We start from the raw sequence: 44,563 nt of genomic DNA on the forward strand, positions 1-44,563 counted from the left end.
TCGCCTTATAGTCACGGACGAATTCAACGCGGCCCGAAATCTTCGCAATGATTGCGTTGTCCTTCGGAATACGTGCTTCGAACAATTCGGCAACGCGTGGCAGACCACCGGTGATGTCGCGGGTCTTTGCAGATTCACGGGTCACACGGGCGATAACATCACCTGCCTGAACCATGGCACCGTCTTCAACCGAAAGCATCGTACCAACGCCGAGCAGGTAACGCGCAGCTTCACCGCTATCGTCATCCAGCAAGGTAATGCGTGGGCGAAGGTCTTCCTTCTTAGTACGGCTACCGGCACGATCTTCAATAACGACGCGCTGGGCGATACCCGTTGCTTCGTCGGTTTGCTCGGTCAGCGTCTTGCCGTCGATCAGATCCTGATATTTTATAATACCCGATTTTTCGGTGATGATCGGCATGGTGAATGGATCCCATTCAGCCAGACGGTCACCGACATTGACGTCCGCACCATCCGCGAATGCCAACGTCGCACCATAAGGCAGACGGTGAATTTCCATCTCGCGGCCGTCCTTGTCGACGATGATCAGTTCACCGTTACGGGCCATTGCCAGACGCTTCTTACGCTTATCGATAATGCTTGGCAGGTCGCGATACATCACCTTACCTGATGCTGTGGCATCAAGGTTGGACTGCTCGTTCAACTGCGCTGCACCACCAATGTGGAACGTACGCATGGTCAACTGTGTACCAGGCTCACCGATTGACTGTGCAGCGATAACGCCGACAGCTTCACCGATGTTGACGGGCGTGCCGCGTGCAAGGTCACGGCCATAGCATGTACCGCATACGCCGACCTTGGATTCGCAAACCAGTGGTGAACGGATCTTCAGCCCTTGAATGCCGGTTTCCTCCATCGCGACAACCATTGGCTCATCAAGCAAGGTTCCGGATGGGATCAACACCTTGCCATCAAGGCCGATAATGTCTTCTGCCGTGGTGCGGCCAAGAACACGTTCACCCAGCGAAGCGATGGTCGAACCACCCTGAACGATCGAACGCATTTCCAGAGCACGCTGTGTACCACAATCGACTTCAACGATGGTGCAATCTTGCGATACGTCTACCAGACGGCGTGTCAGATATCCTGAGTTAGCCGTCTTCAATGCCGTATCGGCCAGACCCTTACGGGCACCGTGGGTCGAGTTGAAATACTCGAGAACGGTCAGACCTTCCTTAAAGTTCGAGATGATCGGCGTTTCAATGATCTCGCCCGAAGGCTTGGCCATCAGACCGCGCATACCAGCAAGCTGCTTCATCTGCGCTGGCGAACCACGCGCACCGGAGTGGCTCATCATGTACACAGAGTTGACTGGCAATTCGCGGCCATGCTCGTCGGTTGGCGATGCCTTCAGCTTGTCCATCATGGCGTTGGCGACCTTGTCACCGCATGTGGACCAGGCGTCGATCACCTTGTTGTACTTTTCCTGCTGCGTGATCAGACCATCCTGATATTGCTGCTCGAAATCGGCTACAATTGCCTTGGTTTCAGCAACCATTTCGGTTTTTTCTTCCGGAATGATCATGTCGTCCTTACCGAACGAAATACCGGCCTTGAACGCATATTTGAAGCCAAGCGACATGATGGCGTCGGCGAACAATACCGTGTCTTTCTGACCCGTGTGACGATAAACCTGATCGATAACGTCGCCGATTTCCTTCTTGGTGAGAAGGCGGTTGACGGTTTCGAATGGCACGCGGTGGCTCTTTGGCAGCGTTTCTGCGAGCAACATACGGCCAGGTGTGGTGTCAAAGCGAACCATACGCTCAACACCATCTTCGCCAGTCTGTGGCACGCGGGCGATGATCTTGGAGTGGAGCGTGACCGCACCAACTTCAAGCGCCTGATGCACTTCGGCCATGTCGGACAGCATCATGCCTTCGCCTGGCTCGCCGCGACGATCCATAGAGAGATAATATAGACCCAAGACCATGTCCTGCGAAGGAACGATGATTGGCTTACCATTTGCAGGCGACAGGATGTTGTTTGTCGACATCATCAAAACGCGTGCTTCCAATTGCGCCTCAAGGCTCAATGGAACGTGGACAGCCATCTGGTCACCATCAAAGTCAGCGTTAAATGCCGAGCAGACCAATGGGTGAAGCTGGATAGCCTTGCCTTCAATCAGGACAGGCTCGAACGCCTGAATGCCCAAACGGTGAAGCGTTGGCGCACGGTTCAGCAACACAGGGTGCTCGCGGATAACCTCATCGAGGATGTCCCAAACTTCCTTACGTTCCTTTTCGACCCACTTCTTGGCTTGTTTCAGGGTCATCGAAAGACCCTTCGCATCCAGACGCGAGTAGATGAATGGCTTGAACAGTTCGAGCGCCATCTTCTTGGGCAGGCCGCATTGATGCAGTTTCAATTCAGGACCGGTCACAATAACCGAACGACCCGAATAATCGACGCGCTTACCCAAAAGGTTCTGGCGGAAGCGGCCTTGCTTGCCCTTGAGCATGTCGGACAGCGACTTCAGCGGACGCTTGTTGGCGCCAGTAATCGTACGACCGCGACGGCCATTGTCGAACAACGCGTCGACAGCTTCCTGCAGCATGCGCTTTTCGTTGCGGACGATGATGTCTGGCGCCCGCAGTTCGATCAGGCGCTTCAAACGGTTGTTACGGTTGATCACGCGGCGATAGAGATCGTTCAGATCGGATGTTGCAAAACGACCACCATCCAGCGGCACCAATGGGCGCAATTCTGGTGGAATGACCGGAATCACATCCAAGATCATCCACTCTGGCTTGTTACCGGAATCGATGAAGCTTTCGACGACCTTCAAACGCTTGATGATCTTCTTCGGCTTGAGTTCGGACTTGGTAACAGCAAGCTCGTCGAGCAAGTCAGTACGCTCTTGCTCAAGGTCGAGGTCCATCAACATGGTCTTGACGGCTTCTGCACCAATGCTGGCAGTGAAAGCGTCTTCGCCATATTCGTCCTGCGCGTCGAGCAATTCGTCTTCACTCAGCAACTGGAACTTCTCCAACGCGGTCAAGCCAGGCTCAGTCACGATGTAGTTTTCGAAATACAGTACGCGCTCAAGCTGCTTCAACTGCATGTCGAGCAACAAGCCAATGCGCGATGGCAGTGACTTCAGGAACCAGATATGCGCAACAGGGGCAGCGAGCTCGATATGGCCCATACGCTCGCGGCGTACCTTGGTAACGGTGACTTCAACGCCGCACTTTTCGCAGACGACGCCCTTATACTTCATGCGCTTATATTTACCGCAAAGGCACTCATAGTCCTTCACGGGTCCGAAGATACGCGCGCAGAAAAGACCGTCACGCTCTGGCTTGAACGTACGATAGTTGATGGTTTCCGGCTTTTTGATTTCACCAAAAGACCAGCTGCGGATTTTTTCCGGCGATGCGATCCCGATCTGGATCTGGTCAAATGTTTCGACCTTGGCGATGGGATTGTTGAATTTGCTCAGTTCGTTCATAATCTTTTCCTCATTGGGCTTTTGCCCATGAAAACCTAAGGGCAGGGGCAGGGGGCGGACCTAAGTCCGCCCAGCTCTGCTTTATTCCGCTGCCTCGGCAAAGCCCTCGTCACCTTCGATCAAGTCATGCGCTTTCAGGTCAACATTCAGACCCAATGACCGCATTTCCTTAACCAGAACGTTGAAGCTTTCGGGGATACCGGCTTCAAAGCTGTCGTCACCCTTGACGATCGCTTCGTAAACCTTGGTACGACCGATCACGTCATCGGATTTGACCGTGAGCATTTCCTGCAAGGTGTAAGCGGCGCCATAAGCTTGCAGCGCCCAGCATTCCATTTCTCCGAAACGCTGACCACCGAACTGCGCCTTACCACCCAAAGGCTGCTGCGTAACAAGGCTGTAAGGTCCGATAGAACGGGCGTGGATCTTGTCATCAACAAGGTGATGCAGTTTCAACATATAGATGATGCCGACAGTAACCTTACGGTCGAACTTGTCGCCCGTGCGGCCGTCGAACAGGTCGGACTGACCCGAGCCATCAAGCCCAGCAAGCTGAAGCATATTGGTGACGTCGGCTTCACGTGCGCCGTCGAACACTGGCGTACCCATTGGGACACCGGTGATGACATTGCCAGCAAGCTCAATAATGTCGGCGTCGCTGCGGTTTTTAATTTCGTCCGCATATTCTTCGCCATAAGCTTTCGCGAGACGTTCACGCACTACCGCTGGCGGTGCTGCTGCTTCGGGGTTCGGGTTTGCGTGGCGCCACTCTTCAAGAGCCTCACCAATTTGCATCCCTAGACCACGCGCGGCCCAGCCAAGATGGGTTTCGAAAATCTGACCCACGTTCATACGTGATGGCACACCCAATGGGTTAAGCACGATGTCAACGGGCGTACCGTCGGCAAGGAACGGCATGTCTTCTTGCGGAAGGATCCGCGAGATAACACCCTTGTTCCCGTGGCGTCCGGCCATCTTGTCGCCCGGTTGCAGCTTACGCTTCACGGCGACGAAGACCTTAACCATCTTGAGTACGCCAGGCGCCAGCTCATCGCCACGCTCTAGCTTCTCACGACGATCTTCGAACTTCTCGACGATCAACTTGACGGCGTCGTCATACTGCACCTTGACCGCTTCAAGGTCACCTTGGACCTTGTCGTCGGCAACGGCGATTTTCCACCATTCATGACGCTCGACTTCGCTGAGATTTTCCTCAGTGATCTTGTCGCCCTTCTTGATGCCCTTTGGTGCTGCTGCTGCAGTCTGGCCAATAAGCATGTCTTTCAGGCGGTTGTAGGTCGCGCGGTTCAAAATCGAACGTTCGTCCTCACGGTCCTTTGCAAGACGTTCGATTTCTTCACGTTCAATCGCCATGGCACGTTCGTCTTTGTCGATACCGTGACGGTTAAAGACGCGGACTTCAACGACGGTACCTGCAACACCTGGCGAGAGGCGCAGCGAGGTGTCGCGCACGTCGCTCGCCTTTTCACCGAAGATGGCGCGCAGCAGCTTTTCTTCTGGCGTCATCGGGCTTTCGCCCTTTGGCGTGATTTTACCGACGAGAATGTCACCAGGGTGAACTTCCGCGCCGATGTAAACAATGCCAGCTTCATCGAGGCTGCGAAGCGCTTCTTCACCTACGTTTGGAATATCACGGGTGATGTCTTCTGGTCCAAGCTTGGTATCGCGGGCCATCACTTCGAATTCTTCGATATGGACCGATGTAAACACATCGTCCTTGACGATACGTTCGGAGATCAGGATCGAATCTTCGTAGTTATACCCGTTCCAAGGCATAAACGCGACGAGGCTATTCTTGCCCAATGCGAGTTCGCCCAGTTCGGTCGAAGGGCCGTCGGCGATGATGTCGCCAGCTTCGATCACGTCACCAACCTTCACCAATGGCTTTTGGTTGATGCAGGTGTTCTGGTTCGAACGCTGGAACTTTTGCAGCGTGTAGATGTCAACGCCCGACTTACCGGGTTCAACGTCGCCAGTCACTCGGACAACGATACGGGTCGCATCGACTTGGTCGACAATACCTGTGCGGCGGGCCGCGATAGCAGCGCCGGAGTCACGTGCAACGGTCTCTTCCATGCCGGTGCCGACAAACGGTGCTTCTGCACGCAGCAGAGGCACAGCCTGACGTTGCATGTTCGATCCCATCAAGGCGCGGTTCGCGTCATCGTTTTCCAAGAAAGGAATGAGCGATGCTGCAACTGAAACCAGCTGCTTTGGCGAAACGTCCATCAAGGTGATCTGATCACGCGGTGCCATTAGGAATTCGCCGGCTTCACGCGACGAAATCAGGTCTTCGGCAAAGCTGCCATCGGCATTCAATTCGGCGTTCGCCTGCGCGATGGTGTTCTTTTGCTCTTCCATAGCGGAGAGATACACCACGTCGTCGGTGACCTTATTGTCCACAACCTTGCGATAAGGCGTTTCGATAAAGCCATATTTGTTCACGCGGCTAAAGCTGGCGAGCGAGTTGATCAGACCGATGTTCGGGCCTTCCGGCGTTTCAATCGGGCAGATACGGCCATAATGTGTTGGGTGAACGTCGCGGACTTCAAAGCCAGCACGCTCGCGGGTCAAGCCACCTGGTCCAAGTGCCGAAACACGGCGCTTGTGGGTGACTTCCGAAAGCGGGTTGGTCTGATCCATAAACTGCGACAATTGCGACGAACCAAAAAATTCACGCACCGCAGCTACCGCTGGCTTTGCGTTGATCAGGTCGTTTGGCATCACAGTTGATACATCAACCGAGCTCATACGTTCTTTCACGGCGCGCTCCATACGGAGCAGACCGACGCGATACTGGTTTTCCAGCAATTCGCCGACCGAACGGACACGGCGGTTGCCGAGGTTATCGATATCGTCGATTTCGCCCTTACCGTCCTTCAGGTTCACCAATTCCTTGACCACAGCAAGGATATCTTCCGTCCGCAAGGTGGTGAGCGTATCTTCGGCGTCCAGGTTCAAACGCATGTTCAGCTTCACGCGGCCAACCGCGCTGAGGTCATAGCGGTCGGCGTCAAAGAACAGGCCAGCGAACAAGGCTTCTGCTGTTTCGCGCGTTGGTGGCTCGCCAGGACGCATGACGCGGTAAATGGCGTCGAGCGCCATGTCGCGGTTTTCGGCCTTATCTGCCTTCAGCGTGTTGCGCATCCAGGCGCCAGTGATGACATGGTCAATGTCGAGCAGCTCAAGGCTGTCGATGCCTGCCTTGTCCAAAGCTTCGAGGTTTTCGGCGGTGATTTCATCACCAGCCTCGACATAGATGCGGCCCGTTTTCTCGTCGATCAAATCATACGCGGAATAACGGCCAAAGATTTCTTCCGTGGGGATCAGCAGGTTGGTCAAGCCATCCTTTACAGCCTTATTGGCCGCGCGAGGAGTGATCTTTGTACCTGCTGGGAATACAACTTCGCCGGTCTTGGCATCGACAATGTCAAACATCGGTTTTGATGCGCGCCATTGTTCCGCGTTGAACGGGATTTTCCATCCACCCTTGCCACGTTCAAATGTCACGCGGTCATAGAAATGGCCCAAAATTTCTTCGTCATTTAGGCCCAGCGCATAGAGCAGAGTCGTGACCGGCAATTTGCGCTTACGGTCGATACGAACGTTGACGATGTCTTTCGCATCAAATTCAAAATCGAGCCACGAACCACGGTATGGAATGACGCGCGCTGCAAACAGATATTTGCCGCTGCTGTGCGTTTTGCCGCGGTCATGGTCGAACAAGACGCCCGGCGAACGGTGCATCTGCGATACGATAACGCGCTCTGTACCGTTGATGAAGAAAGTGCCGTTATGCGTCATGAGCGGCATGTCGCCCATATACACGTCCTGCTCCTTAATATCGAGGACCGAACGCGCTTCGGTGTCAGGGTCAACCTCAAACACGATGAGGCGCAATGTCACCTTCATCTGTGCTGCATAGGTGATTCCGCGCTGACGGCATTCTTCTACGTCAAATTTCGGATCTTCGAGTTCGTAATGCACGAAGTCGAGTTCCGAGGTGCCGGCAAAATCCTTAACCGGAAAGACGCTGCGCAGCGTCTTTTCAAGGCCGGATACATAGCCAATCGAAGGGTCAGAACGCAGGAACTGTTCATAGCTCTCGCGCTGAACCTCAATGAGGTTGGGCATGTCGATAACTTCATGGATGTTACCGAAGATTTTGCGGATACGCTTTTGACGCGACAGGGTCGCAGGAGCGGGACGGGATGCCATAAGGTGCTTTGCCTCAGTTAGAAATGTCAGTCGCGACGTGCCATTCCACAGACAAGAAAAGGCCGCATAGCAATGGCCCGAAGAATCGGGTCCTGCCGTGCAGCCGTTTCGCGTATGTGAAAATCCATATCCATCAATGCGTTAGCCAAGTTGCGCGACGACGAGGCCATTCCCGATGGGCTGGATGTTGAGGGCCGTATAGGCCGCGCTTTCCCAAGGGTCAAGCCTGACCTGCGCCCGTAACGCGGTGACCAACACGCGAAAAGTCACACCCAGATTTTACCTAAATCGCTGTGCCGATGCATGTGCAGGCGGCTGTCCTGGATGTGCCGATCATCCATAATGGTCACTTCCCCACAAACCACCCTCATTGCACATAACCCCCTACCGCCTTTCCGCCATGCTTGATGGCGCGGGGCGGCCCTGCTAGGGGCTGCTGCATGACCGAACTCTCGCTTATTCGCAACTTCAGCATAATAGCCCACATCGACCATGGGAAATCCACCCTGGCGGACCGGCTTATTCAGCAGACGGGCGGGCTAACTGCGCGTGAAATGACGAGCCAAGTCCTTGATAATATGGACATTGAGAAAGAGCGCGGCATCACGATCAAGGCGCAGACCGTCCGCCTAGATTACACCGCGAACGACGGTGTTACATATCAGCTCAACCTGATGGACACTCCCGGCCATGTCGACTTCGCTTATGAAGTCAGCCGCAGCCTCGCCGCCTGCGAAGGCGCGCTTCTGGTTGTGGACGCGGCGCAAGGGGTGGAGGCGCAAACGCTCGCCAACGTCTATCAATCGATTGAGCATGACCATGAAATCGTGCCTGTCATCAACAAGATCGATCTGCCCGCCGCCGAAGTCGACAAGGTCAAGGCCGAGATTGAGGACATTATCGGCCTACCCGCCGACGACGCCGTTTTGACCAGCGCCAAATCGGGCATCGGCATTGGCGAGGTGCTCGAGGCCGTCGTCACCCGCATCCCGCCGCCAAAGGGTGACCGCAACGCCCCGTTGAAGGCCATGTTGGTCGATAGCTGGTATGACCCGTATTTGGGCGTGGTCATCCTGATCCGCGTCATTGATGGCGTGATCAAAAAGGGCCAAGAAATTCAGTTCATGGCCGCGGGCACAAAGCATTTGGTCGACCGCGTCGGCTGTATGCGGCCCAAGCTGGAGATATTGCCCGAAATCGCCGCGGGCGAAGTTGGCATCATCACCGCGCAGATTAAGGAAGTTGCGCAAACCCGCGTCGGCGACACCATTACCGATGCGAAGCGCCCCGCCGCTGAACCGCTCCCCGGCTTTAAGGAAGTTCAGCCCGTCGTGTTCTGCGGCCTGTTCCCGACCGACGCCGCGGACTTTGAAAAATTGCGCGAAAGCATCAGCAAGCTGCGCCTCAACGACGCATCGTTCAGCTTCGAAACCGAAAGCAGCGCCGCCTTGGGCTTTGGCTTCCGTTGTGGTTTCCTTGGGCTGCTCCATTTGGAGATCATACAGGAGCGCCTGACTCGCGAATTTGACCTAGACCTTATCACCACCGCGCCGTCGGTGGTCTATAAATTGAAGCTCAGCCGCAGCAAGACCGAGGATGCGCGGGAGATGGAGCTGCACAACCCCGCCGACATGCCCGACGTCAACCGCATTGACGAAATTCAGGAACCATGGATCCAAGCGACGATTTACTGCCCCGATGAATATCTCGGTTCCATCCTGAAACTCTGCCAAGACCGGCGCGGCGTGCAAAAGCAGCTGACCTATGTCGGTGGCCGCGCGCAGATCGTCTACGAATTGCCGCTGAACGAGGTGGTGTTCGACTTTTACGATCGGCTGAAGAGCATCAGCCGTGGCTATGCCTCGTTCGATTATCACCAAATCGGCCACCGCGAAGGCGACCTTGTGAAGATGAGCATCATGGTCAATGGCGACCCGGTCGATGCGTTGAGCATGATTGTCCACCGCGGCACCGCAGAATCGCGCGGCCGCGGCATGTGCGAACGGCTAAAAGACCTGATCCCGCGCCATTTGTTCAAAATCCCCGTGCAAGCGGCCATCGGCGGCAAAGTCATCGCCCGCGAAACCATCGCCGCGATGCGCAAGGACGTGACCGCGAAATGCTATGGCGGCGACATCAGCCGCAAGAAAAAGCTGCTGGAAAAGCAGAAAAAGGGCAAGGCTAGAATGAGAGAATATGGGAATGTGTCTATTCCTCAAGAAGCTTTCATCGCAGCTCTACGCATGGGCGAGGAATAGATATTCTCTCATGCGGATGCGGGGGGCCGTTAGGCGACCAGCGGTCAATATGGCAATGTGAGCATTCCGCAGGAAGCGTTTATTGCAGCGTTGCGGATGGGGGAGGAGTAAGCTTTCCCGCCTCCATCACCGCGGCCACGCATAAACCCCAATTCTCTGACTGACAGCGCGCGCTTGGTCTGCTACGCGCCGCTCCATGCTTAATCTGAACGGTATCACCGTGCGCCTTGGCGGACGCACTATCCTTGACCGCGCCACGGCGGCCTTGCCCTCTTATAGCCGCATTGGCCTGATCGGGCGGAATGGCGCGGGTAAATCGACATTGATGAAGGTGATGATTGGCTCGCTGGAGGCCGATGATGGCGCGCTGGAAATGCCCAAGGGCACGCGCATCGGCTATATCGCGCAAGAGGCACCTGCGGGGGATTCCACGCCGTTTGACACAGTGTTGGCGGCGGATACCGAGCGCGCGGCGTTGATGATTGAAAGCGAGCAAGAGGGGCTGGACCCCGACCGCATGGCCGAAGTGCATGAACGGCTGATCGCGATTGATGCCTATACTGCGCCTGCGCGGGCTTCGCGGATTTTGGTCGGCCTTGGCTTTGACGAAGATATGCAGGGGCGGCCGCTTGATAGCTTCTCCGGTGGTTGGAAAATGCGCGTGGCGCTGGCGTCCTTATTATTTTCGCAGCCGGATTTGCTGTTGCTCGATGAGCCGTCGAACCATTTGGATTTGGAAGCGACCTTGTGGCTGGAAAATTTCCTCAAGGGTTACCCTGCGATGATGGTGGTGATCAGCCATGAACGCGATTTGCTGAACAATGTTGTCGACCATATCCTGCATCTCGATAATGGTCAGGTGACGCTCTATTCCGGCGGTTATGACTCGTTTGAGCGCCAACGTGCCGAGCGCGCCGCGCAATTGGCGGCGGCCAAGGCAAGCCAAGACGCGCAACGCGCCAAGCTGCAGGATTATGTCGCGCGCAACTCGGCGCGTGCGTCGACCGCGAAACAGGCGCAGTCCAGAGCTAAGGCGCTGGCGCGGATGCAGCCGATTGCGGCAATGGCCGAAGATCCGACATTAAGCTTTGACTTTCCAAGCCCAGATGAATTGAAACCGCCCTTGGTGACACTCGATCTGGCGAGTGTCGGCTATACCGAAGGCAACCCGATATTGCAGCGGTTGAACCTGCGGATTGACCCTGATGACCGGATCGCTTTGCTGGGCCGGAATGGCAATGGCAAGACGACTTTGGCGCGTTTGCTCGCGGCGCAATTGACGCCGATGGATGGGCAGATGAGTTCCTCGGGCAAGATGCGCGTCGGTTACTTCACGCAATATCAGGTCGAAGAATTGGACGGCGACGATACTCCGCTGGAGCATATGACGCAGCAGATGAAGGGCGCGAGCCCCGGCGCGGTGCGGGCGCAATTGGGGCGGTTCGGCTTTTCCGGCGCAAAGGCGACGACTAAGGTCGGTAAGCTTTCGGGCGGTGAACGCGCGCGGCTGGCGCTGGCGCTGATTACCCGTGATGCGCCGCATATGCTCATCCTCGACGAACCGACGAACCATTTGGACGTCGATGCGCGTGAGGCGCTGGTGCAGGCGTTGAATGAATATGACGGCACTGTCGTTCTGGTCAGCCATGACCGCCATATGCTGGAGCTGACGGCGGACCGGCTGGTGCTTGTCGATAATGGGACGGCGACCGAGTTTTCGGGCACGATTGAGGACTATACCGATTTCATCCTGGGCAAGGGGCCAGCGAAGGAGAAACTGTCCAAGGCCGACCGCAAGGAAGATAAGAAAGCAGCCGCAGCATCGCGTGAGGCGCTGGCGAAGCTCAAGCGCGATGTGAGCGATGCCGAGGCGGACCTTGCCAAGCTTGAGGTCGTGTTAAGCGCGATCGACCGCGCGATGTTTGACCCGGCGTCGGCGGCGAATGAATATAAGAACCTGACGATGGGCGAACTGTCGCAATGCCGCGGCAAGATTGTGGCGGCGCAAGAGGCGGCAGAAGCGAAATGGGTTGCGGCAAGCGAGGCGCTAGAAAAGGGCTGAGATTGCCCTTTCCGTGACCCCATCGCCTTAATCGGGATGGGTAAGGCGGAATTAAGCGGACATCGCAAGCGGCTCTTTCGCGGCGTTCATCGCATGCGCATCGGCCTGCAAAGTATAGCCAAAGCCGTATAAAGCATTCAAGCTGATGCCTGATGCTGGGGCCAGTTTCAGGTTCTTGCGCAGCCTTGCGACGTGCGTATCAATGGTCCGCGATTGATAGTAGACGACCTTGCCCCACAATGTGGCCGCGAGATATTGGCGCGACAATAATCGGTTCGGGTTGGTGAAAAACAACATCGCCATATCAAATTCCCGCTTCGGCAAGATGATGACTTCGTCGTTGAAACACACCGTCGATGTCGATGGACGCAACAGATATGGACCTAACACCACCGATTCCGGCCTGGTGCGCACATCGCCATTATAACGGCGCAAAACTGACTTGATACGCAGGGATAGTATTTCTGGGTCAACGGGCTTTGACACAAAATCGTCAGCACCTGCCTCTAGTCCGCGAATGATGTCGCGGCGATCGTTGCGCGCGGTGAGCATGATCGATGGCATATCAGGGTGGAATTTCCGGACATATTCGAGCACTTCAATGCCGGTTAGATCCGGAATGGACCAGTCGACGATCAAGAGATCGCATTCTTTTTGGCGCACGTCAGTCAGGAATTTTTGCGCTGAGCTATAGCTTTTCACGGTGTAACCCAAGCTGACCAAAAACTCTTCGAGCTCTGTTGCAAATAAAGTGTCGTCCTCGACGACGGCGATATCATAGCTGTTCACAATTTGACCTTTGCTGGACCGGACCCACGCAACGGGTTTATGTGATTCATTTACATTTGTAACAATTTTTATGTGAACAAATGTAAATGAATTTTCACGGTTGAAACAATTTAGACACTTTTGGCATTGTCGTTTTTTTATTGTCGCTATCGTCAGTTTTCGGCGGTTTGGCGGGCTGTTTTGGTTTAGGCTTTGCCTCTAATGCTTTCGCCTTTGGGTGAATGTGCTCGTGGTGGCGCGTGATGGCGCGAGCGACATTTTGCATCAAACCGTTTGTTACTTCTCTACCAGCACGCGTTTCTGCAATCATCACTGCCACAGGATATACGCATCCGTCTGGCGCTCTCATGACGCCAACATCGTTGATGGCCGTCGATATTGATTCCAGCACCTGCCCAGTTCCTGTTTTATGCGCGAGGCGCCACCCTGGGGCGAGACCAGACCGCAAACGGGAGCGCCCTGTATAGGTCCCAGCCATCAACTTCAGCAATTTGGCGCCCGGATCATTGGCATCACGTTCGCTAAAACGTTTCAGTACCAAAGCGATTGTACCCGGTGCCGCGCCATCGAGCGGCGTTTCGATATAGGCGTCCAGTGCGGACTTCCTTTTCGACATTGGGATCCTTGAACGCTGCGCCTTGAATGCGTTGCCTTTGCGGTATTCCGCTTGCCATTCCAGACCTGCAATGGCGCTTTGCAGAAGGACCTCGCCGGGTCCAAAACGAATGGATTGCACTTTGCGGCGCTCAAGCATTTGGTTGATCGCTTGCGGGCCGCCCGCAACGCGCAAAAGGACATTATTGGCGAGATTGTCGCTGGCATTGATAGAATGCGCGAGCAGTTCACGTAACGACATATCGAAGGAGTCCCGCCCGTCGAGATAATTTTTTAGCGGCTGGCTGAAGACAACAATGTCATCGCGGCTGACGCGAATGCGTTTATCCAACGAAAATTTGCCCGCTGCTTCTTGTTCTAAGATTGTCAACGCGACCCACATTTTGGAGACGCTTTGTTGCGGAAAGCGCTCGGTCTGGCGCTTACCGATGATTTCCTCGGAAAAGGGTGTGTAGATCGCGATGCCTGCACGACCGGGGAATTTCTTCCAATACCCATCAATGTCCGTTTTTAGCTTTTCATCGGCAGCCGCAATCATGTCCGCCTTATTTTTCGCTTCGTTGGCATGCGCCGGCGCCGTGGCCGCATATGCGGTGATACCAAGCGCCGCAGCGTATGTGAGGGTAGAGGCGAATATGTTGAATAAGTTGCGCATGATCCGACTTTTGTGTGTGCAGGGACTGCCGACTTTGCGCGTGCCCCAACAGACATTTAGACGCCGTAGGTGCAGTACCCAAATCCGGCAGGAGGATGCCATTTGCGGACATCCTTCATCCGATTTGAAATGCCGCAGCGCTGTTTTACCCTTATAAGCCTGGCTCAACATTGCTCCGTCATGCGCGTGTTAAGCGTCGCAGTGGCTTGCCTCCAGTTTTGATATGTTTATTTGCAATTGTTAACATTGCGCGGAGTGTTTGACGCAGGTCGCATGTCGTGCAATCTTTCGGATGGGCAAAGAGGAGGCGACAATGGCGAGCAAGGCGGAGACTGGCGGCAGCGCGAAGACTGGGAAAAAGAAATCGCAAAAGAAAGGCGCACCTTTTTCGGGAGTAGCAGGGGCTTTTGACGCCGCCAATGATGCCACCATGGCGCTTGGTCCGCTGGCCGGATTGGCGCGGGAAGATTTTATTGGCGCGATTGGCCTGATGCTGCGCCAGACGGCCGCCAATCCGGACAAAGCATGGAAGGCAACGACCAGCTTTTCCGAAGATGTGGTCAAGATTATGACCGGAAAATCGGACCTTGCCCCGGATCCCAAGGATAAGCGTTTCATGGACCCGGCATGGACGTTCAACCCGTTTTTTAAGGCAGGTGCGCAATATTATCTCGCGGTGCAAAAGGGCGTTAAAAGCTATATTGAGGATTTGGAGCTCGACGCGCTCGAACGCGACCGCGCGAATTTCATCTCGCAAATCATCATTGATGCGATGTCACCGACCAACACCCTGATCGGCAACCCGACCGCGCAAAAGCGGCTGGTGGATTCGGGCGGGCTTAGCCTCGTGAAAGGCCTGAAAAACGCTTATAATGACATGGTTCACAACGATATGATGGTGAGCCAGGTAAACAAAAAGCCGTTCAAGCTTGGCGAGAATATCGCAACGGCAAAGGGCGCGGTGGTGTATCGCGATGAACGCTTTGAGCTGGTCCAATATGCGCCCACGACCGACAAGGTGTTCGCAACGCCGCAGCTGACCATCCCGCCGCAGATCAACAAAATGTATATCAATGATCTGTCCCCTGAAAAATCGATTATCAAATGGCAGACGGACCACGGGATTCAGCCATTCATGATTTCTTGGCGCAACCCCACGGATGACATGGGCGTGTGGGGCATGACCGAATATATCGAAAGCTGCATTAAGGCGTTGGATGTAGTGTGTGCGATTACCGGCAGCGACAAGGTCAATATTTCGGGCGGTTGTTCCGGCGGGCAGACAATGTCGGTGCTGCTATCAAAACTGGCGGCGATGGGCGACACCCGCGCCAATGCGGTCACCATGATGGTGTGCGTGTTGGAACCCAAGCCTGGTGATACCGAGGCGTCGAGCCTTGTGTCGCATAATGGCATTGCGCTGGCACGGCAACGCGCGGCGAAGAAGGGCGTGATTGAGGGCAGCAGCCTTGCCCGCGGCTTTGCATGGTTGCGGCCCAACGACCTGATTTGGAACTATGTCATCAACAATTATCTGCTTGGTGATGATCCGCCCGCCTTTGATATATTGTTCTGGAATGCCGATGCGACCAACCTGTCGTCGGCATTGATGGGTGATTTCTTGGAGCTGTTTGAAGCCAATGCCTATGCCGCGCCGGGCACGTTTGACATTGCGGGACACACGCTTGACCTGACTAAGGTTACGGGCGACCTGTTCGTTCTGGGTGGAACCACCGACCATATCACTCCATGGCGGGCTTGCTATCGCTCGACACAATTGTTCGGCAGCAAAAATGTCGAATTCATCCTCAGCCAAGCTGGGCATATGCAAGCGATCCTGAACCCGCCGGGCAACCCTAAGGCGAAATATTGGAAACATAGCGAGGGCAAGACGCCCGCCGATGTCACCGAATGGATGAAGGGCAGCGAAGAAGTCGCCGGCAGCTGGTGGCCGCACTGGATGCAATGGCTCCACGCGCGGTCAGGTGCCGAGGTTGCCGCGCCGAAGGTGTTGGGCAGCAAGGCCCATCCCGCAATGGAAGCCGCGCCCGGCCTGTATGTTTTGGAGTGAGGGTAAAACTACCGGATAGGAATTGGCTTGCACGCCTTCACCGTTCGGTTAAACCTTACACCACGCCCAAAAATCAGGGCCAAAGGAACGCATATGACCAAATCTCGCGCGCCCAAATTTAGCATGGAGACCGTTGACGGGCGGACATTGCGGGTGGCGATTTGGCGGGCGTCGAAGGCGACGACGAAGCTTCCGATATTGTTCTTCAACGGCATTGGGGCAAATATTGAGGCCATGGCGCCGATGGCGGAATTGCTCGATGACCGCGACTTTATCACTTTCGACATGCCCGGCATTGGCGGATCGCCCGACCCAGTCGTGCCTTATAATGCCCTGATGATGGCCCGGATTGCAGCATTGTTGCTCGACCGTTTTGAAATGCCCATTGTCGACGTCATGGGCGTCAGCTGGGGCGGAGCGATGGCGCAGCAATTTGCGCTGCAGAACGGTACGCGCACCAACAAGCTTATCTTGGTTGCGACCAGTGCGGGCATGTTGATGGTGCCCGGAAATCCGGCTGCGCTCGTCAAAATGGCGGACCCACGCCGCTATATCGACCCTGATTTCATGGCGAAGCATTTCAAGACGCTGTACGGCGGTATGGCGGGCAACAAGGCCGAGCATATTGGCCGCATCACACCGCCGTCGAAGACCGGATATTTCTATCAATTGATGGCCATGATGGGCTGGACCAGCGCGCCTTTTCTGCCGTTCATGAAAACCGAAACGCTTATCATGATGGGCGATGATGACCAGATTGTCCCGCTGGCGAATGGCAAATTTTTGAACTTCCTTATCCCGAATAGCGAATTGTTTGTGGTGGCCAATGGGGGGCATTTGTTCCTGTTAAGCCATGTCGAACAAAGCATATCGGCGATCCGCACGTTTCTGGATCGCAATGCGGATGCGGCACGGAAAGCGGCTTAATCCGGCGGCAGCGCGGATGACTTCGGAATTATCGCGCTGTTAAATCAACAAGCCGATGGCGTGGATGATGATCCCCGCCAGACCGCCGACTAAGGTACCGTTGATGCGGATAAACTGAAGGTCGCTGCCCACGGCGTTTTCGACGCGGTCGGTGATGGTTGATGCGTCCCAGCGCGCCACGGTGTCGGACACCAATCGGACGATGTTGTCGCCATAATTCTCTGTCGTGCCAACAATAGCGCGGCGAGCAAAGCGGTTGATTTGGTGTTTCAGCCCTGTGTCGGCTTGCAAATTGCTGCCAAGCTTAATGAGTGCATCGCCAAAGCTGCCCGCCAATGCGGCGTCGGGGTTACGTGCTGCTTTTAACAGGCCGCTACGGCCTTGGTCCCATAGACTGTTGATCCATTTGCCCATGGCTGGATTTTCCAACAACTGCCCCTTCCAATGCGCGACCTTGGCTTGCAATTCCTTGTCATAGCGCAGGTCATGGGCGAGCTTCGCCAGCCCCTCTTCGCCTTTTTCACGCAAGGGATGGTCCGGGTCTTCCGCCATTTCATGAAGCAGCTTATTCAGGCCGTTGACGATGGCATTGGCCAATTTGTCGTCCAAACCGGTCCAGCGCATGATAGTGTTGGCGCGTTCTTCCACCATTTCGCGGATGAGATGTTCGTTGGCTTCCAATGTGGCTGACGCCCATTTGATGATGCTGTCGAGCACAGGGATGTGCCGCCTTTCGCGGATCATTGCCGTCAGCAGCTGGCCCAGCAAAGGCGCGATGTCGAGCTTGTCGAGTTGTTTGCGGATGGCGCCTTTGGCGATGCCGCCCAATCGTTCATCGTCAAGCGCGGCAATGATATCCCCCATCAAACGCGATGCACCCATGCGCATCCGGCCTTCGCCGCCCGATGGCGCGCTCAGGAACTTGCCCATGGCGCCAGCGACATCCATGCGCTGCACACGGCGGGCGACAACGTTGGTTGTCAGAAAGTTGGTGCGCAGAAAACTGGCCAAAGTGCGGCCAAGACGTTCCTTGTTATTCGGAATGATCGCGGTGTGCGGAATGGGTATGCCCAGAGGGTGCCTGAAGAGCGCTGTGACGGCAAACCAGTCGGCGAGGCCACCAATCATCCCCGCTTCGGCAAAGGCCCTTAAAAAGCCCCAATAGCCGTCATAGCGGGTTTCCATATATTTGCCGAAAACGAACAAGGCGGCCATGCACAACAACAACCCCGTTGCGATGATCCGCATGTGCCGCAGTTCGGCATCACGCTCCGCATAGCGTGCTTTTTCCGACAGGCCGAGTTGGTTGCTAGCTTTCACGCGGCTGACCTTAACGCAGTGTGCAAAAAACGCCACCCATCGTCATCCCGAGAGCTATGCGGGATGACGATATCTAGCTGGAGCCTATAAATAATCACTCTGCCGGTTGTAATCCGCCCAAGTCGCCTTTGCCGGGGGCCTTGTCCGTCGGCTTGGTGGCTTCTGTGACATTCTCTTTATGCTTATCGGGGTCATAGGTCAGCAATCGCGTGCGCAGCCAAGGTCCAACACGCTTTTCAAAACCATCGGCCAGGCTGAAACCAGCAGGGACGATGAGCAAGGTCAGCAAGGTCGAGACGATAAGTCCACCGATCACAACTGTGCCCATGGGCGAACGCCATTGGCCATCACCACCCAAGGAAAGCGCGGTGGGGACCATGCCGGCGGTCATGGCAACCGTGGTCATAACAATTGGCTGTGCCCGCTTGTGCCCGGCCTCCATAATCGCTTGAAACTTCGGCACGCCGCGGGCCATTTCTTCAATCGCGAAGTCGATCAACAAAATCGAGTTTTTCGCGACGATGCCAAAGAGCATCAATATACCGATGAAGACGGGCATCGATATCGGCTGACCAACTAGTGCAAGCGCCAGCAAGCCGCCCAAGGGCGCAAGCAGCAATGAACCCATGTTGACCAAAGGCGACATGAAGCGGTGGTACAAAAGCACCAGTACCGCAAACACCAGCAAGGTTCCGGAAACCAAAGCAACGAGGAAGTCGCGCTGCATTTCCTGCTCCCATTCCTGGCTACCAAACGGAGCGCGGGACACGCCGGTCGGCAGATTTTTCATTATGGGCAGGTCGTTGATTTTCTTGTCCGCCTCAGACGAAACGATACCGGGCGCAAAATCCGCGCCGATGAAGATACGGAAATTCTGGTTACGGCGCTGAACCGAAGTTGGACCAGCGCCAAAGCTTATGTCCGCCACGCGGGATAAGGGAACAGACCCGCCACTTGCCAATGGCACGGGCAGGTTACGGATAACATCCAAGTCCTGACGCGATTCCTTGGCGAGCATCACGCGGATCGGGATTTGACGATCCGACAACGAGAATTTGGCGCTATTTTGGTCAATGTCGCCCAACGTTGCCACGCGGATTGTCTGGCTGAGCGCCACGGTCGATACGCCAAGTTGCGATGCAAGGTCATTGCGCGGCGTTATGATCAATTCAGGACGCTGCAAATCGGCCGAGATACGCGGCGCGCGCAGTTCAGGCAGCGTCTTCATCTGCTCGACAAGCGTTGCCGCTGTTCGGTCAAGCATTTTGGGGTCTGATCCTGACAACATGACCGAAACGTCACGCCCAGAACCACCACCACCACCGCCCGGGCCGTTAGCCTGAAACGTAACGCGCGCGTCCGCGATCTTAGTCAGAAAAGGCGTGAGGTCCTCCTCGAATTCCTGACTGGTCCGTTCGCGGTCTTTGTTAAAGGTGATGAAAATGCTGGCGCCGCCTTCGCGCACGCTTTGCAACGCCGTTTTAACTTCAGGCTGCTTTTCGATAATGGCCGCGGCCTCGCTGCTAATTTCACGCGTGCGTTCTAAGGTGGTTCCGGGAACCATTTCGATCCGAATACGGCTAAAATCGGTATCGCCATCGGGGAAGAATTGTTTCGGCAGGATGACAAGCAATGCAACCGTCAGCACGAGCGACAGTGCACCAATGCCCATCATCCAACGGCGGTGGCTAAGCGACCAACGCAGGATTTTCATATAACGTTCGATCCAGCCGGCCTCGCCATGTTCTGCCATGCCGTCGGCTTTCAGGAAATAGGCCGCGATCATGGGCGTAATCATACGCGCTACCGCAAGACTCATGAGAACTGAAGCGACAACGGTCAGACCGAAATTCTTGAAAAACTGTCCTGCAACGCCCGGCATCAGGCCAACGGGTAAGAACACCGCGACGATCGAGAATGTGGTGGCAACCACGGCCAAGCCGATTTCATCGGCAGCGTCAATCGATGCCTGATAAGCTGATTTGCCCATCCGCATATGTCGGACGATGTTTTCAATTTCCACAATGGCGTCATCGACCAGCACACCGGCCACAAGACCGAGCGCCAAAAGCGACATGGTGTTGAGTGTGAAGCCCAAAAGGTCGAGGAACCAGAAGGTTGGAATGGCGGACAAGGGAATGGCAATCGCAGAGATAATCGTGGCGCGCCAATCACGTAGGAACAGGAACACGACGACAATGGCAAGCAACGCGCCTTCGATCATCGCGGCCATGGAGCTTTTATACTGACCCTTGGTGTAATCGACACTGTTGAACAAGGTGATGAACTTTACGCCGGGATTTTCTTTTTCGATTTCGGCGATTTTGACCATCGCGTCGTCGAAGACAGTCACATCGGACGCGCCCTTGGCACGCGACATGCCGAAGGTGACGACTTGTTTGCCGCCCGCAAAGGCCATGGCGCGTTGTTCGCTAAAACCATCGGTGACTTCGGCGACATCAGCTAATTTGATAGAGCGTCCACCGCCCAGGCTGATCTGCGTCTGACTCAATGCGAACGCGTCGGTGGCATTACCCAAAACGCGAACCGACTGGCGTGATCCGGCAATTTGCGACTGGCCGCCGGATGCGTTGATATTTTGTTGACGAAGCACAGAGTTAATCTGGCTCGCGCTTACGCCCAATGACTGCATCTTTGCAGGGTCAAGAACCACGCGGATTTCGCGGTTTACGCCGCCATTGCGGCTGACCGACGCCATGCCTTCGACCGACAGTAAGCGGCGGGCAACGCTGTCGTCGACGAACCAGCTGAGTTGTTCCAGCGTCATATCGCTGGCTTCAACCGCGAAATAGGCGATGGGATCGCTGGATGTCGCAACTTTGAAAATCTGCGGTTCTAATATGCCGTCGGGCAGGTCGCTGCGGATCTGGTCGACGGCGTTTTTCACTTCGCTGACCGCGGCATTGATGTCATCGCCAATTTCGAATTCGGCGCTAACCGTTGTGTTGCCTTCACTCGAGCTGGCATCGATGTTGCGCACGCCTTGGACGCTGCGGATCGCAGATTCGACCTTTTGCGTTATCTGGGTAGTGATTTCACTCGGCGCAGCGCCGGGTTGTGAAATCGAGACAACAACAACCGGAAATTCAATATCAGGATCATTCTGCACATCCATGTTCATGAATGACATGATTCCGGCAATGGTGAGTGCGACGAACAAGACGATCGGCACCACCGGATTGCGAATGGACCATGCAGAAATGTTATTAAAATTCATGATATCTATCCCGAATGGCCCAACGACTTACTGTTTTTTCAACAGTTTGGGATTGATTAACTCGTCCGGGTTGAGGAATCCGCCAGCATAAAGAACGATGCGTTCGCTGCCGTCCAAGCCTTCTTCAATGATCAGGCCATTGGCGGTGACAGACCCGACCTTGACGGGACGTTGCTGCACCTTGTTATTCTTGCCAACGATGTACACAAAGCTGCCATTGCGGCCGGTTTGAACCGCCGATTCAGGCAAGACAGGGGCTTTCATTTCGCCCGATTTAATTTCAACAGAAGCAAATCCACCGGGGCGCAATGCCTTGTCAAATGGCAAGGCAATGCGGGCCATGCCCTGACGGCTCTGCGCGTCAATCATCGGAGAAATCTGCCAGATATTGCCTTCAAACACCCGATCAACACCCACAGGGGTGACAGATGCAGGAATTCCGACGGTAATCTGCGCAAGATCATCTTCGCTCAGTCTGGCCTGCAGCTCCAATTGTCCGTCCTTGGCGATGCGGAACAATATGCCACTGCCTGCGGAAACCGTTTGTCCAGTCTCCACATTGCGTTCCAACACATAGCCAGACACAGGCGCACGGACGTCCAGGCGCGCATTACGCGCACGGGTTTCGGCAAGTTGCGCGTTGGCGACATTCACCCGCGCGCGGGCTGCGTCGCGGTTGGCGGTCTTGCGTTCAACATCTGCCTTGGAAACAAAACCTCGCTCAACCAACTGCATGGCGCGGTCGAGTTCGTTTTGGGCTAGTTGCAGGTCAGCACGGGCGACATTGGTCTGTGCCTCCAATGCGGCGGCTTGCTGTGTTTGTACCGACCGGTCAACGCTCACCAAAACCTGGCCTTGGGTTACCCAATCGCCTGCATCGACATAAACTTGCAGCACGCGCCCGCCTTCGCCAACAACGCCAACGGGAATTTCGCGACGCGCGGCCAAGGTGCCTGTTGCGTTAATCGCGCGCACAACGCTATCACGGCCCGGTGCGACGACGGTTACCGTCTGGGCCTGCCCAGCTTTATCCGCATCGGTGGGCGCATTATTGCTACTACCGAAGAAATAATAGGCGGCCCCCGCAATAATCAAAATCGCAACGATGATGGCCGCAATGCGGATCCGACGCTGGTTCCGATCGTGGTTATCCTGCAGGAATTCGCCATCTTGCGTGGCGCTCATCGTCGTCTCGTAATTCATACCGGAATTCCAAATAAAAACTTCAGGGAGCGTATACTCCCTTATGTTGTTCAAATTATGGCTGTATTACCCTAATAAGTCACTATCCGCAACCCGCAGAACCTGAAAGGGTTAAACGCTTTATTGCCATATAGAATATCGCAAATGCCGGTGCGCAACAATACAGACTGATGCCTTATATGTTTCGACGAACAACGTATGATCGCGTTGGCAACGGTTATTCCAATAATCTGGGTTTATCCAAAAACTGGCATTTCATGCGCGAAGCTTCTAGGGAAGCAATCGCATGACCGACGATATATATCATTCTGATTTCCAACTTGGCCCTGATCTGAAGGGCAAACGGATTGTCGTTGCGATGTCGGGCGGCGTTGATTCCTCCGTTGTCGCGGCGCTCGCGGCGCGCACGGGCGCGGAAACCATTGGCGTTACCTTACAACTTTATGATCATGGGAGTGCCGTAAAACGGGCAGGTGCATGCTGCGCGGGGCAAGATATACGCGACGCCCGCGCAGTCGCCGATAAGCTTGGCATTGCGCATTATGTTTTCGACCATGAAAGTCGCTTTCGCGAATCGGTAATCGACCATTTCGCCGATGAATACATGGCGGGCCGGACACCCATTCCGTGCGTGCGCTGCAATATGGGAGTGAAATTCACTGATCTGTTCCGCCTCGCGCGGGAACTAGGGGCGGATTGCCTTGCAACCGGCCATTATGTCCGCCGTGTCGAAGGGCCGGCTGGCGCTGAACTGCACCGTGCGGCTGATCCAGCGCGCGATCAAAGCTATTTTCTATTTGCGACCACACAAGACCAATTGGATTATCTCCGCTTTCCCTTAGGCGGCATGCCCAAACCGCATGTCCGGGCCATTGCGCAGGAAATGGGGTTAATCGTGGCGATGAAGCCCGATAGCCAGGACATCTGCTTTGTACCCGATGGTGATTATGCCAGCGTTGTCCGAAAAATTCGCCCTGATGCAGAAATCGGTGGGGACATTGTCCATCTGGATGGCCGCATATTGGGCCAGCATAAGGGCCTCATCCACTATACCGTCGGGCAGCGCAAAGGACTTGAGGTGGGCGGACAGCCTGTGCCTTTATATGTCATCCGCTTGGATGCCGCGACGCAGCGCGTGATTGTCGGGCCGCGCGCGGCGCTGGCCGTCCCGGCTGCGCGGATCATCGATGCCAACTGGCTAACCGATATTGGCAACCGGTCGGTAATGGCAAAGGTGCGGTCTATGTCTCGTCCTGTGCCTGCGCGTTTGGATGGTGAATGGCTTCGTTTTGATACGCCCGAATATGGCGTCGCGCCGGGGCAGGCGGCCGTATTATATGACGGTGACCGGGTGCTTGGCGGCGGCTGGATCGAAGAAACTCTGGCGGTGGAGATGGCCTCAGCCGCCTAAAATCATGCGCTTACTGAAGGGGGAGTTCAAAGCGCCTCAATTTCCGCTGCGTTGAGTTGAATACAGCCGAAAGCGCCGCGCCGCTCCGCCACAGCTTCAGCCAGAAACGGTACCGATGCGTAAACGCGTTTATTTTCCGGATCGTCGCTCAAGCGCACCATCTCCATGCCTTTTTCCTTGTCGGTTTCGCACGACGCCATATCGCGACCTTCAATATAGCGGCACGAGCAAGTGACATGCGCACCATAAGCTGCGCCCACGCGCGCCTGCCCCTTGATGCTGTTCCAGTTCCACAACAGCCACAGCGCCGCAAATAAGACGATGACTGCAACGACAATTTTCAATCTCTTGAACCGAGGTTCAAGAGCTTTTGGTCTTGGGGTCGAAGTTGCGGTTGCCATAAGCCCTCCATTTGGTGCATCGAAGCATCATATGCCTAGAAACAAAATTCATCTCGCCGCAACCGCTTTTTGTGCAATCGCTACGCTCAGCCTATCTGGATGTGCTGCGGAACAACCTACAAAGCCTGCCAGCCCTGGCTTTACCATGGTTGTTGATGACGCGGTGATCAGCGAAGAAAAGCTTGCCGTCGCTATTGCCCCATTTTTTGAAGATCCAGCCGTCGGTGAAACCCGCGCCTTGGTCGTCATGCATGGCGGGCGTGTTGTCGCAGAACGCTACGCGCCAGGATATGGACCGGATACAAGGCTGATCAGCTGGTCCATGGCGAAGAGCGTTACCGCGGTTTTGGTGGGCATGATGGTCGCGGACGGACGGCTGGCCTTGGATGAACCCGCAATCGTACCTGAATGGCAAGCGCCGCGCGATGGCCGTGCCGCGATCACATTGCGCCATTTACTGCATATGTCGTCCGGACTGGACCACACCGAAATGGCAGAAGGCAGTGTCGAAATTTTTGATGCAGACACACCGCGCATGCTGTTTTTGGACGGTCGCGAAAATGTGGCCCGCTATGCCGAAACGCGCCCATTGGAGGCTATCCCAGGAAAGAAAAACGAATATAGCACGGCCACCAGCCACATATTAGTCGACATCATGACGCGGTCGTTGACCGACAGCAAAGATCCCGCCGTGCGCCGTGATGCGATGTTGGAATATGCACGCGGTCGTTTGTTTGAACCGCTGGGAATGACAAGCGTCGTGCCTGAATTTGACCGCCAAGGTACCATGTTGGGGGGAAGCTTTATCCATGCCACCGCGCGTGATTGGGCGAAATTTGGCGAGTTTTTAAGAAATAATGGTTCGGTAAGCGCGGCGCAAATGATGCCAACAAGCTGGATGCGCTTTATGAAGACGCCCAGCCAAACCGATGCAACCTATGGCGGGCATTTGTGGCTCAACCGAACGCGCAAGGACGGAAGCGCTCCCGTGCTGTTTCCCGGCAAGGCACCATCTGACGTCTTCGCCGCGTTGGGACATTTGGGACAATTTGTGGTGGTATCACCGCAGCATCGGCTCACGATTGTCCGGCTCGGTTATACGCCAGATGATCAGCTTGGCCCCGTCAATGACGAACTGGCGAAGCTGATCTCGGCCTTTCCGAAACAGTAAGACGAAGCTCGGTTAAAGCTTCGCCACGGGCGCGTCATCCCCTAGGTCTTCAAACCATGCTTCGACCGGACCGCTGAGCTTGATCAGCAGAGGATTGCCTTTGCGATCACGTGCTTTGCCAGCCTGCACCTTGATCCAGCCTTCGGAAATGCAATATTCCTCAACTGTAGTGCGGACTTCGCCCTTGAAGCGAATACCAATACCACGCGACAGCAGGTCGCTATCGAAATGCGGGCTCATCGGGTTAATCGATAGGTGATCGGGCGGGGTGTTGGGGCCCGCGGATTTCGTTTCTTCAGTCATGGTGCGCGCTTTGCCGCAAAGCATAGCACTTGGCAATATAGCGCAGGCAGTGCAGGGGGACGAAATGGCAAGTTCAAACAATTACGACGCGATTATCCTAGGTGCCGGTGGTGCAGGCCTAATGTGTGCTTTGACTGCCGGGCAACGCGGAAAGCGCGTGCTGGTGATTGATCACGCCACGGGACCCGGCAAGAAGATTCTCATTTCCGGTGGCGGACGGTGCAATTTCACAAATGTGAATGCGACCACGTCGCACGCACAGGAACGTTATTTGTCGTCCAACCCGCATTTCGCAAAATCAGCGCTTGGCCGATATACGCCGCAGGATTTTATCGATCTGGTGCACGCCCATGGCATTGCCTTTCACGAAAAAACGCTTGGGCAATTATTCTGCGACGGTTCCGCGCGGCAGATTGTCGCCATGTTGATGGCCGAATGTGACAAATCCGGTGCCTTTGGCGGCCGCGTCGATTTCGTGTTCGATGCGCCTGTCGGTGAAGTGACACATGACGGCAGTGACTATCATGTCACCTATAATGGCGTGCGCGCGCAAGGCGCGGCATTGGTCATCGCCACTGGCGGCCCAAGCATTCCGAAAATGGGAGCCACCGCCTTTGCCTATGACCTCGGCCGACAGTTCGGGTTGAAGATTGTGGAGCCCCGACCGGCTTTGGTGCCGCTGACGCTAGGCGGTGATGATGTCTTGTTCCGCGAATTATCGGGGGTGTCTTCTGAAGTTGTCGCGAAGCATGGCAGGACGGCATTTCGTGAGGCTGCATTGTTCACGCATCGGGGCCTAAGCGGCCCTGCAGTGCTCCAAATCAGCAGCTATTGGCGGCCGGGCGACGAAGTCGAGATTGATTTTCTACCATCCTTCGATGCCACCGAATTATTGCTGTCAGAAAAACGCGCACGGCCACGCGCCACTTTGCGGTCAACATTGGACCGCGTCTTGCCTGCGCGCTTGGCCGAAGCGCTCGCTGCCAAAATTGGGCTACTCGGCAACCTCGCCGACCAAAACGACCGGAAATTGGTGGATGCGGGTGCGCTACTCGGCAACTGGCCATTCGTGCCCAATGGCAGTGAGGGCTATGCCAAGGCAGAGGTGACATTGGGCGGGATCAGCACCGATGGACTGTCGCAAAAGACGATGGAAGCAAAGAAAATGCAGGGGTTATATTGCGTAGGCGAGGCGGTGGACGTCACGGGTTGGCTGGGCGGATATAATTTCCAATGGGCGTGGGCCAGCGGTGTCGCGGCAGGCGAAGCCATTTAGGGTTCCGACCTTAAGGCCCTGCCCAAAGAAAAAGGGCGCCGAAATCGACGCCCTTTTCATTATGCCGCCTGTTTGGCGCGCGATGCTTTTTTCCGCTCATTCGGGTCAAGCAGGCGCTTGCGCAAGCGGATATTCTTGGGCGTTACCTCAACCATTTCATCGTCATCGATATAGGCAATGGCCTGCTCAAGCGTCAGGCGCTTAGGCGGGGTGAGGCGAATGGCGTCGTCCTTGCCGGTCGAACGGAAGTTCGTCAGCTGCTTCGATTTCATCGGATTGACTTCAAGGTCATCTGGCTTCGCATTTTCGCCGATGATCATGCCTTCATACAAGGCTTCACCTGGCGAAACCATCAGAATTCCGCGCTCTTCCAATGGGCCAAGGGCGTAAGCAACGGCTTCACCCGCACCGTTGGAAATCAGGACGCCGTTCTTGCGGCCTTCAATAGTGCCACGATGTGGGCCATATTTTTCGAATAGGCGGTTCATAATGCCAGTGCCGCGCGTATCGGACAGGAATTCGCCATGATAGCCAATCAGGCCGCGTGATGGTGCGCTGAAGGTGATACGCGTCTTGCCGCCACCTGATGGACGCATGTCGGTAAGGTCGCCCTTACGCACGGCCATTTTTTCAACGACGGTGCCCGAATATTCATCATCAACGTCGATGACGACAGTTTCATAAGGCTCGGTCTTTTGGCCATTTTCGTCTTCGCGGAAAAGCACGCGTGGGCGGCTGATTCCCAGTTCAAAGCCTTCACGGCGCATGGTTTCGATGAGAACGCCCAATTGAAGTTCGCCACGACCAGCGACTTCGAAGCTGTCCTTGTCTTCCGCCTCAGTGATACGGACCGCTACGTTGCTTTCGGCTTCCCGCATCAAGCGGTCGCGGATCATGCGGCTCGTAACCTTGGTGCCTTCACGGCCAGCCATTGGGCTGTCGTTCACCGAAAAGCGCATCGACAATGTTGGTGGATCGATTGGCTGCGCCTGAAGCGGTTCAGTCACTGTTGGCTCGGCAATGGTGTCGGCCACGGTAGCCGTGGTCATACCAGCAATGGAGATAATGTCGCCAGCCTTGGCTTCTTCGACAGGAACGCGCTCAAGTCCACGAAACGACATGATCTTAGATGCACGGCCGCTTTCAACGATTTTTCCGTCTGGGTTCAGCGCATGGATTTGCTGGTTCACCTTGACTGTGCCCGACAATACGAGGCCAGTAAGAATACGGCCAAGGAAGTTGTCGCGGTCCAGCAAAGTGACAAGCATTTTGAATTCGCCGTCCGCATCTGCCTTAGGCTCGCGCACATGGCTGACGATGGTTTCAAACATCGGCGTCAACGTGCCTTCGCGAGCGCTTGGATCAGTAGATGCATAACCGTTGCGGCCCGAGGCATAGAGCACAGGGAAATCGAGCTGCTCATCCGTTGCATCGAGCGACACGAACAGATCAAACACTTCGTCCAACACTTCCTGAATCCGCTCGTCAGGGCGGTCGACCTTGTTGACAACGACGATTGGGCGAAGGCCCAAAGCCAGCGCCTTGCCGGTTACGAACTTCGTTTGCGGCATCGCGCCTTCGGAAGAATCGACGAGCAAAATAACGCCATCGACCATCGACAAGATACGCTCAACCTCGCCACCAAAGTCGGCGTGGCCCGGTGTATCGACGATGTTGATGCGGGTATCATTCCATTCAACCGAGGTGCACTTGGCAAGAATAGTGATGCCGCGTTCTTTTTCGAGATCGTTCGAATCCATCGCGCGCTCTTCGATGCGCTGATTTTCGCGGAAGGTACCCGACTGCCGAAACAGTTGGTCAACAAGGGTGGTTTTGCCGTGATCGACGTGCGCGATGATGGCGATGTTACGCAATGACATTTGGAAATGGGCCTTTTGGAAGGTCTTCATAGCGGCCACATGCCACCAGATTCTCGCGGGCCATTAACGCAATACACGCTGCAGCGCAACATCGCTGGTGTTGCAATAGGTGATTGCAACGGTCAAAGCACAATGATGTTCGCTCGTTTCTTCGCTGATCGCTTTGTCATGCTGCTGCTCGCCACCATATTGTTGGCGAGCGTCTTACCCGTGCGGGGCGCGGCGGCAGAGATCGCATCATGGATTTCACTGGCGGCGATATTCATGCTGTTCTTCCTAAACGGCGTGCGATTGCCGCGACATGAAGTGATGAATGGCATACGCAATTGGCGGTTGCAGGGGGCGATTTTCCTTTTCGTATTTGGCGTAATGTCTGCCACCGGATTGGCCCTGTCTTATGTTTTCGACAATATCTTACCTCCGACACTTGCCTTGGGGTTGCTGTTTACAGGTATCCTGCCGTCTACCGTGCAATCGGCTTCGGCTTATTGCGCTTTAGCCAAAGGGAATGTCGCGGCATCGGTTGTTGCGGCCGCTTTGGTCAATCTGATCGGTGTTGTCCTGTCGCCTTTGCTTTTGGCGGTGTTGGCGCATGTGGGGGAGGCAAATATTTCAGGCGAAGCGATTGGGCGTATCGCACTCATCCTGCTCCTGCCATTCGCGCTCGGCCAAATAGCGCAGCGTTGGTGCAAACCGTGGGTAGACCAAAACAAGGATCTGGCGACGTGGATGGACCGCATCTCGATTGCCATTGCGGTCTATGTGGCATTTTCAGGCGCAGTTGTGGCGGGTATCTGGAGCATCGTGCGCGGCGATGAGCTTGCGTGGCTGGCATTGGCTTTGTCGGTAATGCTGCTCGTTGGTTTTGGCGGAGCTTGGGCTTTGGGGGCAGGTATGAAGCTACCGCGCGGCGACCGAATTGCGATGTTGTTTTCGGGTGCGCAGAAAAGCATCGCAATTGGGGCGCCGCTAGCCGCAACGATATTTCCACCCGCAATTGCCGGAATGGTCCTGCTGCCAACGCTGATCTATCATATGGCGCAGTTGATCTTGTCTGCACCGCTGGCCACGCATTTTGCGAAGGATGGGTTACGACAAGACTTATAAGCTCCGGAGTGCTTCAGAAGGCCGTGCCGCCAAAATGGGGAGCGAGCCAACGATGCCCAACACAAAAGTCAATCCAGCGCCGCCAACGAGCGTCAACGCCAGTATCGAATAATCCGGCATAAAGCTGAAGTCGAATATCTCGACCACGACATAATAAGCGGCCAACATACCGAGCAACAGCGACAATAAACCAAGTACCACTGCTAAGATGCCATATTCCAAAGCCTGCGCGCCCAAGATTTGCCGTCTTGTGCTGCCCAGCATTTTCATGATGACGCTGTCATAGATGCGCGACTGGCGTGCAGCAGCGATAGCGCCAACGAGAACGGCAATTCCGGCCAAGATGGCGATGGATGCGGCAGCGGCAATGGCTTGCGCCATTTGGGTCAGCAATATTGTGATCTGTGCCGTGACCTCGCCTACCTCAATCAGCGACGAAGATGGGAATGCGGGCGGAATTGATTTTGCCAATATGCGCTCGGCTGGCGCGGACACCGTCAATGTTGCCACCATATTGTGGGGCGCGGCGTCCAAGCTTCCCGGCGAAAACACCATCACATAATTCAGGCCAAAATTGTCCCATTTGACGGTACGCAAGGATGCGATTTTGGCGGGAACTTCGACACCAAGCAGGCTGATGGTCAAGCTATCGCCCACGCTCACACCTAAGCTTTTGGCGGCTTCTGCCTCAAGGCTGACTAGGGCGGGTCCACTATAATCCTTAGGCCACCAACTGCCTGCGACAATCTCGCTGCCATTGGGCAAAGCGCCGCTATAGGTCAGTCCGCGATCACCGTTGAGGATCCACGCGCCTTCGGGCAGCTCTTCCAATTGATCGACGCGTTGGTCGCCAAATTCGACGATAGTGCCGCGCAAGGCGGGTATCAAATTGATGGTGGCCTTGGGGTCGGCTTGCTGCACCATTTGCGTGAATTGAGCTGCGCCGTCGCGCGGGATATCCAAAGCAAAGAAGCTTGGCGCGCGTTCAGGGACGCTGTTTTTGATCTCATTGTTGATGCTGGTTTGAATGGCCGCGAGCGTCACAAACAAGGTGAGGCCAAGGCCAAGCGCCACAACCAAGGCCTGCGTCTGCGCGCCGGGGCGGTGCAGGTTGGCGAGCGCGAGGCGCGGCAGGGGCGCCTTTGGCCGTGGCAGGCGCAAGGCAATAAAGCGCAGCAACCAAGCGATGCCCGTGAGCAGCAACAGCAGGCCAAAGGCTGCGCCGATAAAGGCGAGCGAGAACAAGGGCTCTCGTGCAGTTACCACCGCAAGCGCAATGATCGCGCCGATGGCCGCAATCACCCAGATGGCGCTGCGGCGGTCGATACGCGCATTGCCTTCCACAATTGCGCGGAATAGCCCGGCGGCAGGCACATTGCGGGCGCGGGCCAAGGGCGGCAAAGCAAAAGCAATGGCGATCAAAAGGCCGTAGATCGCGCTGACGAGCAACGGCAAAGGGTGCAGGTTGAAGCCCGGCGCGACGGGCAGAATGTCCCCAGCGACCCAGCCAATGACCATCGGCATGACACTGCCCACCGCGAGGCCAGCGATAATTGCGCCGGCGGTAACGGTCAGGATTTGCAGCATATAAATGCGGAATATCGTTCCACTGTCCGCGCCGGTAACTTTCAATGTTGCAATACTGGCGCGCTTGCTGGCGAGGTAGCTGCTCACGCCATTGCCGACGCCAATGCCCGCGATGACCAAGGCGGCAAGGCCGACAAGCGTCAGGAACTGGCCCATGCGTTCAATGAAGCGCCTTGTACCGGGTGCGCCATTGGAGCGATCTGTTATGTCCCAACCTGCCGACGGAAACTGCGCCTCCAGCGCTTTTGCGACAGCAGCGGCGTCTTCGTTCGTAGCCAGTTTGATGCGGTATTTTGCCTCATACATGCTGCCTGGCTGAATCAGGCCGGTATCTGGCAAAGACCGCATGTTGATGATAGCCACTGGACCAAGCGTAAAGCCTTCACCCAAGCGATCAGGTTCCTCGGCAATGATGCCTGCGACCTTGAATGTCGCCTCACCAAAGCGGACAGTGCCGCCAGTGTCGATATCGAGCCGTTCGGATAAGGTCGGCCCAATGTAAATTTCGCTCTTGGCTGGTGCTTTGACCATACCGCCATCGCGCAAGGTTAAGGCACCATAATGTGGGTAGATACGGTCGATGGCCTTCAACTCTGCAAGCAGGCTGTCACCACCGATTTGCGTGCCTATGGCCATCGCCCGCAAACGGATGGTCTCGGAGACTGCGCCCGCTTTGCGCATAGCGGCCATTTCGGCCTGCGTTGCTTCGCGTTGCGCGATCCCGATTTCGACATCGCCACCAAGGATCGTCTGACCACGCCGTGACAGTTCATCGGCTATGCCCGCGGTCAAGCTGCCAATGGCCGCGAGCGTCGCAACGCCCAGGAACAGGCAAATCGCTAGCAATCGGAGCCCACGAATACGCGCGGACAAGTCTCGGCGGGATATGCGCCAAATCGCAGCGAGGGAGAGGCTCAAGCCGCGCTCTCCACCACATGGCCATCTTGCATCGAAATCACGCGGTCACATTTGCGCGCAAGTTCGGGGTCGTGGGTGATTATCAATAAAGTTGCGCCCAACGCGGCGCGGCGATCGAACAAGAGGTCGACAATGGCAGTGCCTGTGGACCCATCCAAATTGCCCGTTGGTTCATCGGCAAAGATAATCTTCGGCCCTGCCGCCATGGCGCGGGCAATAGCGACGCGTTGCTGTTCGCCGCCGGACAATTGGGCGGGATAATGCGTGAGCCGGTGACCAAGGCCAACCGCTTCAAGTTCGCTTTGTGCGCGACCAAATGGATCCTCCAGACCAGCCAGCTCTAGGGGGATCGCGACATTCTCAAGTGCGGTCATGGTAGGCAGCAGGTGAAATGCCTGCAACACAATGCCGATGCGCCCGCGTCGTGCCCGGGCGAGTTCGTCTTCATCCAGCTTCGTAAAATCGAGACCATCGACGAGGACGGTACCGCCGCTAGCTTGCTCCAACCCGGCCAGCACTGCCATCAAAGAAGATTTGCCGGATCCTGATGGCCCGAGCAACGCAACGCTGCTGTCATAGGGCACCTCAAGGTCTACGCCGCGTAAAATCGACACGGATGCGTCGTTGCTGCCAAGGCTAAGGGTGACATTTGCCGCGCGGATTGCCATATCCGTTTTCTGAGTGACTGGAGCGTGCAAGGAAAAATCCTTATGAGAAGTTTTTGGGTATATGGGGCGTTATGTGTCGCAATCCAAGGGTTGTCGGGATGCGGGTCTAATCCTGTAGCAGAAAATAAGACCGAAGTTCGGGAAACGGCAAAGGTTGCGCAATATGATCAATTGGTCGTGGCGTTTGGTGACAGCCTTTACGCTGGATATCGCCTTTCGCCGAATGAAGGGCTTGCACCGCAATTGCAGGCAGCATTGCAGGCCGATGGCGTTAATGCGCGGGTGCACAATGCCGGCGTGTCGGGGGACACCACAGCGGCCGGGAAAACACGCCTGGCCTTCGTGCTCGATAATCTGGACCGAAAACCCGACTTGGTCGTGCTTGGCCTTGGCGGCAATGACATGTTGCGCGGGATCAAACCTGCAGAAACCAAGGCGAATATGACCGCGATGATGGACGAATTGAAACGTCGTGACATTCCTGTGGTGTTGACTGGTATGTTGGCCGCGCCAAATCTAGGCGCAGATTATGTCAATTCTTTCAACGGGATTTTTCCGGCGCTTGCCGACAAATATGATGCGTCGCTTTATCCCTTTTTCCTCGATGGCGTAGTAACGGATGCGGCGTTAATGCTGCCGGATAACATTCATCCTAATGCCAAAGGCGTGTCGCGGGTTGTCGAAGGATTATACCCGCTAGTCGAAGCTGCTTTGAAGCAACAAGGTGACACTGTATTAGAAAAATAATACAGCTTGGAACGGAAGTGCTTGAAATGGACAGGCACAGGTTCCATCTGATTTCCTAACCAATGACAGAGGGATTTTTGGCGATGTCGACTGAAACCGCAACCCAGGCCGCGCAAGAGCTGAAGCTTACACCGCCGGACCCTGTGCCGACGGTAACCCCGCAACAGGCGATGGGGCTGGTTCCGGTAACCGATGAGCAGCAAAGCAAGCTGGCACAGCGTGTTGAGGCTTATGTCGCTGACCTGATTGCGCAGGACGTCAACAGTCCTGAATTTGGTAAGCGGGTTGACCAGCTAACCAACATGGGCCGCAAAGAAATCATGGAGGCGTCGGCGCAGTCGAACCGCTTCTTGGACAAGCCCATCCGTCGCATGGATGAACAATCTGGCGTTGGAGCGGATTTAGCCGAATTGCGCCGCGTTGTTGAGGATTTGGACCCTTCCAAAAAGGGCAATCTGATGACTAAGCAGAAGCTGTTTGGCATCATTCCCTTTGGCAATAAGCTACGCAATTATTTCGACAGCTATCAAAGTTCGCAAACGCATATCAGCTCGATCCTCGGACGGCTTGGTAACGGTAAGGACGAGCTGCTGATGGACAATGCTGCCATTGATGTAGAGCGCCAAAATCTCTGGGTTGCCATGGGCAGGCTGGAACAAATGATCGTCATGTCCAAGCAGCTGGATGCAAAGCTGGAAGAGAAAGCTGCGGAACTAGAGTTGTCCGACCCTGCCAAATCGCGTGCGATCAAGGAAAGCGCATTGTTTTATGTGCGTCAGCGGACGCAGGATTTGCTGACCCAAATGGCCGTGACAGTGCAAGGCTATCTCGCGCTTGATCTTGTGAAAAAGAATAATGTGGAGTTGGTGAAGGGCGTAGACCGTGCATCGACAACGACCGTAGGCGCGCTGCGTACGGCGGTCACGGTGGCGCAAGCCATGACCAATCAGAAGCTGGTATTGGACCAAATTACATCGCTGAACACCACGACAGCCAATATCATTGATAGTACGGGTCAATTGCTGCGGGATAATACGGGGCGTATCCATGAACAGGCGGCGGCGTCGACCATTCCATTGGAAACATTAAGCCGTGCGTTTCAGAATATATATGACACGATGGACGCTATCGATACCTTCAAGCTGAAGGCGCTCGACAGCATGAAGCAGACATCAGAAGCGCTGGAGAAAGAGGTCGAAAAGTCTAAGGGCTATATTGCCCGCGCGGAAGGTCAGGCGCAGGCGTTAACGGAAACGCAGGACAGCGGTTTGCTGGCGGCGTTAGAGGGGTGATAGTGCAATACCCATTCGTGGTTGATTCTGTGACATGAGCAGCCCAGCATCCAACGCGAACGAAACCCTCAACGCGGCGGCGCGGTCGTTGCGCAATGTGCGGATGAAGCCAATTGGTTCCAAGTCGCGGGCGCTGCGCCGTGCGCATTTTTGGGGCAAGCTGAGTAAGGCTGTGGTCGCCGTAGGCGTGGTATTGATCGGTGCCGGCATAATCGGTGCTATCATTGATGGCATCGGATTTTGGGGTGTGATGATCACCGGTATTGTCGGCGCGGCGGCGGCTTATGTGCTGATGCGCTACCCCGAAATGCCCATGCCTACTGCAGAGAGCTTGCGCATCACGGATATCGCGACATTGGCCGGAAAAACTGAAATATGGTTGGAGGCGCAGCGCCCGGCTTTGCCAGCACCCGCAGTTACCTTGGTGCAGGATATTGGCTTGCGATTGGACCAACTCGCGCCGCAATTGCAGACGTTGGACGAAAATGACCCGGCGGCGCGCGAAGTGCGCAAGCTGGTGGGCGAACATCTACCTGAACTTATTAATGGCTATAAGAAAATCCCCGACAGCCTGAAACACAAAGAGCATGCAGGAAAAACACCCGCGCAACAGCTTGTTGACGGACTAAAGACCATTGATCGCGAAATTGAGACTATGACCGGGCAAATCGCACGTGGAGAGCTGGATAAGCTTGCCGTGCGTGGCCGTTATCTTGAAATGCGCTATGATAATGCCGGCACAAATGGGCAGGGCGGCTAAGCCAGCCATTCACGGCCTAGCCTACAAACGCGCGTTCCAGAACATAAGTACCGGGTTGCGATTGTGCGCCTTCGGTGAAGCCAAGGCTTTCCAGCAACGCCCCTGTTTCCTTGATCATTGCCATGCTGCCGCAGAGCATGACGCGGTCAAATTCTGGATCGAGAGGATAATCGCCGCTCGCAATGCGCTGCGTGATGCGGCGATTTTCGTCAGTCCATGTCGGGCATTTGGTGACTGAAGGATCATATATCAGCTTCTGCTTTGCCTCGTCCGCAACCAGAGGATCATCCGCAAGTTGAGATTCCAGTACATCGCGAAACGCCAGATCCTCGACCTGTCGCACGGTGTGCTGAACGGTTATCTTTTCATAGCGTTCATACGCCTCGGGATCGCGAATGATCGACATCCACGGGGCCAATCCCGTTCCAGTTCCAATCAAATGCAGCCGCTTTCCGGGCAGCAGAGCGTCCAGCGTCAGCGTGCCAGTTGGTTTGGCACCCAAAAGGATTTCGTCGCCAGGTTGGATTTTGCACAATTGGCTCGTGAGCGGACCATCGGGAACAATGATACTTAAAAATTCCAGCGATTCATCCCAAAATGGCGAGGCCATGGAATAAGCACGCATTAACGGCTTATCATTCACCATAAGACCAATCATCACGAATTGTCCGCTGACAAAGCGGAATGACGCAGGCCGTGACACTGAAAAGGAAAACAGCCCCTTGTTCCAATGATGCGTGGTCAAAACCTTAACAGTCGAAAATGCCATTATTCACTCCATAATTCAGGGCGCTCTTTGACGGCAATGTAGCAATTTACAATAGGGTCATTTCTTTTATCGTCAAAAGCCAGCCTTCTTTTTGGGGCTGTTTGTGAAATCAAGGCCAAATATGGTGGGTCATGAGAAGCGAAAAGCCACATCAAGGTCTTACCAATACGCATGCCGCATCAAGCGTGGGTATCGCAGAATTTGTTTCAGAACCCTATTTGGAGATTAGTAATAACAGAGAAAATGAAGGTTTTGAAACAGGCTGATTTCGCGCGTTTTAACTTGGTTCCCCGGTAAGGATTCGAACCTCAATAGACGGAGTCAGAGTCCGTAGTCTTACCGTTAGACGACCGGGGAGCAAGGGGTGGGCGTATATGCCCGTGACTATGTCCGGTCAACCCGCTGAATCGGGCGGCTGCGGGGGTGTTCAAAAATCTTGAATCTTTGTCACTCTGCGAGTAGCATAGCTGTCAGGTACCGGCGGCACATCCGACCGGCTAGAAAATCAGAAGTGAGTTATCGGCTATGGGCGAAAATGTCGCGCCATCGCCGCAAAACGGACGCGGGCGAAAACGTAAAAGGCCGCCTCGTCGCAAAAATGCGGCACCCAAGGCTGCAATGCTGCAGCAGGCTTCGGCCAATGGCGCAGTGCGTCCCGAAGTCGCAAATGCGTCACAACGGGTTGCGAAGCGCAATGCGCAGGGTAATGACCCCGCCTTGCATCGAAATTGGCTTGAACGCACCGCTTACGCCGCTCTTGACCTTGGTACCAACAATTGCAGATTACTAATCGCGCGCGCGGGTGGCGATGATTTTACCGTAGTTGATGCGTTTTCGCGCGTTGTACGTCTGGGTGAGGGGATGACCTCCACCGGCCGCATGAGCGAGGAGGCTATGGACCGTGCGGTGGAAGCGCTGACAGTATGCGCCGAGAAGCTAAAAAAACGTAATGTGGTGCTCGCGCGTTCTGTTGCGACCGAAGCCTGCCGTCAGGCGGTAAACGGGGCACAGTTTATCGAGCGGGTGAAGCGAGAGACAGGCATCCATCTTGATATCATCAGCCCAAAGGAAGAGGCGCGGCTGGCTGTGATGGGTTGCTACGCCCTGTTAGAAGATGGTGAAGGGCCGGCACTGATTTTTGATATTGGTGGGGGCTCAACCGAACTGGTTCTTGTTTCGACAAGTAACGTCATTCCTGAAATTCTCGATTGGGTAAGCGTGCCCTGGGGCGTCGTCTCGCTCACCGAAAGCGAACGCACAGAGGGCGACAGTCCGGAACAATTGAGGGCGAGCTACCAAGCGATGCGCGACAAAGTCATGGCCAGTTTCGCCGACTTTGCGGCCCGCTTGCCCGAAGACGGTGGCGATCGGCGTCTGTTGGGGACATCCGGGACTGTCACAACGCTCGCTAGTGTCTATCTGAAGCTTAGCAGCTATGACCGTCGTGCCGTGGACGGATTGCATCTCCAGACTTCTGCTATGCGCGATATCAGCCGCGAACTGGCACGTCGCAACATAGAAGGACGGGCAGAATTTCCCACTATTGGCCATGAGCGGGCCGATTTGGTGGTGGCCGGTTGTGCGATATTGGAATCCATTTTCGATATATGGCCTGGCGAACGGTTGGGCGTGGCAGATCGCGGCATTCGCGAAGGTATATTGCGTGCGCTGATGGCCAGCGACGCCAAGCGCCGTAATCGGCGGAATTGAGCTATGGCAGACAATCTTTTTGGTGGTAAAAATTCGGGTCGGACACTGGCCGGCAAGCAGAAAGTCAAGACTGCAAAACGGCGGACGGCGGGGTCAACCCGGTGGCTTGAGCGTCAGTTGAACGACCCTTATGTTAAGCGCGCGCATGGCGAAGGCTATCGCAGCCGTGCAGCTTATAAGCTGGTTGAACTCGACGAAAAATTCCACATCTTGCGCGGTAAAAAGGCGGTCGTCGATTTGGGTGTTGCACCGGGCGGATGGGCGCAGGTAGTGCGCCGGCAGCAACCAAAAGCAGCCATTGTCGGCATTGATCTATTGCCAGTTGACCCGCTTGAGGGGGTTATTCTGCTGGAGATGGACTTCATGCATGATAGCGCGCCAGACCGGTTGATCGCTGAACTTGGCAGCGCGCCAGACCTGATCTTATCTGACATGGCAGCGAATACCGTCGGGCATAAGCAGACCGACCATTTGCGCACCATGGGCCTCGTCGAAGCAGCCGTGGATTTTGCAATCAAGGTCCTGGTACCGGGCGGTGATTTTGTTGCCAAGGTGTTTGCAGGCGGCACCGATCCTGCGATGTTGAACATACTTAAAACGAATTTCAATACGGTCAAACACGCAAAGCCACCGGCAAGCCGCAAGGGTTCAGTGGAATGGTATGTGATTGCGCAAGGAAAAAAGGGCTAGTCAGCCCTTCGCACGCGCCTTTTCAACTGCGGTTTTCAGAGCGTCATAACCCAAGGCGCCCTCCAATATCTGGTCACCGATGATGAATGTCGGCGTACCGTTGAAGCCGATTTGCTGCATAAGCGCCAAGTTGCGCTCGATCTCTTGGTTTGCCTGCGGTGATGCCGCGAAGGTTCGGGCTGCGGCCATATCAAGACCTGCCTTGCGTGCTGCGGCAGCTATGTTCGCTGCATCAGCGCGGCCACCTGCAAACAATGCATCATGAAATGCCTTGTGCTTGCCTTGGCGCGCGGCCGCAAGCGCCCATAAGGCTGCATCTCGGCTGGATTGGCTGAGTATCGGCAATTCGCGATAGACCAAGCGGATATTACCATCGCTTTTCAACAGACGCTGGACATCGGGCAAGCTTGCCCGGCAAAATCCGCAATTATAGTCGGTAAATTCGACAATCGTGACGTCGCCTTTTGGATTACCTGCCTCCGCGCCGGGGAAGGGTTTGGCGATTTGGTTGCCTGCCGCCGCCAAACGCTTTGCGACATCACGTTGCTGCAAAATGGCGACAGCGTCCGTGATGATTTCCGGATTTTCGAGGATATAGGCTCTCACCAAAGCCTCTGTCGCCTTGCGTTGCGCGGGTGACATGCCTGCAGCAGCAACCGCATCATCGGCAGATTTCGCTGCATCTTCGGAGACAGATGTCGTATCAGAAGGGCGATCTGTGCCCGCGCTCGGCCAGAAAATATAGGCGGTCAAAGCAAGCAAGATAGCTAATCCCGCACCGATGATTGCGATGATAATCTGTCGGGTTGACGCTTGTTCGTTCATATAGGCTGATTAGCCGCACCGCGCCTATTCTGCTAGCTTTTTAGCGGCGGCGCTTCTTCAACTGTGCTAGCTTGGCCTCGGCCACCATATTGATATCTTGCGCCCGGATCCAATCAGGCGAGAATTCCGGCAAACCAGCCATTGCGGTTTGCGCATTGGACAACGCAAATTGTGGCGCGCCTTCCATCATATAGCGTTCGGCACTGGCCAATGCAGCGCGCGCCGTATCGCCTTTTTGGGCATAGACGACGCCAAGCTGATACCATGCAAATGGGTTTTGGTTGTCTTTGGTGACGGCGGCTTTCAACACCTGCGCAGCTTCATCAAGCTGCGTTTTGTCTTCCGTAGCGATCAAAGCATGTCCGAATATTGCGGCGATTAACGGTTGGTTGCCGGTTAGGTTTACCGCTTTGCGCAATGGTGCAATCGCATCTGCGGGACGACCAGATTCCAACAAAATCTGGCCATGCAGTTCAAGGAAATACGGATCCTCGGGCGCGGAAGATACAAGGGCGGATGACTCATCCAGGGCCTTTTGCGGATAAGCTGACTTGTGCCAAGCATAAGCGCGCGCATAGCGGGCAGGCACCGATTTGTCCGATTCAGGGTAATCACGCATCGTAGCTGTTGGGTCGGCGAGATAGCCTGTCAGCTTTGCCTTAACGCGTTTGAAATCACTTTCCCATTTGGGGTTTAACGGCGCGTTCCAGGCAGGGTCTGCTGAGTATGTATCCTCCAGCACCGATATGCGTTCACCTGATAAAGGGTGGGTTCGCCCATAGCTGTCCTCTTGTGGGATGCCGAGGCGGAATTCAAAATTCTGAAGCTTTTTGAAAAAATTGATGGAGCCACGGCCTGTTATCCCGGCCTTGGACAGATATTGGGCACCTGACGCATCCGCAGTGCCTTCTTGCCCACGGCTATAGGCCAAGAATTTACCCATTGCGGCTTGTTGCCCCGCCGACAATATGCCCATGCCGGCCTCTCCTGCACCCGCCGCGATGGCCGCCGCTGCAAGAATAAGGCTCGCGATGCTGATACCGCTTGCGGCAGAAACGCCCTCATCGAAGCGCACAACGTGGCCGCCGACAATATGGCCAAGTTCATGCGCTATCACGCCTTGGACCTCATTTGCGGTAGTTGCGGCGTCGATTAAGCCGCTGTGAAGGTATACTGCTTGGCCGCCAGCGACAAAGGCGTTGATGGACTTGTCGTTGATCAGGATGATGTCGACATTTTTGGGGTCAAGCCCCGCCGCCTCAATCAACGGCGCGGAAATCTCTTTAAAAAAGGCTTCTGTCTCTGCATCGCGTAAAATAGACTGCGCCATGGCTGGCTGCACAGAGATCAAAACTGCAAGAAACAGGGTGAACGCTGACCGGACCAGACGAAATGTGAAAATTTCCATGTCAGGTGAATGGCCTGAACAGCATGAACGCGCAATGAAGAAAATTGACAAAACAAAACCCCGCCGGTCAGTTACCCGCGGGGTTTTATTTTTTCGAAAGACTTTACTTTTAACCGAAGGTGCGTTGCCACCAACCAGTGCGTGGCGTGCCGTCATCGGGGCCACCGTCCGCTTCCGTGGATGCTACATCTTTCGCGGCATCTTTTGCGGCAGCTTTCTTGCGTGGTGCCTTGGCTTTGGCCTTTGGCGCCTCCGCAGTTTCTTCGGCTGCTGTTTCCGTCATAGGCGGGGTTGCCTTTGCCTTGGCACGTGGTTTGGCTGGAGCCTTTACCTTTGCGGCAGGGGCTTCGTCAGCCACTACAGGCGCACTGGTCGCTACAATATCAACCGCGTCAGTCTTTGGCTTGGCGCGGCTGCGACGCTTTGGCTTCGCGTCAACTTCTGGCGCTACTTCCGTGACTGCAGGAGCTTCGGATTCAGTTGGTGCTGACGCTTCAGAAATGCCATCAGCGCCGGCTTCCAGACGGTCACGACCTCTGCCACCGCGACGTCCACGACGTGCTTTTGGTTTGGCTTCCGCATCGGCTTCAGATGTTTGACCTAAATCGTCGCTTTCGGAACGTTCCGCAGTTGGCTTATTTTCACCAGCAACTGCATCCTCGCCTTCAGGACGACCATCACGGTCTCGACCCTTGCCGCCGCGGCGGCCACGGCGACGCTTGCGTTTGCGACCTTCGCCGCCTTCGCCTTCTTCGCGTGGACGATCTTCTCTGGCGCGACGTGGCTCGCGTGCAGTTTCTTCGGCTTCTTCGGCCTCATCGTCGAACTCATCGACAACATCGTCAATGTCGTCATCGTCGAGATCGATGATCGGCGGCAATTCGACCGGACGCTCTGGGCGTGGGCCGGAGCTGGAAACTGCAAGCTTTGCGCCTTCAGTTTCGCCATTGGGGACAATCAGGACGCGGACATGGTAGCGATCTTCGATCGCAGCCAATTCGGCACGCTTGTTGTTAAGGCAATAGATGGTTGCCTCTTGGCTTGCTTGCAGCACGATCTGGTTGCCTTGACCCTTTGCCGCTTCGTCCTCAATAAGACGCAGCGCGGACAGCGCCGCCGACGACGCGGTGCGGACTAAGCCAGTGCCTTCACAATGCGGACATTCGCGTGTCGATGCCTCCAGCACGCCGGTGCGCAGACGCTGACGGCTCATTTCCATCAGGCCAAAGCTGGAAATACGACCAACTTGAATGCGCGCGCGATCATGCTTCAAAGCTTCTTTCATTGCACGCTCGACTTTGCGTGCGTTCGAATGATGCTCCATATCGATGAAGTCGATGACGACGAGGCCAGCCATATCGCGCAAACGCAACTGACGGGCAATCTCCCGCGCGGCTTCCAAATTGGTTGAAAGCGCGGTTTGTTCAATGCCATGTTCTTTGGTCGAACGGCCTGAGTTGATGTCGATCGAGACCAATGCTTCGGTCGGATTGATAACAATATAGCCACCCGACTTCAATTGTACGACCGGCTGATACATTGCGTTCAACTGATCTTCGACGTGATAGCGTTGGAACAAGGGAACAGGATCCGCATAATGCTGTACACGCTTTGCGTGGCTCGGCATCAGCAGCTTCATAAAGTCCTTGGCGGCCTTATACCCGTCAGGCCCTTCAACGAACACCTCATCAATATCTTTATTGTAGATGTCGCGGATGGCGCGTTTGATAAGGTCGCTGTCGGTGTGGATCAGCATGGGCGCGGCACCGCGCAGGGTGCGTTCACGGATTTCGTCCCACAGCCGGGCCAGATAATCAAAGTCACGCTTAATTTCAGGCTTCGTCCGGGCAAGTCCGGCGGTCCGGATGATGCAACCCATTGTCGATGGCAACGTAAGATCAGAAATAATGGTCTTCAAACGTTTGCGATCGGCGGCGCTGTGGATTTTACGGCTGATGCCACCGCCATGCGACGTGTTTGGCATCAAGACGCAATAACGGCCTGCAAGGCTCAGATACGTCGTGAGCGCAGCACCCTTGTTTCCGCGTTCTTCCTTAACGACTTGAACGAGCAAAACTTGACGACGATGAATGACGTCCTGAATTTTGTACCGGCGGCGCAAGTTCATGCGCTTTGCGCGCACTTCGTCACTCGCCTTTGGTGCGCGGCCTTCGCCATTTCGTCCGCCACGTCCGCGACGGCGACGGTTGTTGCGACCGTTTTCACCTTGATTGCCGCTACGTTCGTTTTCGTCGATGTCATCACCATTGCCGCTCAGGTCGGGTTCTTCACCCTCTGTTATGTCTATGGTGTCGATGCTGTCGTCGCTATCGACCTCAATGAGGTCAGTTACGTCGTCGTCACGTTCTGCTGAACCCTGCATGATATCGGAAGGCTCATCGCTTTCCTCTTCTTCTTGCTCACGCAGTGCAGCTTCTTCAGCCGCGGCTTCAGCTTCTTCAGCCAACAACCGCTCGCGGTCTTCCCGAGGGATTTGGTAATAATCAGGGTGAATTTCGGCAAACGCCAAAAAACCATGCCGGTTGCCGCCATAATCGACGAAAGCCGCCTGAAGCGATGGTTCGACCCTGGTTACCTTTGCGAGGTAGATATTGCCTTTGAGCTGCTTGTGCTCGGCCGATTCAAAATCGAATTCCTCAATCCGGTTTCCTGTTACGACTGCGACCCGGGTTTCTTCCCGGTGACGCGCGTCGATAAGCATACGCGTTGTCATGTAATTTACTCCAGCGAGCACGGCAGCCGATTGTTAGCCGAAGGCCGCTCGCTTCAT

At 55.3% G+C, this 44,563-nt stretch carries 30 protein-coding genes and 1 tRNA gene; 13 read left to right on the top strand and 18 right to left on the bottom strand.

Annotated features, from left to right (window positions below; translation table 11 throughout):
• The 3 genes from rpoC to ACILP4_RS07860 all read right to left on the bottom strand — a co-directional run.
• Positions 1-3,472: DNA-directed RNA polymerase subunit beta' (rpoC, locus tag ACILP4_RS07850; protein ID WP_395620181.1), on the bottom strand; the 3,472-nt coding region annotated here is incomplete at its 3' end.
• An 81-nt stretch (positions 3,473-3,553) separates the two neighbouring features.
• Positions 3,554-7,711, bottom strand: a complete 4,158-nt coding sequence (rpoB, locus tag ACILP4_RS07855; protein WP_395620182.1) for a DNA-directed RNA polymerase subunit beta — start codon at positions 7,709-7,711, stop codon at positions 3,554-3,556.
• A gap of 141 nt (positions 7,712-7,852) precedes the next feature.
• Complete coding sequence (locus ACILP4_RS07860; protein ID WP_395620183.1) at positions 7,853-7,981, bottom strand: hypothetical protein; 129 nt, start codon at positions 7,979-7,981, stop codon at positions 7,853-7,855.
• 170 nt (positions 7,982-8,151) lie between these two features.
• On the opposite strand from ACILP4_RS07860, the gene lepA reads away from it, so the two are divergent.
• A complete protein-coding gene (lepA, locus tag ACILP4_RS07865; RefSeq protein ID WP_395620184.1) occupies positions 8,152-9,969 on the top strand; it encodes a translation elongation factor 4 in 1,818 nt (605 codons plus the stop codon).
• Between the two features lie 196 nt (positions 9,970-10,165).
• Entirely contained in the window at positions 10,166-12,031 is a 1,866-nt protein-coding gene (abc-f, locus tag ACILP4_RS07870) for a ribosomal protection-like ABC-F family protein (RefSeq protein ID WP_395620185.1), read from the top strand.
• 51 nt (positions 12,032-12,082) lie between these two features.
• On the opposite strand, the gene ACILP4_RS07875 is transcribed toward abc-f, so the two are convergent.
• Both ACILP4_RS07875 and ACILP4_RS07880 read right to left on the bottom strand, forming a co-directional pair.
• Complete coding sequence (locus tag ACILP4_RS07875; protein ID WP_395620186.1) at positions 12,083-12,820, bottom strand: response regulator transcription factor; 738 nt, start codon at positions 12,818-12,820, stop codon at positions 12,083-12,085.
• 94 nt (positions 12,821-12,914) lie between these two features.
• Complete coding sequence (locus ACILP4_RS07880; protein ID WP_395620187.1) at positions 12,915-14,090, bottom strand: serine hydrolase; 1,176 nt, start codon at positions 14,088-14,090, stop codon at positions 12,915-12,917.
• Between the two features lie 313 nt (positions 14,091-14,403).
• Here ACILP4_RS07880 and ACILP4_RS07885 point away from each other — a divergent pair, with 313 nt between their 5' ends.
• Together ACILP4_RS07885 and ACILP4_RS07890 are read left to right on the top strand one after the other, a co-directional pair.
• Positions 14,404-16,161, top strand: a complete 1,758-nt coding sequence (locus tag ACILP4_RS07885; RefSeq protein WP_395620188.1) for an alpha/beta fold hydrolase — start codon at positions 14,404-14,406, stop codon at positions 16,159-16,161.
• Between the two features lie 93 nt (positions 16,162-16,254).
• The gene (locus ACILP4_RS07890; RefSeq protein WP_395620189.1) at positions 16,255-17,088 is read left to right on the top strand and encodes an alpha/beta fold hydrolase; all 834 of its coding nucleotides are present in this window, start codon (positions 16,255-16,257) and stop codon (positions 17,086-17,088) included.
• Positions 17,089-17,127: 39 nt separating this feature from the next.
• Here ACILP4_RS07890 and ACILP4_RS07895 read toward each other — a convergent pair whose 3' ends face one another.
• The 3 genes from ACILP4_RS07895 to ACILP4_RS07905 form a co-directional block, all read right to left on the bottom strand.
• Positions 17,128-18,336: a DUF445 domain-containing protein gene (locus ACILP4_RS07895; protein ID WP_395620207.1), complete on the bottom strand. Its 1,209-nt coding sequence runs from the start codon at positions 18,334-18,336 to the stop codon at positions 17,128-17,130.
• A gap of 166 nt (positions 18,337-18,502) precedes the next feature.
• On the bottom strand, positions 18,503-21,646 hold the full coding sequence (locus ACILP4_RS07900) for an efflux RND transporter permease subunit (RefSeq protein ID WP_395620190.1): 3,144 nt from the start codon (positions 21,644-21,646) through the stop codon (positions 18,503-18,505).
• A gap of 27 nt (positions 21,647-21,673) precedes the next feature.
• Positions 21,674-22,849: an efflux RND transporter periplasmic adaptor subunit gene (locus ACILP4_RS07905; protein ID WP_395620191.1), complete on the bottom strand. Its 1,176-nt coding sequence runs from the start codon at positions 22,847-22,849 to the stop codon at positions 21,674-21,676.
• A 286-nt stretch (positions 22,850-23,135) separates the two neighbouring features.
• Here ACILP4_RS07905 and mnmA point away from each other — a divergent pair, with 286 nt between their 5' ends.
• Positions 23,136-24,260, top strand: a complete 1,125-nt coding sequence (mnmA, locus tag ACILP4_RS07910; protein WP_395620192.1) for a tRNA 2-thiouridine(34) synthase MnmA — start codon at positions 23,136-23,138, stop codon at positions 24,258-24,260.
• Between the two features lie 26 nt (positions 24,261-24,286).
• Here mnmA and ACILP4_RS07915 read toward each other — a convergent pair whose 3' ends face one another.
• A complete protein-coding gene (locus ACILP4_RS07915; protein WP_395620193.1) occupies positions 24,287-24,661 on the bottom strand; it encodes a hypothetical protein in 375 nt (124 codons plus the stop codon).
• Positions 24,662-24,692: 31 nt separating this feature from the next.
• Between ACILP4_RS07915 and ACILP4_RS07920 the strand changes: the two genes are divergently transcribed.
• The gene (locus ACILP4_RS07920; RefSeq protein WP_395620194.1) at positions 24,693-25,832 is read left to right on the top strand and encodes a serine hydrolase domain-containing protein; all 1,140 of its coding nucleotides are present in this window, start codon (positions 24,693-24,695) and stop codon (positions 25,830-25,832) included.
• Between the two features lie 12 nt (positions 25,833-25,844).
• Here ACILP4_RS07920 and ACILP4_RS07925 read toward each other — a convergent pair whose 3' ends face one another.
• Complete coding sequence (locus tag ACILP4_RS07925; RefSeq protein WP_125230518.1) at positions 25,845-26,135, bottom strand: DUF3297 family protein; 291 nt, start codon at positions 26,133-26,135, stop codon at positions 25,845-25,847.
• Positions 26,136-26,199: 64 nt separating this feature from the next.
• Between ACILP4_RS07925 and ACILP4_RS07930 the strand changes: the two genes are divergently transcribed.
• Positions 26,200-27,411 (top strand): NAD(P)/FAD-dependent oxidoreductase, encoded by a 1,212-nt coding sequence (locus ACILP4_RS07930; protein ID WP_395620195.1) that lies wholly within the window; start codon positions 26,200-26,202, stop codon positions 27,409-27,411.
• A 59-nt stretch (positions 27,412-27,470) separates the two neighbouring features.
• Here ACILP4_RS07930 and typA read toward each other — a convergent pair whose 3' ends face one another.
• Positions 27,471-29,291: a translational GTPase TypA gene (gene typA / locus ACILP4_RS07935; RefSeq protein ID WP_395620208.1), complete on the bottom strand. Its 1,821-nt coding sequence runs from the start codon at positions 29,289-29,291 to the stop codon at positions 27,471-27,473.
• Positions 29,292-29,330: 39 nt separating this feature from the next.
• Between typA and ACILP4_RS07940 the strand changes: the two genes are divergently transcribed.
• Positions 29,331-30,398 (top strand): bile acid:sodium symporter family protein, encoded by a 1,068-nt coding sequence (locus ACILP4_RS07940; protein ID WP_395620196.1) that lies wholly within the window; start codon positions 29,331-29,333, stop codon positions 30,396-30,398.
• Here ACILP4_RS07940 and ACILP4_RS07945 read toward each other — a convergent pair.
• Positions 30,393-32,903, bottom strand: coding sequence for an ABC transporter permease (locus ACILP4_RS07945; RefSeq protein ID WP_395620197.1), 2,511 nt, complete (start codon positions 32,901-32,903; stop codon positions 30,393-30,395). The genes ACILP4_RS07940 and ACILP4_RS07945 overlap by 6 nt on opposite strands.
• Complete coding sequence (locus ACILP4_RS07950) at positions 32,900-33,571, bottom strand: ABC transporter ATP-binding protein (protein ID WP_395620209.1); 672 nt, start codon at positions 33,569-33,571, stop codon at positions 32,900-32,902. The genes ACILP4_RS07945 and ACILP4_RS07950 overlap by 4 nt, the downstream gene beginning before the upstream one ends.
• Before the next feature lie 42 nt (positions 33,572-33,613).
• Between ACILP4_RS07950 and ACILP4_RS07955 the strand changes: the two genes are divergently transcribed.
• The 3 genes from ACILP4_RS07955 to ACILP4_RS07965 all read left to right on the top strand — a co-directional run bounded on the left by ACILP4_RS07955 (position 33,614) and on the right by ACILP4_RS07965 (position 36,370).
• Positions 33,614-34,318, top strand: a complete 705-nt coding sequence (locus ACILP4_RS07955; RefSeq protein ID WP_395620198.1) for an arylesterase — start codon at positions 33,614-33,616, stop codon at positions 34,316-34,318.
• Positions 34,319-34,401: 83 nt separating this feature from the next.
• The gene (locus ACILP4_RS07960) at positions 34,402-35,610 is read left to right on the top strand and encodes a toxic anion resistance protein (RefSeq protein WP_395620199.1); all 1,209 of its coding nucleotides are present in this window, start codon (positions 34,402-34,404) and stop codon (positions 35,608-35,610) included.
• A gap of 34 nt (positions 35,611-35,644) precedes the next feature.
• Positions 35,645-36,370, top strand: a complete 726-nt coding sequence (locus tag ACILP4_RS07965; RefSeq protein ID WP_395620200.1) for a hypothetical protein — start codon at positions 35,645-35,647, stop codon at positions 36,368-36,370.
• 16 nt (positions 36,371-36,386) lie between these two features.
• Here ACILP4_RS07965 and ACILP4_RS07970 read toward each other — a convergent pair whose 3' ends face one another.
• Both ACILP4_RS07970 and ACILP4_RS07975 read right to left on the bottom strand, forming a co-directional pair.
• Positions 36,387-37,139: a ferredoxin--NADP reductase gene (locus ACILP4_RS07970; protein ID WP_395620201.1), complete on the bottom strand. Its 753-nt coding sequence runs from the start codon at positions 37,137-37,139 to the stop codon at positions 36,387-36,389.
• A 283-nt stretch (positions 37,140-37,422) separates the two neighbouring features.
• A tRNA-Gln gene (locus tag ACILP4_RS07975) sits at positions 37,423-37,496 on the bottom strand.
• Between the two features lie 261 nt (positions 37,497-37,757).
• Between ACILP4_RS07975 and ACILP4_RS07980 the strand changes: the two genes are divergently transcribed.
• Positions 37,758-38,849 (top strand): Ppx/GppA phosphatase family protein, encoded by a 1,092-nt coding sequence (locus ACILP4_RS07980; RefSeq protein ID WP_395620202.1) that lies wholly within the window; start codon positions 37,758-37,760, stop codon positions 38,847-38,849.
• A gap of 3 nt (positions 38,850-38,852) precedes the next feature.
• Positions 38,853-39,539: an RlmE family RNA methyltransferase gene (locus ACILP4_RS07985; protein ID WP_395620203.1), complete on the top strand. Its 687-nt coding sequence runs from the start codon at positions 38,853-38,855 to the stop codon at positions 39,537-39,539.
• On the opposite strand, the gene ACILP4_RS07990 is transcribed toward ACILP4_RS07985, so the two are convergent.
• The 3 genes from ACILP4_RS07990 to ACILP4_RS08000 form a co-directional block, all read right to left on the bottom strand.
• Complete coding sequence (locus tag ACILP4_RS07990) at positions 39,540-40,364, bottom strand: DsbA family protein (RefSeq protein WP_395620204.1); 825 nt, start codon at positions 40,362-40,364, stop codon at positions 39,540-39,542.
• Positions 40,365-40,404: 40 nt separating this feature from the next.
• On the bottom strand, positions 40,405-41,772 hold the full coding sequence (locus ACILP4_RS07995) for a M48 family metalloprotease (RefSeq protein WP_395620205.1): 1,368 nt from the start codon (positions 41,770-41,772) through the stop codon (positions 40,405-40,407).
• A gap of 109 nt (positions 41,773-41,881) precedes the next feature.
• Positions 41,882-44,506, bottom strand: coding sequence for a ribonuclease E/G (locus ACILP4_RS08000; RefSeq protein ID WP_395620206.1), 2,625 nt, complete (start codon positions 44,504-44,506; stop codon positions 41,882-41,884).
• Between the last annotated feature and the right edge of the window lie 57 nt (positions 44,507-44,563).

The sequence above is a fragment of the Sphingorhabdus sp. genome (assembly GCF_044239045.1).
In the GTDB taxonomy this organism is placed as follows: Bacteria; Pseudomonadota; Alphaproteobacteria; order Sphingomonadales; family Sphingomonadaceae; genus Sphingorhabdus_B.

Coding starts and splice junctions, on each gene's coding strand:
- ACILP4_RS07900 (WP_395620190.1), bottom strand. CDS start 21,646: ATGAATTTTAATAACATTTCTGCATGGTCCATTCGCAATCCGGTGGTG.
- ACILP4_RS07920 (WP_395620194.1), top strand. CDS start 24,693: ATGCCTAGAAACAAAATTCATCTCGCCGCAACCGCTTTTTGTGCAATC.
- ACILP4_RS07890 (WP_395620189.1), top strand. CDS start 16,255: ATGACCAAATCTCGCGCGCCCAAATTTAGCATGGAGACCGTTGACGGG.
- ACILP4_RS07995 (WP_395620205.1), bottom strand. CDS start 41,772: ATGGAAATTTTCACATTTCGTCTGGTCCGGTCAGCGTTCACCCTGTTT.
- ACILP4_RS07895 (WP_395620207.1), bottom strand. CDS start 18,336: ATGCGGATCATCGCAACGGGGTTGTTGTTGTGCATGGCCGCCTTGTTC.
- ACILP4_RS07925 (WP_125230518.1), bottom strand. CDS start 26,135: ATGACTGAAGAAACGAAATCCGCGGGCCCCAACACCCCGCCCGATCAC.
- ACILP4_RS07970 (WP_395620201.1), bottom strand. CDS start 37,139: ATGGCATTTTCGACTGTTAAGGTTTTGACCACGCATCATTGGAACAAG.
- ACILP4_RS07905 (WP_395620191.1), bottom strand. CDS start 22,849: ATGAATTACGAGACGACGATGAGCGCCACGCAAGATGGCGAATTCCTG.
- typA (WP_395620208.1), bottom strand. CDS start 29,291: ATGTCATTGCGTAACATCGCCATCATCGCGCACGTCGATCACGGCAAA.
- ACILP4_RS08000 (WP_395620206.1), bottom strand. CDS start 44,506: ATGACAACGCGTATGCTTATCGACGCGCGTCACCGGGAAGAAACCCGG.
- ACILP4_RS07930 (WP_395620195.1), top strand. CDS start 26,200: ATGGCAAGTTCAAACAATTACGACGCGATTATCCTAGGTGCCGGTGGT.
- ACILP4_RS07990 (WP_395620204.1), bottom strand. CDS start 40,364: ATGAACGAACAAGCGTCAACCCGACAGATTATCATCGCAATCATCGGT.
- rpoB (WP_395620182.1), bottom strand. CDS start 7,711: ATGGCATCCCGTCCCGCTCCTGCGACCCTGTCGCGTCAAAAGCGTATC.
- ACILP4_RS07965 (WP_395620200.1), top strand. CDS start 35,645: ATGAGCAGCCCAGCATCCAACGCGAACGAAACCCTCAACGCGGCGGCG.
- lepA (WP_395620184.1), top strand. CDS start 8,152: ATGACCGAACTCTCGCTTATTCGCAACTTCAGCATAATAGCCCACATC.
- ACILP4_RS07950 (WP_395620209.1), bottom strand. CDS start 33,571: ATGGCAATCCGCGCGGCAAATGTCACCCTTAGCCTTGGCAGCAACGAC.
- ACILP4_RS07915 (WP_395620193.1), bottom strand. CDS start 24,661: ATGGCAACCGCAACTTCGACCCCAAGACCAAAAGCTCTTGAACCTCGG.
- ACILP4_RS07955 (WP_395620198.1), top strand. CDS start 33,614: ATGAGAAGTTTTTGGGTATATGGGGCGTTATGTGTCGCAATCCAAGGG.
- ACILP4_RS07980 (WP_395620202.1), top strand. CDS start 37,758: ATGCTGCAGCAGGCTTCGGCCAATGGCGCAGTGCGTCCCGAAGTCGCA.
- abc-f (WP_395620185.1), top strand. CDS start 10,166: ATGCTTAATCTGAACGGTATCACCGTGCGCCTTGGCGGACGCACTATC.
- ACILP4_RS07880 (WP_395620187.1), bottom strand. CDS start 14,090: ATGCGCAACTTATTCAACATATTCGCCTCTACCCTCACATACGCTGCG.
- mnmA (WP_395620192.1), top strand. CDS start 23,136: ATGACCGACGATATATATCATTCTGATTTCCAACTTGGCCCTGATCTG.
- ACILP4_RS07885 (WP_395620188.1), top strand. CDS start 14,404: ATGGCGAGCAAGGCGGAGACTGGCGGCAGCGCGAAGACTGGGAAAAAG.
- ACILP4_RS07985 (WP_395620203.1), top strand. CDS start 38,853: ATGGCAGACAATCTTTTTGGTGGTAAAAATTCGGGTCGGACACTGGCC.
- ACILP4_RS07960 (WP_395620199.1), top strand. CDS start 34,402: ATGTCGACTGAAACCGCAACCCAGGCCGCGCAAGAGCTGAAGCTTACA.
- ACILP4_RS07940 (WP_395620196.1), top strand. CDS start 29,331: ATGCCACCAGATTCTCGCGGGCCATTAACGCAATACACGCTGCAGCGC.